Below are 57,671 nucleotides of genomic sequence, written 5' to 3'. Positions count from 1 at the left end.
CACACTAGAAGATTTAGCAAAACTGAGAGCACCGTTTCGGGAAAATGGCTCAGTGACGGCAGGCAATGCATCCGGTATAAACGACGGTGCCGCTGCTATGTTGATTGCGAGTAAAGCGGCGGTCGAAAGCCATAAACTAGAGCCTCTCGCTAAAATCATCGGTATGGCAACGGCTGGCGTTGAACCAAGTGTAATGGGCATGGGACCAGTTCCCGCCGTACAAAAATTACTAAAACGTACCGGCCTTTCTCTCGACGATATGGATGTGATCGAATTAAATGAAGCTTTTGCCGTACAGGGGTTAGCTTGCATACAAGAACTGGGACTTTCACCAGAAGACGAACGCATTAACCCAAATGGTGGCGCGATTGCCCTCGGGCATCCATTAGGCATGTCAGGTGCTCGTCTATTACAATCTGCCGCTATGCAGTTAAAACGTACTGGTGGACGCTATGCAATGTGTACCATGTGTATTGGCGTCGGACAAGGCATTGCTATGCTGATCGAACGGAGCGATATTTAATGAAGAAGCTATTTTTTACACTTGAAGGCGATTTTAATAAGCCCACTATCGTGCTTGGTCACCCTTTGGGCATGAACAGCCGAGTTTGGGATGGTGTTGTCCCAGAGTTATTGAAACAATTTCGAGTCGTTCGCTGGGATCTTCCGGGTCATGGGCTAAGTGCCCCCCTTGACCCCAGCGCTTCCCCATTAACAGCAAATGCCTTGATCAATCCACTGATTGAAAAATGTGATGAGCTTGGTATTAAACAATTTCACTATGTGGGAACCTCCATCGGCGGCATGATTGGCCAACAACTCGTGGCCCAATACCCTGAGCGTTTATTAAGTGCCACCTTAACCAACACGGGGGCAAAAATTGGCAGCAAAGAGGCGTGGCTAACTCGCCAAAAAGATGTCATGGCTCAGAGGCTGGAGAGTATGGCGGCAACCTTAGTGTTACGCTGGTTTAGTGAAAACAGCGTGCAGACCGACCCAACGTTAGCAAGTTACTGGCAGGAACAACTCGCCAAGGTAGATGATTTTAGCTATGGCGAACTTTGTGCATGGCTTGGCAATATGGATCTCACCGATGAACTAGGGCCAACATCACTTCCGATACAGTTAATCTGTGGTGAAAAAGACGTCGCCACCACACCGGAGCTGATGGAAACACTTGCTTCGTTACTTCAGGTTAAAAAGCTAGAAATAATAGAGAAGATTGGCCATGTACCATCGGTAGAATCTCCTGTTCAATTTTTAGCTCTGCTTAAAAGCTTTATTCATAAATGATATTTTTGTCGAATCAAGGGCATTCATCCTCATGCCCTTGATTCGATCACTACATGTTACTCACCGTGGCGAATAACACACCATTCACCACCGGATATTTTGAACATCAATAAAAAACCCACTTCATCTTAAGAACCACCAGCTTATTACTATCAGTACACTGTTTTGTCACAGACTACGGTGAAATTCGATACAATCCACAAAAGTCCCTTTGATCACCGCATAATCTTCATGGGTCTTTATTGGTAAAAAGCCGTTGTGCTGTAGGACTTTCTGCGAAGCGATATTATCAGCAGAGACATAGGCTATTAAGGTTTTTAGATTCAAGTAGACGATTTGTACGATCAACTCTTCTACAGCTTGTTTTGCAAGCCCTCGATTAATAAAGGCCTCCCCTATGCGATAGCCTAAATAAGCAGATCGATCCAACATGTCAATGTCCCTAAGGTTAAGCCGCCCTACGATCTCACCGCAATCATCCACTATCAGCATAGGGAGCATCTCTTGGCTTTGATACAAGGAGAGGTATTCAGCAATATGCTCCCTCACACCATCGACGCTATAAAACGCTGCGGATCTCGGATCTATATAGGATTCAAACCATCGCTTATTGTCTATTTCAAAGGACAACAAGCGATGTACATCGGCTTCAGATAACAAACGTAGTACCATAGACTCTTACCTAAATTTAACCTTTAGAACATGCCTCTAAAAATACGTCGTTTTTATCGATCCCTCTTCGCAGTGTATTACCTAGGTATTCATAAGGAACAGTAAAACATTTAGGCGCGGATGTAAGACCAACCTTTTAACTGCTGTTGTGCTAGGTACTGAACGGCAGCATCCACTTCCTTAACCTGAGGTTGGGCAGTCAGTCCCTGAGCTCGCAAGCTATTACGACAAAGCACCAATCGACTTAGAATATCTTCGTCATTCAAGGTGACAGCCAATGACATAGCAGGGCCATTTACGACGATTTCAACTTGAGCTTCCGGTTCTAATTTAAGCAAATTACGAGCGTTGTTCTGCGCTCGCTTCAAAGCATCCACAGTTGGTGCGTGGATCAATAACTGAGTGACTGCCATCACGGTATCCTTCTAAAATGAAAGTGTCTTTCTAAAATTAAAGTGTATTCGCGATATCTTGAGCCAATTTTTGTAGCGCATCGGAACCTCGGCGACGAGGACGAGGCAGTTCAATACGTTGATCTAATACAATTTTTGCAGGCGAGCCAGATAACACGACCACTCGATCTGCTAAATATACAGCTTCTTCAATGTCATGGGTGATAAACATCACCGCTTTACGTGTTTTTTCCCAAATTGCCAACAACTGATCTTGCAAATGTTGACGGGTGATAGCATCTACCGCACTGAACGGCTCATCCATTAATAACAAATGAGGTTTGACTGCTAATGCTCTGGCAATCCCACCACGCTGAACTTGCCCACCTGATAATTGATGCGGCCAACGATCCGCCAGCTCTTCCAGTCGAGCCAGTTTTAGCACATCATCCACTCGGGCACGCTTTTCTTCTGTCGTCAGATTAAGTCCTTTTAGGCCATAAGCAACATTACTGCGTAATCGACGCCAAGGCATCAAGCGACCATCTTGAAACACAATACCGCGAGAACGTCGGGTATCATTCTCCTCAACATTGAGTGAGATAGTGCCGTGGCTCGCCTTAGCAAGGCCCGCTACACAACGAAGCAGAGTCGATTTACCAACGCCAGAGCCCCCCACTACCGCAATGAATTCATCTTTTTCGACCCGCAGATCCAAATCAGTAAATACAGGGTTGGGATTGTTACCATAGTGATAACTCAGACGATCAATATTTAGGATGGGCGCCATTTCAACACTCGCTTTTCAATCAAACCAAACAATGTATCGCTCAGGGTGTAAACCAGAGAAATAACCAGCATGTAAACCACAACAACATTGTAAGCCCCGACACCAGCAGCCGAATTCATTTCCTGCCCCATACCGGGAACCCCCAGCAATTCAGCAGCGATTAACGTCATCCAGGCTTGTCCAATACCGGTTCGAATACCAGAGAAAATACCGGTTGCGGCACCAGGCAAGGTTACTTGAAGCGCTTGCCGTAAATGACCATTTTGACCAAACGCATTGGCCAATTCATAAAAACGAGGGTCCACATTACGTACCGCTGAATACGTTGCAAAGTAGTTCACCCAGAACACGCCAATGGCAATAACAAACGCCGCCCCTGCATGGCTAACTTTGAACCAGGCAATAGCAAAGACAACCCAAGCCAATGGAGGAATCGGCCGTAGAATACGTGCCAGCCAAGCATGCAACGCGTCTAGCAACAATGAGGATGCTGTTAAGGTGCCCACCATGAAGCCAAGAAACGTGCCAATTGCCAACCCCCAACTGTAGTGAATCAAGCTAGAAAGTACCGCCGGCAGCAAACGCCCAGAGGTCCACTCATCGGCCAACGCTTGTGGTAAACTAAACGGATCTGGTATCGTCCCTGGTGCCGCCCAACCTGCTGATTGAGCGTATTTCCATAACATGACAAATGCCGCGACTCCGATAAATCCCAGCAAGGCACGCCCCCATCGAGAGCGTGTTAAAGAGTCAGTCTTTAATACCATGAGGAAACCATTACTCCTTAGTTAACTCGTTATAGAAGCTAACATCAAACAAGGCTTTAAGATTCAAATTCGCCTTAAGCGTGCCTTGACTGGCTTGAAAATCACGCATGGTACGAGTGCCATCGATGATGGTATTTGGATCGGCTTGGAAATGATCCGCAGAGTTCTTTAAGGCAGTTAACACAATGTTTTCCGGTAGACGGCCACCACCGACATATTTGCCAACGGCTTTTTCAGCCTTCTCTGGATGATTGCGTAATTCGTTGGTTGCCGCTATGTGTGCTTTCACCAAAGCTTTCACCACTTCAGGGTGCTGCTTAATCAAAGATTCACGCACAACCAATACAGCTCCAGGTTGGTGAGGAAACATAGCAGAGCCAGACGCCACAACTTTCGCATCCGGCCTACGATCAAGTACGATGCTGACCACAGGCTCCAAAATCGCCGCTCCGTCTACCGCATCTGTCATCAGTGACTGTTGAACCTGAGCAGTACCTTGGTAAATAATATCAATGTTGGCGTTAATCTCATCACGACTCATACCCAACTGTTTTTGCAACCAGTACTGCAGCACGGTTTCTGGAACAGACCCTCGAGGGAAGGTAGAAATAACCGCTTTACGACCAGTCGCTGCCTTGAAACGAGCAAATGCTGTTTTGGCATCGCCGTTTTTAAAATAAGGCGCCAACTTGCCCAAGGCGACCATACTGATCTGTTCAACAATATCAGAAGCAACTACTTTGATATCCGCCCCTTTGGCGCGTGCGACCATCGCTGGCCCAATACCAAGATACGCAACGTCCAACTGTCCAGCCAAAAGTGCTTGTACAATCGCGGGGCCATTTTGAAATTGATACAACTTAGGGTCACTAACACCAGCCTTCTTTAAGGCATCACTTTCCAAAACGACAAACGCTTGGGAGACCGGAATAATCGGCATATAGCCAATTTCGAGGGACTTGACAGCGGCGGACACCAAACTACTCCAGCCACACAACACCAAAGCAATCAGAGTCACTAATCGACACATGGACGCTCTCCAGATAATTAAGATTTGGCTGTGGATTATATATAAACTAAAAGAATATTAAAAATGAAATAAAGATCATTTTGAACTAAAGAGCATTAAAAGCAGCTAAGACAGACCAAAATGCAAACAATATATATAAATATCAATTAGATAGAATTTTTTAGTCATCTGCTCACACTCAGCAAGAAATGACTACAGTCGGTATCCCTGAGGGTTTTGTCACAATAAAAATTAAACATACTGACCAGCACAAAATCCGCTGGCCCACGCCCACTGGAAATTATAGCCACCCAGCCAGCCTGTAACGTCGAGCACTTCCCCTATAAAATACAGCCCTTTTTGTTTTTGTGACTCAAAGGTTTTGGATGAAACCTCATTAGTGTTCACACCGCCCAGAGTCACTTCGGCAGTGCGGTAGCCTTCTGTACCATTGGGTGCAATATCAAAGTTTGCCAGATACTGGAACAAACTGTCGATTTGATCATTGGAAGTTTGTGCACTGCGTTCATTCAACCAAGGGAACTCAGTTTTAATCAACTCCACCAACCGTTTTGGCAACAAGTTCGATAAAACGCCTTCGTAGCTTTTCTTTGGCGTGTTTTGGCGGACAGCGAGTAAATCGTCTAACGATAAGCTTGGCGCGATATTAATGCTTAGCGCCTCGCCGGGTTGCCAGAAGTTGGTAATTTGCAGAATCGATGGGCCACTCACACCGCGATGTGTGAATAACATAGGCTCTTGGAAAGTAATGCCATTGGCGGTGGCTGCAATATCACAGGCGATGCCAGACAGTTCGGCAAATTGGGTTTTGCGCTCTGGCTGCACGGTTATTGGCACTAAACTGGCTCTAGTAGGCAGAATATCATGACCGACTTGTTTGGCAATCTCATAGCCAAATCCGGTTGCCCCCATAGTGGGAATGGACAGGCCACCCGTCGCGATAACCAAAGAATCACATGTGATATCACCTTGATTGGTTTTAAGTACCGTATATCCGTCTTGGAAATCGATATGATGGATTTTAGTATTGAGCTTAAGCTCTGCGCCAGACCACTCTAGTTCGGTCAGTAAGATCGCTAGCAAGTCTTTTGCAGAATGTTCACAAAATAACTGCCCTGGAGTCTTTTCCACATAATCCAGACCATGACGGTCAACCAGATCGACAAAATCTTGTGACGAAAAACGACGTAACGCCGAAATACAAAAATGTGGGTTGTCAGATAAGAAATGCTTGGGGGCGGCATCCATATTGGTAAAGTTACAACGACCACCGCCTGACATAAGGATTTTTTTTCCTGCTTTATTAGCGTGATCTAGGAGCAAAACACGTTTACCACGATACGCTGCCGTCGCGGCACACATTAACCCTGACGCCCCTGCTCCAATGATCACTACATCTCGTTTATCCACACTCAGCCTCACTCGTTTTTATTGGCCTGCATTATAAAGATTGGCCTTAATATTGCCATTAAATCTGCATTTCGTGGAAAAATTGCTCTTTTCCTGACCACGGAATCAAAAACGAATCAGCCTATTTTTATTGTCCACAGAATCCGTGAAGAAGGCTGTGGGAATCATCAATAATTATTTGTTATTCAATAACTTATTCAAAATCAAACATTATTTTAAGAAATTTTATTTCTTTTGATTTATCAAGGGTGTTGCATTAATTCGGATAGTTTTTGAACGAAATATCACTTAATAGTATACATCTTTACTGTTTTTATATACAGTACTGTACAAACAAACAGTAATTTGACTTATTGAGGTTGTGGATATGATTGGCATCGCAAAACCAAGACGCTACTTTAATCAACTCATCATTGGCACTTTAGCCCTACTAGCACTCTATGCACCGACAAAGGATCTAGTCTCTTATATTAATGGACTGTTTCAACACCAAAATATCGAGATAGTCGAAGCCTCATTTGGTGCGAACATGCCCTGGCAAACCCAAGGGATGAGCTATGTCAAAGTCGCCCAGGAAATCAGACCTAGCTTTTCCAAATCTCAGATTATTTATACTCGATTGCGTTTAGATAACCCGACCTCGCAACCACAAACCTATCGCAAGATTTGGCTCAACTTTAATCATAGCAATGGCTCTCGGGAATACACGACGGATTACACCTTATATAATGCAGAAACCCGTCAACGACTCATCGGCCAAAGTGTACAAGTGGGACCACACTCCAGTGTTGATGTCATCGCAGCATATCGCTTTATTCCAAGTTATCGTCAGCAAGTTCCTTCTTCCATGAGTGTCTCTTGGGAAGGAAAAGACCTTATACGCGAAAATGCCTGCTCTTATGATTTAAAAAACTTAATGACGAACAATTTTCATACTCAGTGTAGTCAGTAGAGGCTTTTCTGACTGTTTAGACATTTAACAAGAGAGGACTTTCCAAGCTCTCTCTTATGATCCTTCCCTAGTCATATAGATTCTGAGGCATACTGACGATAGCCATTACTAAAAACAAACTATTGGCAAAGCACTAATTGCTTGGTTTTCAATGTCAATCACACAAAGTTCTTCCCCTAAAGCCCTCATCATAGGAAAATACCATTCGTTACAGGCATAGTTTCTAAAAAATATAGTTATAAACAAAAAACATGATAGTCATTAGACTCTTTTTTCGGTAGCCTCTAATCTTATTTAGTAAATCCTTCCATCTGTGTATGAAGTTAATCGATGTTAATTGACTTTTTGAAAGCTTTTTTTTTAATTGAACCCGAAAAACAGCACCAGCATAGCAAGATAACGTTTCAGCAGAGTGCCCTTAAAATTCTGATCGTTGTGACACTACTAGTGTTCTTGTTTGTTGAAATAAACAGTCTGCTTATTCCGGAGTTTGAAGGAAAAGCGTTTTTTCTTACCATCAATAGCAGCTATTTAGCCATCTTAATTGGGCTTTTAGTATATTGTCGTCGCTATACTTTCACTGTTTCAGTACTTTTTTTAATCATTATGATGACCACTGGCATCTTGCTTATCACGACGACCACTAACAATAATGCCATTAAGTTCGGACTGCTTTCACTGTACTCCTTGCCCATAATAACCCGTTTATTCTTTAATTTTCGTACGACATTAGCTATCAGCATTGCCAATATTGCTTCTTTTTACCTTGTTGTACACACGTCACGCTCTTTAGAACAAACGAGCGATGCCATGCTACCCGAATTTACTTCGTTTTATTTTCAACTGCTTACCTTTGTAACACTAAATTTTGGCTTACCCTTTGCTGTGTCGCGAATGGTGTATGCGCTTGAAAGTAATACCACGCATTTAGAATCCTTGTATCGCAAACTCAATCGTAACAACACACTATATGAAGAGATTTTCGAGCATACCGGAACACCAACCATGCTCTGCAATAAGGCTGGAAAAATTCTAAAGGTGAACGAACTGGCAAGACAGTTACTCTCCCACTCAGAAAGTCAACGAAATAAAATAGAAAACAGCCTAGTACAGCACTGGCTGACACCCACCGAAGACCGTTCTGAACGTTACTTTTGGCAATCGAACACTAGGGAATGCTCACTGAAAGCCAATTCTAATACGCTAATTGAAATGCATAGAGTCAGCCTGACGAATCATGGTCACTATATCCTGCATTTACAAGATATTTCGCAGATCAAAGCCTTAAAACAGCAACTGGAAAGCTCTCAACAAACCAACTCCCGATTAACAAATTTTGATACCCTCACGTTGCTACCAAATGTGAAGTTCTTTTGTCAGCAGGTAAATAACAAGCTAGCATTCGAAAGGACTCATTATTCTGGCGCCATGATCATTATTCGCATTAGCCAGTTTAAATTGCTTAATAAGCAATACGGCAAAGACAACGCCAATCGCCTCATCTTAAGTTTCGCCAAAATTCTCAAAAACAAGCTCTCAGATCAAACCTTTATCTGCCGTCTTCGAGGCGTGAAGTTCGCCTGCTTTGTCCCTCTTGGACAAACCTATTTAATCAAACGCAATCTGTCCGCCCTGATTCAATCCACCCTACCCGATCAAATAAAAATGGATGGCAACCTATTAAATATGGATTATCAAGTGGGTGTTTCTTATTATCAAACCGATGGAAACAGCGCGGAAGAATTGCTTGATCGCTGCGAAATGGCTTTGGAATACTCATCCAACGCTGATCGAATTTCTTATTACAACAACCAGCTTGAAGACAAATTAGTAGAAGAACATCAGCTTGGGCTTGAATTAAGTAACGCCATAAAATGCAACAACATTGTTTTATGGTTACAACCTCAAATTGGACGGGATGGCTACATCTGTTCCTTTGAAGCATTGGCTCGCTGGCAAAAAGCAGACGGTAGTTTTGTCTCCCCTATGACGTTTATCTATTTAGCGGAAAAGCTAGGACTTCTACCCACTCTTGCAGAAAACTTACTTCGCTCTCTCATCCCAATTTTATCCGAGTGGCATAAAGAAAAAATCTACACGCCCATCGCTTTCAATTTAGCAGGCCAAGAGTTGATGAACGATGTATTTTTTGCCCATTTAATGTCTTTATCTGCGGACCATCCTTGGCTTGGTAAAATGCTTGAATTGGAAATTACTGAAACCAGCGCTGTAATGACTCATCCGATTGTCCACAAACGTCTCAAAGCCCTATCGCAGTACGGTTTTATTATTGCCATTGATGATTTTGGTACGGGGCTCGCTTCATTAGGGCAATTAATCGACATTCCCGCCAAAATCTTGAAAATAGACCGACGCTTTGTATCGCCCTTACCTGACGACCAACGACACCTAGATATTGTTAAGTCAACCATTCAACTTGCTCAATCGCTTAATATGAAAGTCATCGCAGAGGGCATAGAGAGCAAAGAACAAGCTGATACACTTATCGATTTGGGCTGTCATATCATGCAAGGCTACTATTTTGGCAAGCCTGCTCCCATGACAGAATGGACAGAAAACAACCACGCCAAAGCAAAACATTTAAGACTGGTTCGCTAATAACAACATAAGGGGTTATCCTCCAAAGATTTTATCTGGTATAACCGCCTTAATTTTCCATGATACAGGAAAAAGAAACAAAAAAGCCTGAGCATTATTAATACTCAGGCTTTGATCATCTTATTTCTCAACCTATCATCATTAAGGGTAAAACTCATAAAAAGCTGAAAATAGAAAGCTTTGAACGGTTATCTAACACCTAGAACGCTTTCGTATAAGCCAAGGAAACCACATTTGCTGAAGAGTCATAATCGGCTTTATAGGTCCCTCTTGAAGCATCTTCTGGCAAACTACCATCACGATTCACACTCACATTCTCTATAGCGACATGGGTATAAGCAAAGGAAGCGGAGCTGGAATCATCAATGTGATACGTCGCGCCCACGGAGTACCACTTACGATCACCATCTGGTGTTCTTGCTGAACGGTATTTATCTGTCACTGGAGTATTGTCCATGGCAATACCAGTCCGCAATGTCAAAGCATCTGAATAATCGTAGGTTAAGCCTGCAGAATACATCCATTCATCATCGAATCCAAAGGTAAGAACAGAGTTCGGCTGATTGCTACCAAACTTAATATTAAGACCATCCTTCATTGAACTCCAACCTGTATGTATTGCACTTAAACCAAGGCGCAGTTTATTCGTTAAGGTTTGATCCAAACTGATGGTCAACACATCAGGGAATTTAAGATTATCTTCAGCACTTGTATTAACTAATTGGTAGCCTTTCTGGGAAAGGGCTTGGTTTACTCCAGCAACATTGTCGTACTTCACATCCCCTTTGAAATCGAATTTTACCTTGCTTCGATAACCAACACCGATACGAGTTCCTTTAATAGGCTCCATTAATACCCCCAAACTGAACCCATATCCGGTTGCTGCAGCCTTAATCTTACCTAACCCTTCACCACCAGCCTGAGCGATGGTGGAACCAACTGCAGAAGCTAAAACAACATGGGCACGATGGACTTGTACGCTGGCACCAGCAGAAAACCAATCATTTACTCTATGAGCGACGGAAAAAGCTAAGGCTATGTCTTTTAAAGACGTTTCAGTCGCATGGAAACGACCTGGCCAAGTATTACCATAATCCCCAGACAACCCAAAAGGCGCATTCAAAGAAATCCCACCTACTGTGTCATCAGACAAAGGCATCGCATAATAGAAAGCGGGAATAAAGGCATTGTCTACGGAATCTGAATTGGTTGTTGATCCGCTTATGGGAGATCCCCCAAAAGCTTTTGCATTCGTTGCAGAAATATTCGTCACGTCCATTTTTGGCATAACATACGCGCCCGATACATAAAAGGTATTTTTCTTAGCATTCAGAAAAAGGGCGGGGTTCCAGTAACTAAAAGAAATGTCTTCACCAGAAGCTGCAGCACCAGCTAAAGCGTTTCCTGATGCCGTCGTACTATGATCATTTAAAGCAAAGCCCGCTGAGTAAGCGCTAGAAGCCGACGCTACCGCCAAAGCGACCACACTTGCTTTAAATAAAACGCAAGAACGAGTTGATAAGGTTGTCATATTAAGCTCCATTTTTTATTTTTATTGGTGAATCTTTAGGGAAATTTGACAAATCCCCCTATACAGCTTGAGTATAGTACTCCTCAACATGATATTACCAGTAGGCATCACAACTTTATTTGAATATTTACAAAAAACATTTCATGAAAATACGCTCACTGCACAAGACGCAGCAAGTTTGCTTCAGATGACAATCGATATGCCATTGAGATCAAAAAATTAAAAACTATTAAGGCAGTTTTTTTTTATAAAATTTAACAATAGAGAGAGTCAATGGTGATAAACTGAATTATTGAGAACAGTGAAAAAATAGAAAGACTGAATAATGATATAGCTAGAGAAAGGAGATATTTTCTTATCTAAGAGGCTATTAACAGATATTGATTTTAATCTAGATGAAAATGGCGGAACGGACGGGACTCGAACCCGCGACCCCCTGCGTGACAGGCAGGTATTCTAACCAACTGAACTACCGCTCCATTTATTCTCTTTAGATAATAACTATCCGAAGGGAGATTATAGGTATTTAACCACTTTCCTATAAGTGGTGGGTGTGGAGAGGTTCGAACTCCCGACATTCGCCTTGTAAGGGCGACGCTCTCCCAACTGAGCTACACACCCAATCAACATTTTACATCTGTTCGATGTGGAGTTCGTGAACTCCCGCTGATATGCGCCTTGTTAAGATCAATTTCCCAACTGAGCTACACACCCAATAACATTTTACATCTGTTCGATGTGGAGTTCTTAACTCCCACTGATATGCGCCTTGTAAGGAAATATTTTCCCAACTGAGTAACACACCCGACACGTAGTTTTACATCTTGTCGAAAGATGGCGGAATGGACGGGACTCGAACCCGCGACCCCCTGCGTGACAGGCAGGTATTCTAACCAACTGAACTACCACTCCGTTGTCATAAGCTGTTTAACCACTGTCTTATAAGTGGTGGGTGTGGAGAGGTTCGAACTCCCGACATTCGCCTTGTAAGGGCTAAAAATCAAAAGAACGTTACTTGCCTCAACTCACTTTGAAGAGCATTCTAACCAAAAACAACTAAATTTCAATAAGTTATCGATAATTTCATTATCAACTCGACTATCTTGCTATTAAAATACCAATTTAATAGAAAATGGTCATAACTCTAGTAAATATAATCGATTTTGATATTGGGCTTCGCTCAACAACGGGCGCAGATATTACATCATTAATTTCATATGTCTAGGTTTCTTGGCAAACTTTTTCTTCTTTGATGGAAGTCCCCTACTTTGCTATCGATACCTACCCAAAGCATTACAAGCTTAGGGTGGGATAAATGAAGGAAAATCTAATGCTAGTACTGATACTATTTAGATCCAAACACTAATGTTCAGTTTATGCATTCCTCCATCCAGAGGTACTCGCACTATCTTGTTGATAATTTGAATATCCATGCCATCCACCACAGCCCGCATTCCACTTAGCACTAAAGAGTCTTTTAAAGGACCACTAACACTCGAAGAATCAGCACAATCAACCGATTGCACGACGACAATAAAGTATTCGGTCTCGTCGACTTTTACAGAGACTTCAAAACCCGGCCAATCTGACGGGATACAAGGCTTCATAGTCAGTTCTTTACCTTTTCTGTGCAAACCAAGAATACCTTCCATGCCCGCTCGGTACATCCAACCCGCCGAGCCTGTGTACCAAGTCCAACCACCACGTCTTATATGAGGCGCTACGGAATACACGTCTGCAGCAACCACATAAGGTTCAACTTTATAACAATCAGTCTCTTCAGCATTTAGAGCGTGATTGATCGGATTGAGTAAATTAAACAAGTCACTGGCTTTGTTGCCATCACCCAACTTGGCATAAGCCAAAATCGCCCACATGGCAGCATGGCTGTATTGACCACCATTTTCCCGTAACCCCGGCGGATAGCCTTTAATATAACCCGGATCGTGGCTGGTTTTATTAAATGGCGGTGTAAACAATAATGCCAGTTTTGACTCAGGTTGAATCAGGTATTGCTCGACCGATTCCATGGCTTTCGCGGCGCGCTCTGGGTCACCCGCTTCGGATAAAACTGCCCAAGATTGCACAATAGAATCAATTCGGCATTCGTCATTGTCTTTTGATCCTAACCAGCTGCCGTCATCGAAACTTGCTCGACGATACCATTCGCCGTCCCACGCTTTCTCTTCAATCGCTTCTCGGACTTTACTGACATGCGCCACCCACCGCTGTACTCGTTCGCCTTCATTACGAGCTTGCGCCATGGGCGAGAACAAATGAATGGTACGAATCAACAACCAGCCTAACCAAACACTTTCCCCTTGACCGCCTTCACCGACGCGATTCATGCCATCGTTCCAGTCGCCCGAGCCCATTAATGGCAGGCCATTTTCGCCAGTCAGTTCAAGACATTGATCCAACCCGCGAGCACAATGCTCAAATAAGGTCGCAGACTCGTCCGATTCCATAGGATGAAAATACGCGTCATGCTGTTCCGCCGCCAATAACGGCCCTTCGATAAAGGCGATTTTTTCGTCCAAAATAGACACATCACCGGAGGTTTCAATGTAAGTCGCCGTGGCATACGCTAGCCAGACTCTATCATCAGAAATATGCGTACGCACGCCCTGCCCGGTATGAGGCAACCACCAATGCTGTACATCGCCCTCGACAAACTGGCGACTCGCCGCACGCAAAATATGCGCTCTGGTCATATCCGGTCGGCGGAATGTCATCGACATACCGTCTTGTAATTGATCTCGAAAGCCATACGCACCGCTGGCTTGATAAAACGCTGAACGCGCCCACATACGACACGCCACCGTCTGATATAGCAGCCAACCATTGAGCATAATATCCATCGCTCGATCTGGCGTTTTCACCTGAACCGCGCCTAGCAAGGTATCCCAATGCTCGGTTACTTCAGCTAGTACTTGATCCAAATCCGCATGGCGATATTGCTCGATCAAATCACGAGCTTTGGCAACAGAAGCACATTGCCCCAGCAAGATCACCACTTCCACTGATTCATCCGGTTCCAGCTCAATAATAGATTGTTGCGCAGTACAAGGATCCTGTCCCGCGCCAATACTGCCAGACAAAGACGAATCCCTGAGTAAGGCCGCTGGTGCATTCATACAACCATTGCGTCCCAGAAACTCGGTACGATCTGTCGTCCAGGTCGATTGCATCCCGCCCATATCGGCAAAAGCAACACGCCCCGGAAACGACACATTCCAGCGATTACAAACGAATAAGGCGTTTGAGCCAGCCGAATCCAAATCCGTGGTAATAAATGGCGCAGACGTTCCACGAGCTGTGCCTAACACCCATTCGGCGTAAGACGTAACGGAGAATCGACGACGTCGCCTCGTTTGGTTATGCAAGGTTAAACGTGAAATTTTGATCGGATCTGTCAAAGGCACGTATTGCAATAATGTCAGTGCCAAGCCATCCGCTTGATGTTCAAAGCCGCTATAACCACGACCATGATGAGCAACAAATGCACTTTGATTGGCTTTGTTGTTCGCTTGATTAATAGAACGAAGCGGCTGAGCCGTGGCGCCAAACAATTCCAAAGTGTCTTCATCGCGCACGTAAATCGCTTCTCCAGACGGATTAGAAACCGGATCATTACACCAAGGCGTTAACTGGTTCTCGCGGCTGTTTTCCGCCCACGTATAACCACTGCCTTCGGCCGACACATGAAAACCAAAGCTCGCATTGGCAATGACATTGATCCAAGGCGCAGGCGTCGAGGCGCCGTTTTCAAGAATCACCGTATATTCCCGACCATCTAAACCAAAACCGCCCAAGCCATTGAAGAACTCTAGCTCTTGTTTCAGAGCTGCTAACTTATCGCTGGCTGTTGAATTCTTTGCCTTGAATGGAATGATATTGTCACCTATCGATTTATTCTTAGAGCGAATCTTCGGCGGCCAAGTCAACGCTGGCGGCAAGCGATGAATATGTTTACCAATGGATCCTCGACGAGCAATAAGCACCACCCGAGCAACCGATTTGAGCAAATCACGAACCTGCACATCCACCAAGTCCGCACGCAAAACATGCACAGCGCCTTGCACATGATCATCGTTAGATTTATCGATCAATCGAGGCCGCGACTGGCTACTTCGTACTGCAGTTTCAATGGCAATTTGCAAGTCTTGTAAATAAGAACACGCGTGCTCGTTGATGATCACCAGATCCACCGCCAACCGTTTCATACGCCAGTATTCATGGGCGCGCAATAATTGCTTCACTTGATCAATGTCTTCGACGTCATCAATGCGCAACAGCACAATGGGCAAATCACCACTAATCGAATGCGGCCAAAGCACAGACTGACACGCCATGCCGCGATGAATGGCGTCGGCCGAGACGCGAAAACGCGGATCGGCGTATATAATCGGCGCAGCAAGTCGTTGGAAATCGTGCGCCTCGGTTGGGATAATATCCAAATGACGCAATTGCACTTGCGCCTGTGTCCATGCCAAGGTTTTCGCCCTGTCATAAGCGCTACGGTCGTGATGTCGATCAATAATATCCATTAATTCTTCACGAGAAGACGCCACAACTGTCCAAAACGCCACTTTCGCCACACTGCCTGCTGGCACATGAACGGCATAGCGCAACGAGAAAATAGGATCTAACACAGTCCCGATTGAATTGTTCAGGTCGACACTTTCAACGGACGAATCGTCACGATCAAACGCGGCGGCTGTGGCAATAGAATTGCCTCGCCCAATAAACAAGGCGCGGTTAGTTTCATATTGAGGATCGGCCGTCACTTCCCCTTCCACAATGGCAAAGTGCGCTGCCCAAATTGAAGGTTCCTGCGCGGCACGTTTACGGCGAGTCGCGATTAGCGCATTGTATTCAGGGGCATATTCCGTTTGTACAAACATCTTGGCAAAGGCCGGATGAGCATTGTCTGTAGCTGGCGTCGTTAATACCAATTCTAAGTAGGAAGTCAGTTCAATGTCATAAGCCGCTCGACCATTATTACTCAAGGAAATACGACGTACTTCGCCATCGTCTTCACCGGAAACCAAAACGTCCATGGTCGTGGTTAGATCACCATCATGGCGCACGAACTCAGCATGATCTTCTTCAAACACTCCCGCAGGATAATGACCTTCATCTTGCAAAGGTTGAGCGGAACTCGACCAAAGCTGACCTGTATTTTTATCACGCAAGAACATGAAACTACCGTAATGATCGCATGTGGTGTCTTCCTGCCAGCGGGTCACCGCTATATCGCGCCAACGACTGTAGCCCGCGCCAGTGGAGGTTAACATCACCACATAGCGTCCGTTCGATAACAAATGCGTAATGGGCGAGCCTGCGGCTGTTGGGCTTAGTCGTCGAACGATCGGCGCAATCACCGTCAGAGAAGACGCGTAGGTTTTCACTTCTTCTGCCCGTGGATGACTAATACAAACATCTCTTGGCATACGTTCTTGCAATAAGAGTTCACACGCCTGAATCATAGGTTCTTGATGAAAACGTTGTCTAAACACGCCTTCCAGCAAGGTATTGGCAATAGCCACAATGGTCATGCCCTGATGATGCGCCATGAAACTGCGCACAATGGCAACATGGCTTTCAACAGGTAAACGAGTCGGCGTAAAGTCCAGCGCCTCATAAAATCCATAACGTCCACAAGCGCCCATGCTGTTTAGGCGCCCATAATTATCAACCGCCGCCTGAGGATCAATCATGGAGGCAAGACCTGTAGCATAAGGCGCGATGACTCTATTTTCTGCCAAACCGCGTTTTAGACCGAGTCCCGGTACACCAAAGTTAGAATATTGATAAGTAAACTCAATATCACGCGCATTATAAGAAGATTCCGACACGCCCCAAGGAATGCCAAGCTGTTTGCCGTATTCCTGCTGACGCCCAACAATCAGGCGATTGGTCTGTTCAAGTAAACTGCCCGTTGGCGCTCGCATGATCAGCGATGGCATCAAATATTCGAACATAGAACCTGACCAAGAAATTAACGCCGAGCCGTTCCCCATGGGCGTTGCAGCTCGACCAAGACGGAACCAGTGTTTCGTCGCCACATCGCCTTTGGCGATAGCAAACAGGCTCGCTAATCGCGCTTCCGAAGCCAATAGATCGTAACAACTTGGATCGAGACTATTTTCGGCAAGTGAATAACCAATCGACAAAAGTTTGCGCTCAGGATCAATGAGAAACGCAAAATCCATATCTAACGCCATATTATGCGCGGTGCTCGCCAGTGTTGTTAATCGAGCCAGCAAAGCATCTGGCGCATCACGCTGTTCAAGCGTATCGCGCTGCTGTTCAACCATCACCTTCTTGGCGGCTTCAATCCAATAAATGAAATCAGCATGACGCCCTTGTGCAACTTCTTCACCCGAACCTAATGGTCGCTCACGAGCCAATTTCGCGGCTTTATCGGTCAATCGAATTAAAATCGGCGTTAACGCCTCAATAGTCTGTCGGCTGTTTAATCGACTCTCGATATCATCCAAGGTTGCCAACAATGGATGTTCGTTGTCTGTTACAGTAACACTCAAATCTGGACTAACAGAATGAATTGCTTGTTTTGAGTCAGCCACTAAGGATTGTCTAGCCAACGCAATGTTGTCTATAAAACCCGAGCGCACCGTGGAGTTTAGCTTAGCGGTTAAAGTGCCTTGAAATAGCTCTTGAGATAGCCCTACGACAGACTCCTCCTGCCATTGTTCGCAACTGTTTGCCAGCGCAATCAAATGCCCCGCAAGATTGCCGCTGTCCACCGAAGAAATGTATTCCGGCAACAAGGTATGCAAGCTTTGCGTACCGTACCAGTTGAAGAAATGCCCGTTGTGTTTTGGTAGTTTTTCCAACGTCACAAAGGTCGTTTCGAGTCGCTCAATCGTTTCGATTAGCCCAGCCCAACCAAAATCTCGCGCCGCCACTGAAGACAACAAATACAAACCAATATTGGTTGGCGAAGTTCGATGGGCCACCACAGGCTCTGGGTCTTCTTGGAAATTATCTGGCGGTAAAAAATTGTCTTCCTCTGTGACAAAGGTTTCAAAATAACGCCACGTTTTGCGCGCAGTAAGACGTAAGGTGACCGCACCGACATCGAGTTCATCAGGTCGCAACACTTCGGGGGATCGACTAACAAACACGGCGACCAAAGGCGCAAGACACCAAAGCAAAGCAAACGGCAACACCAGCAGCCATACCGCCGGATTCACCACAATGACAAACAAGCAAACCGCTAAAGCAAGCAAGGTTCCACTGGCCATATTTTGATAAAAACCCATAACCTTGAGTCGTGGGCTCGCATTACTCTGCGCCGCGGTTGCCCATTCCAAACAACGTCGATGGGTCACACTCAAACGCAACAAGGTACGTGTGATCGCATCCAATGAGCGCCAGCTTTGATCAGGCAGAAAGGCGATAGATAAAAAAGTCTGACTCAAAGCAAGGCGTAAATCCCCTAACCACAAGCGAAAATGATTGCTAGTGTCGACGCCTGAACGATGAGGAATCATCGAAAAAACGCAGGGCAACAAGGGTGGAATGGCCATGAAGGCCAATAATACAGCGCTAAAAAATAACGCCGACGACGGAAACAACAACCAACTTAACGCCAAGGCTAACAGGGTTGTTGGTGCCACCAGCGAACGCCTTAAATTATCGAGTAGCTTCCAACGCCCCAAACTAGAAACGCCCTGCTCTGTTGGTTTGCTCATAATCCACGGCAACAGCTGCCAATCGCCTCGCATCCAACGATGCTGACGTTTCGCAGCGGCATCGTATCGAGCAGGAAATTCTTCCACCACTTCCACATCTGATACCAAACCGGCGCGCGCAAAAATGCCTTCGAATAAATCGTGGCTCAGCATGGTGTTATTCGGCACGCGATCCGCTAGCGCGGCTTCGAACATATCGACATCGTAAATGCCTTTGCCAGTGAAAGAACCTTCGCCGAAAAGATCTTGATAGACATCGGAAATCGCCGCGGCATAAGGATCCATTCCGCCGGGAGCAGAAAATATGCGCTGGAACAAAGAACCTTCCGCGCCCACCGACAAAGAAGGTGTGACGCGAGGTTGAAGAATCCCGTAACCCGCGACAACTCGCTGTTTGACTTTATCCAAACGTGGACGATTCAACGGATGCGCCATTTTACCGATTAATCGCAACGCGGCTTCTCGTGGCAAACGCGTGTCGGCATCAAGGGTAATCACATAGCGAACATTACTCGGCACACTAGGTGCTTTGCCCTGAATAGCCATAAACGTGGTGTCCGTTGCGCCGCGTAATAATAGATTAAGTTCATGCAACTTACCGCGCTTACGCTCCCAACCCATCCACACATTTTCGCTCGGGTTAAACAATCGACGACGATGCAACAAGATAAAACGCGGACCGGATGGACCTTCTTCGTAACGTTGGTTTAATCGCTCTATTTCCAACGCCGCCCGTTCTAACAATAAGGCGTCGCTTTCTAATTCTTCCAAATCAGCATCTTTGCCGTCAGTTAATAAGGCAAAGCTTACATCGCCGTCGATACCGCTCAGATAATGCACTTCCAAGCGTTCAATTTGCTCTAATAAATCCGCTTCAGAGGTGAGCAAAGTCGGCACGGCGATTAAGGTTCGTAACGAGGCCGGCACGCCCGCTTTTAGTTCAAGTCCCGGCAACATCAACGCGCCAAAGCGCCAGGTCACTAAACGATTAACGATGGCAAACGCCACTTCTGTGGCGGGAATAAAAGCCACTACTGCCCATAGCAACCAAGATTGTGCAGGAAACGCTAGGAATCCCGCGAAAAAAATACTCATGGCAAGAAAAGCCAAGGCAAGAATGGCAATCGTACCGCTGTAACCCGCGACGCCTAAGCGCATATGAAAACGCCGGACTCTTAATCCCATGGTGGGTTTATAGGCGATGGATTTTTCGAAAGCCAATCGGCCCTGTTCAATCAAATAATAACCTGGGTCACCAAGACGACTTTTTTCTACCTTGGCTTCTTCCGAAAGCGCTTGTGCCGACTCATCATTCTTTGATTCCGCACTCTTTAATTCCGTATTCTTAGATTCAAAAGGCTTTACGCTGTCTTTCGCCATTTCTACGGCACGCTGAGCAATCTCTATCTCTGAATAATCACAGCCTCGCGCCAACTCCTCCACAGCACTGCGGTACAAGTTACGTGTCGGGAAATCCATTTGGGCAAACAGGCCATAACGGTAAAATTCTTGATCGACCAGACTGACTTTCTCAAACAATTCCGACCAATCAATGTCGGAAATCAACCGCATGCTAGTGATCACATTTCGGATAGTGACGTTCGATGCGCCTTGGCGTTGCTGGGCATGTTGCACCACTTCTTCAACCGAAAGACCTTGCAGTTGCAAGCGCTGCTCTAGCCAATCCAATGCTGGTGTAGTTTTCGGATCTTGGTCTCGTAATCGCTTCGCCAATTGCGCTGCAAACACTTCCGATAACGGTTCCGGTGAGCGGGAGGCGATGTCTTCTTGTAACGCTGAATGAGCACTACCTGCCACCAAAAGCCGCTCGGTAAAATGATCGGCGTCGTGGCGAGCTTCCCGTCCGACGGCAATTTGATCGGCCAAACGGCGCAGGTTTTCAATTAATACAATGCGCAGCGTAATCGCCACTGCCCACAATTCGCCAATGGTGAGCGGTTGGACTGTTTGATAAGCATGAATAAAACGCACCAGAACATCAGGATCTATATGGCTATCGGTGTGCGCTACAAACGCCCAGGTTAAGCCAAATACCCGCGGATAACCGGCAAAAGGACCATCAGCTAGCTTAGGTAATTGTCGATAATAACTGTCTGGCAAATCATCTCGGATCTCGCGAATCTGTTTTTCCACCAAATGATAATTATCGAGCAGCCATTCCGCGGCAGGAACGACACTTCCGCCTCGTTCTAACTCAGCAGCACTTTCACGATAGGATGCCAAAAGCGCCGTGGCATTTTCATCCATACGTGTTTGCAAAGGCAACACGGAAGGCTCGGAACCGAATACCTGCTGAGCCAAAGCCAAACTTTCTGCATGCTCTTCAAGCCGTTCTAAGCCAAACAATTCCTCTCGAACAGGAATCTTGCTGTCCCAAAGCGAGTGAGAAAATCGTCGTCCAAGTAGAGAAGAAAAAGTGTTTAACATAATCGCCTTAAAATCATCTGGTGAATGGCGCAATCAAGCGTCTTTTCATCTTAATGAAACAAGCGGTCTAGCGTCTGTACGCCAGCGAACTGACACCATAAGGCAGGAAGGTTAGTTTTATAGGAAGACAAATCCGTTAGACAAGACAAAAGGACAATCAATTATGTTACGCAGCATGCACGATTTAGAGAGATACACCATTGCCGCCACTGATGGCAATATAGGCGAAGTGACGGATTTCTTGTTTGATGACGAAGAATGGGTTGTGCGTTATTTCGTCGTTGAAACTGGCAGCTGGCTATCAAGCCGTAAAGTCTTGATCTCTCCTATTGGCATAGAAAAAGCCAACTGTCGAGAAAAAGTCTTTCCCGTCGCCGTCACCAAAGAACAAGTGAAAAACAGCCCAAAAATTGACACAAACCAACCTGTTTCCCGCCAACACGAGATCGATCATTTAGGCTACTACGGCTATCCCTATTATTGGGGTGGCACTGGCTTCTGGGGCGGCGGCATGTATCCGTATTCATTGTATCCAGGTTTTGGTCATTACCCAGATACCAAAGAAGAATCAGACAGCGCTACGCTTGCTCATGAAAAGGCCAAACGCGAATTACATCAAAACGATGATCCAAATCTACGCAGCTGCAAAGCCATCATCGGCTACAAGATCCACGCCATCGATGGTGAAATGGGGCATGTTTCTGGGCTATTAATTGAAGACAATACCATGGCGGTTCGCTACTTCATGGTCGACACTACCAATTGGTTTGGTGGTCACAAAGTGCTTATCTCGCCAGAGTGGATAGAAGACATGGATTGGACTGATAGTTCAGTCTCCATCAACTTAACTCGTCATCAGATAAAAGAAGCGCCCAAGTACCACACCACCAAAGATCTAAACCGAGAGCACGAGCTAGCAGTTTACGATCATTATGGGTTAACTGGCTATTGGGCAAGAGGTGAAAAAGCCAATCTAGTAAAGCAAGATTAACGCTTGCCCCCCCCTTATCTAAGCACTAAAAAAATGGACTGCACCTCGCAGTCCATTTTTTAAACCGCAACATCAAAAGCATTCCCAACCAGTGCCGTCGTCGCCATGGCTAACGCACCCCAAAAGCCAACTCGCACTATGCCAGTAAGCATTTTTGCACCACTCAAATACGATGAAATCGCCCCTAAAATAGCGAGAAACACCAGAGACAACACAGCGATAACAACGGACAAATTGGCATCATCATGATAAAAATACGCCGTCATCAAAGGCAATGCCGCCCCCAAGGTAAAACTCAATGCTGAAGAAAAAGCCGCCGTTATAGGTTGCGCAGCTGATAGGTCAGAAATCCCGATTTCATCTCGAGAATGCGCCGCAAGTGCATCGTGCGCCATCAGCTGTCGTGCCACTGTGATGGACAGTTCTGGTTCCACACCTCGCTGCTGATAGATGTCCGCCAACTCGATCACCTCTTCTTCGTAATTCTGTTCAAGGGATTTTTTTTCATCCTGCAAATCAGACTTTTCCGTATCGGCCTGAGAACTCACCGATACATATTCCCCCGCCGCCATAGAAATAGCGCCAGCGACTAAACCTGCTGTTCCCGCAACCATGATCGCCGTGTGTCCAGAATTGGCCGACGCCACACCAATAATCAAACTTGCCGTGGAAACAATACCGTCATTCGCCCCTAAAACAGCAGCTCTTAACCAACCTACTCGATGTTGGCGGTGATGTTCCTGATGAGACCCTGTGGCTTGATTAGATCCAGTAACTTGATTAGACATAGAAACGTTATTCCTCTGACTATGTGTCTGCTATTTATCCCAATGGTAGGCTATTCGACTTAATAAGAAATTTAAGTGAAAACATCCACAAATCATGAAAAATTCAGCGTTTATTCAATTCTGGCTCACACTCAAAGTCGCCCCCATGAAAGAACGCCTTCAGCCGATTTCTTGGTGAAAAATGCGGTTACCCATTTCAGCTTTGTTTGTAGTGATCTTCGCGCCAATATAGAGCGTAAGCGTTCATTCTAGGACTTAGAGCTTCGTAGAGACATCTTATTACGAATCGATGAACACGCTGAAGTGTTCATCGAATTAAGTGAGATCTGATTTCCAACCATCTCCAATAGTTTTTAATTAAAAAACCATCAAGGCAACTGATTTCTAAGAACAACGATGTGCTTTTGTAAGCCGTCAATTTCATCCAATAACTCTAAGCTGAACGCGGCCCCAGACAAGTTTAGTTTCAGTCCATCCATTAGTCGTTGAGCCCGCTGCAAGCGCATTAAAGCTTGGCTATTAAAGTACCAATTATCTAATGAAGACTTTTCAACAGGATCAGCGATACCATACTCCACCATTTCAATAATCATCTCAGTATGGACATTACAGCGTTCACAAACCTCTTCTAAGGTAAATAATATATGCTCATGTCGAGAGTCAATTATCACTATCTCTGATTTAGACATTACCTACCTCTCGAAGGCTTGGCGTGGATTAAAGTGAGATTCACACTCAGCTAGTTGTCGGTAAAGCGCTTTAGCTTCACTGCTGTGTTCTTTTGGTAAACTGATCTGCAGGGTCACAATTTGATCACCAGATATTTCCCCACCTTTACTAATCAAACCTTTGCCTTTGATACGCAGCTTATTACCACTATTCGCTGCTTGAGGAATTTTTAATTTTACTTTGCCTCTGATGGTTGGTACTTCGACCGTTGAACCTAATGCTGTCTCCCAACACGTAACGGGCAACGTCAGTAAAATATTCATCCCGTCGACCGTAAAGTATGAATGTGGGGCAAACTCAATTTCTAGTAGCAAATCACCTGCTTTACCGCCACCAATACCTAGTTCTCCCTGACCAGTCAAACAAATATGCTGACCTTCTGTTACTCCTGCTGGAATTTTTACGTTTAATGTTTTGTCTCTTTGTTTTATCGATCCATTTTGGTCTGGTTCGGAAACTCGCAAAGCTATTTGTCGTTGACAACCAACAAACGCCTCCTCAAGAAACAAAGCGATTTTATAATGTAAATCTCGTCCACGGCGATTCGTCGACCTTTGAAACCCCTCTGCTTGACGATAGCTGCCGCCATTAGCACCAAAAATCGAATCAAAGAAATCACTAAAATCCTCATCAGTCCTCTGACTGTGTGCTCGATTGCCTGCATGAGAAGATTGCCAATCTGGTGGTGGCTGATAGCTGCCGCCAGATCTATGCGTCCCTTGTGCTCGCAATAAATCGTATTCGCCGCGTTTTTCTGGATCTTTTAAAACGGCATAAGCTTCGCCTACGTCTTTAAATTGTGCTTCAGCATTTTCTTCTTTACTAACATCTGGATGATATTTTCTAGCAAGTTTTCGATAGCTTGCCTTGATCACGGAAGCATTTGCTTTTTCATCGATGCCCAAAATTTTGTAATAGTCTTTAAACTCCATGCTGCCTCATTTCCATCGCCCCAACCAGCTTGCTTACTCGTGTCCCTGCGGTGCCTTTGACGATTAACTCAAGTTCTTCTAATGACCCAATGGCAGCGACTTTGCCTGTCTTCTCGGCAAACTGCTTGGCGGCATTTACTTTCGGCCCCATGGAGCCAGTGGCGAAGTCGTAGTTGGCGAGATCAGCAGGATTAATGCTTTTAATACCGCGCTGTTGTGGCATTGCCCAGTCCAGATACACCATCTGAACATCGGTCGCCATGATGTATAAATCGGCCCCCAGTTCCCGCGCGAGCAGTTCGCTGGATAAGTCTTTGTCTATCACGGCTTCGACGCCTTTTAGATGATGATCCGCGTCATACATGGTAGGAATGCCTCCACCGCCACTGGCGATAACGATGGTATTTTTTTCTAATAACCAACGAATCGGACGAATTTCAAAAATACGTTTTGGCAAGGGCGAAGCCACGACTCGACGCCATTTTTTGCCGTCTGGTTTTATCGTCCAGTTGTTGTCTTGGGCGAGTTTATTGGCTTCCGCTTCTTCGTAAACGGGGCCAATAAACTTGGTGGGATTGTTAAACGCGGGGTCTTTGGGATCGACTTCTATCATGGTTAATAGTGTTGCCAATGGCCGTTCAGCGGGAACAAAATTGCCCATTTCTTGTTCTATCATGTAACCAATCATGCCCTCGGTTTCGGCACCGAGAACATCCAGCGGATACAGCTCATCCGGCTTATAGGCGTTGCCTTGCAATGCCAACAAGCCAACTTGCGGGCCATTGCCGTGAGTAATAATTAGCTCATTATTGATGGCGATTTTTGCCAGAGCTTGCGCCGCAATTTTAATGTTCTCGCGCTGGGCTTTTGCCGTTAACGGCTGACCACGTTTCAACAAGGCGTTACCACCCAAAGCCACGACTATTCTCATATTCCAGTCCTTTTAATTAGGCGTGAATGTTAATGACCCAAAGTAGCGACAAGCATCGCCTTAATAGTATGAAGACGATTCTCCGCTTGCTCGAACTGAATGCTGGCTTCCGATTCAAACACTTCGTTGGATACTTCCATTTCTTCGATGCCGAATTTCTGGAAGACTTCTTCACCCACGTCGGTGTCACGATTATGAAAAGCTGGCAAGCAATGCATAAACTTGGTGTTGCTGTTGCCCGTCGCCTTCATCAAATCGCTATTTACGCGGTAAGGCGTGAGTAATTTGATGCGCTCTTCCCAAACAGAATCCGGCTCGCCCATGGAAACCCACACATCAGTATGAATAAAATCACAGTCTTTCACGGCGGCGTTTACATCCTCGGTAATAGTCAGCGTCGCGCCATAACGTTTTTCTAAATCTCGTGCAGGTTTTAAGAATTCGTCGCTTGGCCATAAAGATTTAGGCGCAGCAATGCGCACATCCATGCCCATTAAACAGCCTGCAACCATCAATGAATGTCCCATATTGGAATGGGCATCACCGACAAAAGCATAGCTGATTTTATTCAACGGTTTGCCGCTGTGCTCACGCATAGTGAGCAAATCCGCCAACATTTGTGTTGGATGAAATTCGTCGGTCAACCCGTTATAAACTGGCACGCCAGCGTATTTCGCTAACTCTTCCACGACTTCCTGACCAAAGCCACGATATTCAATCGCATCAAACATACGACCCAACACCCGAGCTGTGTCTTTCATGGATTCTTTCTTACCGATTTGCGAACCAGAAGGGCCTAAGTAAGTGATCTGTGCACCTTGGTCAAACGACGCCACTTCAAATGCACACAGAGTACGAGTTGAGGACTTCTCAAAAATCAGACAGATGTTCTTGCCCTTCAAGCCCTGCTGTTCCATGCCTGAGTACTTTGCACGCTTTAAATCGCGGGACAAATCCAACAAAAAACTCACGTCTCGCTGGCTAAAATCTAACAATTTTAAAAAATTCTTATTCCGTAAATTAAACAAAATATTTACACCTTATTGATCAAAAAAAAACCCTCAACTACTGGGGACTAAAAAACTGACGCGCCATGACGTAGCGAGCGCAGTAGTCGTTTTTTAGTAAGAAACAGGGTCACGCCAAACAGGACACGTCATACAATGGCCGCCACCACGACCTCGGCCTAGCTCCGCCCCACTCACGGTAATCACTTCCACGCCTGCTTTGCGAAGCAAGGTATTGGTGTAGGTATTTCTGTCATAAGCGACGACAACGCCAGGCTCTAGCGCGATAACGTTGTTGCCATCGTCCCATTGCTCGCGTTCTTTCTGATAATGATCGCCACCGGTTTGCACGACGTTGAGTTTTTTGATGCCTAAGCAGTCCGCAGCGAGTTCAAACAGATGTTTCTTCTCTTTACGGAAATCAATTTGCCCAGCGTGATCACTAGGTCGCAAGGTATAACATTGGATCTCGTCACAAACGTCCGTGAAGGCGGTGACAACATCGCGATCACAATGACTAAACACGGTATCCAAATGCATTGCCGAACGAGAACGCGGCATTTGGCAAGCCATCACGCGGGTTGCTGCGCCCTGCTCAAACAATCGTTTAGCAATTTGCCCAACCGCTTGTGGTGAAGTCCGTTCACCCATGCCGATTAACACAGAGCCATTACCCCACGCCATGACATCGCCGCCTTCAGCGGTGGCTGGACCATGATCCAGATCTGGATCGCCCCACCAAATTTTGAACTCGCCATTATTAAAGGCTGTAGCAAATTCAGGATGAAAACGATACACCGCCGTGACCAACAAGGTTTCTGGTCGACGTGCTGGCCAAAACATCGGATTCACTGTGACACCGTTGTAAATCCAACTGCTGTTATCACGCGGAAACTGAGTATTAGGTAATGGCGGAATAACAAAACCATCGCCACCAAGATAATTACCAAACATGCCATGAGGTTTAAAAGGCAACTCGTGGACAGAAATACCACCAATCAGATAAATAGCCAGTTGCTCAGCAGGCATATCATCAAGCCAGCTACGCAGCTCATTTAGCATGCCAACGCCCACTTGATTTTCGTTAATGCGGCGATCAAGAACCCAATTTCGAGCGCCTTTATCGCGCACGGTTTCTTCTAATAACTGCCCAAATTCCAGCACATTAATGCCACGGCTTTCCATTTTCATGCAAAAGTCCATGTGATCAGTACGTGCTTGTTGAACCCATAACACATCGTCGTACAGCAGTTCCGCGGCATTCCTGGGAGTGAGACGAGAATGAGCAAGGCCCGGACGGCAAACGATGACTTTACGTAGTTTGCCGACTTCGGAGTGAACGCCAAATTCGATCATAGCTTTTCCTTAAAATGAGAAAATCCTGTTAATAAGAGATATCGAGAGCTGAGTTACTTATTTGATTAACGACTTAGCCGATTAAGGCGATAACGCTGAGAGAGCTCATAATGATGAGACAAAGAATCAACAGCAGCGGCCAAATAAAGCGCAGCCATCTTTCGTAAGGCACTTTGGCGATAGCAAGCCCCCCCATTACCACGGCAAAAGTAGGATTAAATAAATTCACTAAGCCATTGGCCGACTGGTACGCCGTCACGACCAATTCACGACTCACACCAGAGAAATCGGCCAGTGGCGCCATAATCGGCATGGTTAATACCGCCAAACCTGACGAGGAAGGAACAAAGAATGATATCAACACTTCAATGCCAAACATCACATTGATAAACAGCACATTCGACAAACCGCTTAAGCTTTGCTCGCCCAAATGCAAGATGGTATCTGTCATGTGACCTGCGTCCATGATGACTACAATGCCACGAGCAATACCAATGATGATGGCGACTCCTAATAGATCTCGCGCGCCATTAATAAAGACTTCGGTGAAGGTTTTTTCGCCCATCCAAGTAACAAAACCGATCAGCACAGACGAAGCAATAAAGAGCGCGCCCATTTTTGCCATCCACCAACCTTGGCTCGACACACCCCAAATCATCACCGCAAAGGTTAAAGCGAAAATCACCAAGACAAACTTCTGATTTAGCGTCAGCATGGCATCACCGTCGGCATTGGATTTTTTACCAAATTGCGCTTCGATGTCCGCTTTATGATCGGAAACGATAGACTGCTCTGGGTTTTGTTTGATTTTTGCCGCGTAGCGCATCACATACACCACACAGGCCAACCAACCAGTTAGCAAGATAAAGAAACGTAAAAACATGCCTTGCGTGAATGGAATGTCGGCAGCATTGGCGGCAATGACGGTCGCAAACGGATTAATAGTGGAACCAAGCGTTCCGATGCCTGCGCCCAACAGAATAATGCCCACCACCACGACAGAGTCGTAACCCGCGGCGATCATCACTGGAATCAACAAGGCATAAAACGCCAGCGATTCTTCCGCCATACCATAAGTGCTACCACCAATCGCAAACAGCGCCATCAAAATCGGAATCATCCATTTTTCATGACCTTTAAGCTTCACCATTGCGCGGGAAATACCCGTATCAATCGCGCCTGTTTTGGTGACAACACCTAAGAACCCACCAATGATTAACACGAACAAAGCCACATCAATGGCCGCGGCTTCGTAACTGTCTGGATTATAAAAACCGGCAATCGGCGCAAGGAAAATATCCACCACACCTTGCGGGTTAGAATCCACTTGCTGATACGTACCGGGAACCGGTACTTCCTTACCCAGCGTCACGTTTTCGACGCGGTCATACTGCCCTGCTGGCACCACCCAAGTGCCTGCTGCCACCAAGGCAATCAGCAGAAACAGAATGGTATAAGCGGTTGGGAATTTAAATGTCATTGTTAACGTCCTATGAAAATATGGGCAATTTCAAAAATCAAAAAAGAAAAACAATGAAAGCCATATTTTCATTTAATATTAAAAAAGCACCCTGGCAATATCATTTACTAACAAGGTGCTTTTAAAATCATTGAAAATCAAATCATTCTCTCTTAATAAGCTTTAAATTAATTTTTAAAAAGCATCACCCTTTACTTTCTCTTATTGTTCCAATTGAAAACTCGAAAGAATTAATTGCTAAGTCATTCAGTATCGCTTTTGGTCTAGACATTTCGGTATTCGAGATAACAATATCCACTCGACGATTATGCTGACGCCCAAGTTTAGACTCGTTGGTATCTAATGGATTCCTTTCCCCATTCGCTACCACTGTTAAACGACCAGAATTAATACCTTTATCCACCAAATAATCTCTAACCGCCAAAGCTCGATGTTGGGACAACCTTAGATTAAGTGCCTCGCTACCAACGCTGTCGGTATTGCCCTCTATCACAATACTGCGATCTTCATACTTATTAAGGAAGACAACCAACTTATCAAGATCAATCAACACTCTCGGCTGCAGCTTTGCTTTGCCTGTCGCGAAAGACAAATCCCCTAGCGTCATGATCATGCCGCGATTGGTCGCTTTAGCATTAAGTATGCCTAGTTGTCGCTGAAATTCTTGACTGCGATTACGCTCTGTATCGGCTTCCATCCTTAGTTTTTTGGTATCGGCCTTAGACTGCATTGCGTCATTACGCGCCACGCCCAATTCCCGATTCCTTGCCGCTAATTTGGCCTCGTTACGCTGTTGACTAAGCTGCTTACGATCTAAAACCAACATTCGGCTTTTTGCTCGGTTTTCAGCGATCTCTACTTTGGCGTCAGCCATAAACATTAAATGGCGACCTAACATTTTGTCCGTTCTTGGTTCTTCAGCCGCCTTAACCGCCTGCTCGGCATCATTAAACTCTAGCGGCGCAGACTGAATTAACTGAGAATTCATCTGCAAGTGCGTCAACTTAGCTCGTACATTATTCATCCCTTCGGGCTTCGCTGCTGGGCCTGCACAGCCCGCAACTACAAGCAAAGAAGCCATACCAGCCACTTGATAAAACCGAATATTTAATACACTCATGAACCCACTCCTACATTGCGATCCATTTCTTTTTTCAAGGCATCAATACCTTCTTCAATCGCCGTATTGACTTGCTGCTCTTTAATTAACGTCGCCTTAGCGGATGCTAATTCAGCAGCGACTTGTGACTCTTTAGCCAGATAAGTAGCAAGAGGCATTTCCTCCATTTCCATCGCTACCCGAGCCTGCTGAAGCTTGTTACGCGCTTCAACTAATTCTGGTGAGGGATAACCATTCACACCATTTCGGTCAGCATCTTCAATAGCTGTTTCAGCGGCTTGTAAAGCGCCGTACATCTTGGGTTGTTGGTTATGCGAGCAAGCAGCCAGCAAAACGACCATAGCTACCAAAGATGAGCCTTTCAGCACATGACGGCGCAGTGAAAAAAACGATTCCTGCATAATTTGACTCATACCTTGTGTCCTCTTAAATCCCTTAAACATGCTCTGATGAGTCATGAGGGTGTTGAAATAAAAACAATAAAAATATTTTTCTTAATCCACAGCTTTTAATTATTAAAAATCTCTTTTTTAAATTAAATACAACTCAATCAATTTACAGGGTGTATTTAGACCTTGTATGTACGCCAACACACAAATAAATAAATCAGTAACAAAAAACTTTTAAATAAAATATAAAAACATTAAGTAATAGACTCTGTTCGCAAACGCACTGACAACGTAAATTAATAGGCATAGGCTCTGGTAAAATCTAAATCAACAAAACGGATTTCATTATGACTAAACAAATGCAAGCAGCCGTGGTCGAACAATTCGGCCAAGGTCTCGTTCTTAAAGAAATGGATATTCCGACTCCTGGTCCAGGGCAAATCTTGGTGAAAACCGAGGCCTGTGGTGTTTGTCACACAGATTTGCATGCTGAAGCAGGCGACTGGCCAGTGAAACCCTCACTTCCGTTCATTCCCGGTCATGAAGGCATTGGTATTGTGGTGGCATTAGGTGAAGGTGTGACTGCCGTAAAAGAAGGCGATCGCGTCGGTGTACCTTGGCTCTATTCGGCCTGTGGCCACTGTGAGCACTGCCTTGCTGCTTGGGAAACTGTGTGTGGCGAAGCCGAGTTTGGCGGTTACACCAAAAATGGTGGTTTCGCTGAATACATACTCGCTAACCCAAATTACGTGGCTCACATTCCTGCTGGCTTATCTGCCACAGAAGCCGCGCCGTTAATCTGCGCGGGCATTACCACTTACAAAGGCCTTAAAGAAACCAAAGCAAAACCGGGTGACTGGCTGGTTATTTCTGGTATTGGTGGCCTTGGTCATTTGGCTGTTCAATACGCTAAAGCCATGGGCTTGCACGTTTGTGCAGTTGATATTGATGATAAAAAGCTCGAACACGCCACCCAACTTGGCGCGGATTCCGTGGTCAATGCCAAACAAGAAGGTGCAATTGAGGCCGTAGTCAAAGCAACAGGTGGCGGTGCTCATGGCGTATTAATCACTGCACCTTCGCTAATTGCGTTCAATCAAGGGGTTGCCATGACACGCAAACGTGGCATTTGTGTATTGGTTGGTTTGCCACCAGGTGAATTCCCAGTGCCGTTATTCGACGTAGTTGCTAACTGCGTCACCATTCGCGGCTCGTTCGTGGGCACACGCCAAGATATGGCCGAAGCATTAGCCTTTGCCGCCGAAGGCAAAGTAAAAGCTGACATTGAGCTACAGCCATTGTCTGCCATTAACGATGTATTTAAACGTCTGGAAAATGGTGATGTTCCGTCACGAGTGGTTATTGATTTCGCAACGATTTAATAAACATTTGAGCTCATCTTTCTAAATAGATAGGAGACTGACCATGCAATTCAATGATTATTACAAAACCTTAGAAGTAGAACTCACCGCATCGGCGAAAGAAATCAGGGAGTCTTACCGCAAGCTTGCCCACAAATATCATCCAGATATTTCTGAGCAGTCAAATTGCGAGCCCTTATTCAAAGAAATTACTGAAGCCTATGCCGCATTAAAATCATCAGGCAGACAATCAGGTCATGGCAGCCTTTATACACAGGCCAATTGCATCGAGCTTTAAAAACAAAGCTTGCTAAGTTCGCTGACGAACAGACCTGGGCTTTGCCTTCACTTAGTCTAGAAAACAATAGAGTTGCGTTTAACATCCACCACAAAAAAGGAATGCATAATGAAAACGTCTAAGATAGATGGTCATACTCCAGATCATAGTCAAAGCCATAACAGCACAATGGATAAAGTCTCTACTGAATTCAGTCACTTTCTGTCCGACATAGAAGACTTGGTGAAAGCCAGCACATCTGTTACTGGCGAAGAATTGGAGCAAGTACGAGCAAAAATTAATGACTCAATCTCTGCGGCAAAAGCCTCTATAAATCACACTAGTGCAACGGTTTCTGGTGCAGCAAAAAAATCTGCTGTAGTGGCCAATACCTACGCCCATGAAAAGCCTTGGCAAGTGATTGCAGCCAGTGCCTTAGTCGGTATTGTATTCGGAGCCTTGTTAGCGCGACGCTCTTAAACAGCTTGTCTAACACAAATAGTAGTGTTTCTCGAATAAGAGCCAGCCACATGCCATATTACGCCATATCTATGAGGTCGGAGAATGCACTGCAAAGCGCATTCAATCCGTTAAATAATTGAAGAGCCTGCAACGATTACATTCAGCCAAAGAGCGTCTTATTGGCCAAACCAGACTGTACTGGCGGTTGATGAAAGTAGAATGGGTGGAAGAAAAAAGACGACTCAAACAAATGCTCACAGCAGCCTGTATTGGCTTTGCCTGTTTTATTTGTTTCTGTCTCTTCTTTGGTGTGCTTGTCATCGCCTTATGCTGGAACACAAACTATTTAATTAGCGCGATTGCGTCGGTATGCATTCTTTACGGTGTTATTTCGTATTTTGCCTGTCGGCGCTTCTTCGCCCTATTGACTCATCCAGATGGATTTTTTGCCGCAACACGCGCAGAAGTTGCCGAAGACATCGAGATAATTAAGCAAAATATTCTATGAATTATAAAGCGCTATCCAAACAAGATTTAGTCAAACAGCGGGAGTCTTTACGCCTTGAATTAGAGGAAAACCGTCGCACTATAAAACGCATTGCCATTGATTCCGACAATACATTTCCTCGTAGCATTCTGATGCGCCTACTGACCAAAAACAATGTCGTCGACCTCGCATCAAAAGTGTCCTACATGGCGATCAGTATCAGCTTAGTAGGAACACTTTCGAGAGGAATTCAATTCATCAACACAACACGAAAGGCGTTTCATAAATCGGTATAAAAAAGCACATTATCATAGCTATTTTTTGGGCAAGGAAGACTTTTTTGCCAAAGAATACGCTTTCGGTAAAGAATAGGTTTTCGGCACAACATATGGCAACAAACGATCGGTCTCTGTCTTCACCACGGCATAACATTCGCAGCTCAACTCTTCGAGTTTCGATCTGTCTAGCACGGTGATATGACCTCGGTGATAATCGATCACCCCAAGCTTTTGTAATTTGCCTGCTGCTTCGGTGACGCCTTCTCGGCGTACGCCCAACATATTAGCAATCAATTCTTGGGTCATGGTGAGATGGTTATCGGGCAAACGATCAAGTGACAATAACAACCAGCGACACAATTGTTGGTCAATAGAATGGTGACGATTACACACAGCGGTTTGCGCCATTTGGGTGATCAAGGATTGCGTATAACGCAGCATCAACTCCAGCAGCTTACCGTGTCGATTAAATTCTTCCGTTAGCATGCTGCCTTTTAAGCGATAAGCATATCCAGCGCTTTGCACCACCGCTCGGCTCGACGTACTTTCGCCGCCCATAAATAATGCAACGCCAATTAAACCTTCATTGCCAACTACGGAAATTTCGGCAGACGCGCCACTTTCCATGACGTAAAGCAAAGACACGATGGCATCAACAGGAAAGTGTACATAAGCTAATTTATCGCCCGCCTCGTACATCACCTGCCCTAGTTCCAGTTTTTCCAATTCAAGAAAAGGAAAGATACGAACTTGAACTTCCTCAGGAAGCGCAGCTAGAAGATGATTTTGTAATGGCGAAAAAGTCGTATCGATTGCATCATGCATTGGATAATTCTTAGGTATTTTTCAAGTGAGAAATCAGGTCGCAACAAAGCGATAGAATGACACTTCTATCAATTAATTACTCAAAGTTCTGTGCGCTAGCGAACACACTACTCTTTATTTTATGATTTACTCACTGAAATCATGATCTAAATTCTAATTTAAAGCATTAAATCCAGATAACACATCGGATAACTCTTCATCGATGTCACTTTGACGCAGACGGTGAAAGGTTTGATTGAGGTTTTCTTGTATTTCATCGATGTTTTTTTCTGCTCGCTGCATGGCGGCAAGTCGGCTGGCGTTCTCACTGGCAAGCGATTCCGCACAGGCTCGAAAAAGACTAACAAACAGATATTCACGTACAAAAGCACGACGTGTTTGATCTTGATCTGGCATCACTTCCACAAGGTTATTACTTGGCCAATCAATCGCTACAAGCTCTTGTTGCCAAGCCGTGTCCAAAGGCAAAAGTTGCTGACTCACGGGGCGAGAAATCGAATTGGCTTCGGGCTTATGATGAAACAAAAATACTTGGTCAATCAGTCCTTGATCTCGTTTTGCTTCCAGCTCGATTAAAATCTCGCCTACCAATCCAGTAATAGTGTTGATGGAATGAGGTAACTCAAAGCTTGCTTCGGTGTTTAAATCTGTCTCTATCAAGCGAGACTCAACCCGCTCGCCTACGGCCCAAAGCATCTTATTACCTGATAATTTTGCCAAAGAATCGACCACAAACTCGACCATGACTTCATTGAACTGTCCGACTAGACCTTGATCCGAGCCAAATACAATCACGACGATGGCGGGTGCGTCTTTCTGAGATCGATTAACGATTACCGCAGGCTGTTCTAATTGGGTACTTTGCGACAAACACGCCGACAATCCCAATTGCACATTTTGATAATAATCATCGAGCGAATGCACGGCTTTTTCGTATTGACCAATGCTCGACGACGCGATGGTTTTCATACTGCGCACTACAGATTTTAAGTCTTGGGCGCTGGTAATTTTGTGACGCAAACTGGCGATACTGTCTGTCATCTTGGCTCACCTAAATCTGTGTCGGTGTTAAAGATTTCAAGTGCTTGGCGTGCAAGTTCTAAAATCACGGCTTTATCTTCTTTGCTTAATTTGTCGGTGCTTTCTAAACGCTCAACCATATCATCGGTGATTTTCGCAGCGGCATCCCGAACGATTTGCTCCGCGGCGGGCATATTGTCTAACTCAATGTCATCAAACAAATCTGCGGTCAAGGCGACTAACACGGCGATTTGTTCTGCCATGGACACAGGCGCAAATTCAGGCTGTTTCAAGCAGGCTCGAATGCGTCGACCATGTTCAATGATTTTCAGCGTATCGTCGTCTAATCTCGCGCCAAAACGCGCGAAGGTTTCCAGTTCCTCGAATTGCGCATAAGCCAATTTAAGGTCCACCGTGACGCCGCGATATGCGGCTCTTTGTGCTTTACCGCCCACACGAGACACTGATTTCCCCACATCAACCGCGGGTAAAATACCCAGCTCAAACAACGCCGGCGAAAGGTAAATTTGCCCATCAGTAATAGAGATAAGATTGGTCGGAATGTACGCCGAAATATCCTGTGCTTCGGTTTCGATAATCGGCAGCGCCGTCAATGAACCGCCGCCTAGTTCCTCGCTCAGATGGGTCGCTCTTTCTAACAAGCGCGAATGAATATAAAAAATATCGCCGGGAAAGGCTTCTCGCCCTGGTGGACGACGCAACAACAAAGACAATTCACGATAAGCGCGAGCATGATGCGTCAAATCATCGTAGACAATCAGTACATCACGACCTTGCTCCATAAAATATTCGGCAATGCTGGTCGCCGCGTACGGTGCAACATAGGCCAAGCCCGGTGGCTCGTTGCCTTCTGTCACTACCACGACTGTGTATTCCATCGCGCCTTGTTCCCGCAAAGCGGCAATAACTTTGGCAACACCAGACGCGCGTTGGCCAATAGCACAATAGACACACAAAACGTTTTTGCCACGCTGATTGAGAATCGTGTCCATGGCAATCGCCGTCTTGCCGGTTTGTCGGTCACCAAGAATCAATTCTCGCTGGCCACGCCCTACTGGTATCAAGGCATCAATCACTTTAATGCCCGTTTGCAACGGCACACTCACGCCAGCTCGATCCATAATGGCTGGCGAAGGTCGTTCGATGGGAAAACGCTCGGTAGTTCCCAAATTGCCCTTGCCATCCAAAGGTTTACCGATTGGATTAATAATACGGCCAATCAAGCTATCGCCAACCGGCACATCGACCACGTGACCAAGCCGTTCGACTTCATCACCGGCTTGCAAATGCCAGTATTCGCCAAGCAACACCACGCCAATTTCGTCTTCATCGACATTAAACGCGATGCCATAAATGTCACCGGGAAAAAGCAATAACTCGTCGTAGCCAACATTAGGCAAACCAGATACCTTGGCAATCCCCGTGGCGACACTGGTAATTTTGCCGATTTCCCGTGGTGACATAGCGGGTGCGAACGATTCCCGAGCCTGTTTTAAATCAGCAAATAACCCGTCAAACATCGACATCATGAAGCCTGCTCTTGGCTTTTCTCAAGCTTAGGGCTTTCGTCTTGAACAGCATTATGAGAAAGCATCACGTCATTGACTCGCTTGGTCAGCGTGGTCAGGTAATCAGCGATGCTCCAGCCAATTTTATGGCCGTGGGAATTGATCTCAATCCCGCTGATCAAGTGAGCATCCGTGGCAAATTCAATCACCACACCATCGCCCAATAAGCCATGTAACGCCTTGGTAATCTGGGTGATTTGTTTTTTAGGCAGATCAAACGCCGTGTGCACGATTAATGCTTCAGTCGAATCTTGAAAAGCCGCTTGCAAAGTGGCCTTTTCAGCGTCCGCTAATGCGTCTAAACGCTTCACAAAAACGTCTGCCATACTGGCTTCCAAACTGGTGCCAGCCAGATCACTAAGCGCTTTGCGGACGATGGCAAACACTTCTTCTCGTGCTCGCTGGCTTAGGGAATCCTTCAAGCTCAGTTGTTCGTTTTTAAGCGCCAGCTTAAGCTTGCTGCGCAGCGCGTCGGACTCTTGTCGCACCTCTTCAAGCAATCGCGTCCGCTCAACTTTCGCTTCTTCACCGACTTTGTTCATCTGCGCCGTGCGCTGTTGATCGAATTCCGTGTTCTTTTGCTGGAACGCTTCCCGCTGCAGCTCGGCTTCAGCTCTTTTATTGTCGGCGTCGGCCAGCTCATCGGCAATGCGTTTTTCACGAGCGTCAATCGTGTTCAAAATAGGACGATACAAGAAATGCCTAAGCAACCAAACGAGGACCAAAAAATTGATCAGTTGCGCAATGACGGTAAACCAATCGATCAGCATGATTTATTGACCTGCCGCTTGAGCAATGCCGTAATTCCAAAAAGGATTGGCGAATAGCAAAATCATCGATACGACAAAACAATAAATCGCCGTGGATTCGATCATCGCCAACCCCACAAACAAGGTTCGCGTAATCGTCGCCGAGGCATCCGGTTGCTGAGCCAGAGAGGTTAACGCCGTCGCCACCGCTTTACCTTCCCCTAATGATGGCCCGATTACACCGATGGCAATTGTTAGCCCTGCGGTAATAATCGAAACCATTGCAATCATTGTCATGCTGTCCATAGTTACTCCGTAAATGTTCATCGTTTTGATTCGTTTGTTTTTTGAGTTTCTGGTTGTTGAGCTGCTTTTTTCCGCGCTTGTGTTTTGGAGGAGCGAGTCGCCGCTGCGATGTACACGGTAGCAAGAATGAAAAAGATATAAGCCTGCACAATGCCGGTTAACAAGCCCAGCAAGGTCATCACAATCGGAAATAAGAACGGCGTAATAGTCAGCAATATTGCGATGATCATCGCACCGCTCATCATATTGCCGAACAATCGTACCGCCAACGCCAAGGTTCGCGACACTTCGCTGATAATATTAAACGGCAGCATAATGATGGTTGGCTTGGTATAGGAAGACAGATAGGAACCGAAACCTTGCTCTTGAATACCAAACAAAGGCACAGCAACTAACACACACAATGCCAGCGCCGCCGTGGTGGAAAGCGAACCCGTCGGTGGTTCGAAACCCGGAATAATGGTGCAAAGTGCAGACACAGCGATAAACAAAAATAAAGTTCCCAGAAAACCGATGTATTTTTGCGGCTGGCTTAAACCTACTTCTTCGATTTGTTTGTTAATGGTGATCACCACCACTTCTAGCGCATTTTGCCAGCGCGAGCGTTGAAAATTGTTGGACAGATTTCGAGTGATCAGAATCGACCCAACCACCAGCACCGACATCACCAGCCAAGTAAAAACTATGGTGGCATTAAGCGTTAGAAAACCCATTTGCCAATACACAATGAGATCTGGAGTCAGGTTCATAAACGCTCTTCTGTATGAGAATTTTTTTCTTTAAGCGTGTGAATCGGATTGATAATGACGGGGTTGTCTTTCAAACGAATCAGCCGCGTCGCGAACAAACGCAAGACCATAAAGCCAAGTAAACCTAACAATAATTTTTGCCAGTCATTACCCAGAAACACATAAAAACTCACCATTACCACGCTAATGCGAAACAACATACTGAATAGAAACAACGGCGCAACCACGCTACTAGAGCCCAATCGGCGCACTGTCCACCATAGCCCAGCAAAATAAAAAATCCCTAATAGCACGCCAACCAAGATGGCATAGGCAACACCACCCCAAAAGTTGTCACCAAAATCAATTAACATCATCATTGTCCTCCGGTTGGTGAATGTCTTTGTCTTCTTTTTGCACCCAGTGCCAGGCATTGAAGCAGCCTAAACACAGGCCAACGACCAGCAACGCCAGCGTCCACGAACGGTCACTGGGATACGCACCATCCAACCAAATGCCCAGTGCCGCGCCAAGCACAGTCGGAATCGCAATCGACCAGCCGACCAACCCCATCATGCCCAAGCCAGACCAGACAGTTTTGGTCACGTGTCGCTGTGCTTTTAGCTTACGCGCAGCGACTGAGCCAACTTGCTTGCTGTAGTTGTTTTTCGGTTTGTGATCTAGAGAGCGATTTAGATTGTGATCTAGATTACGGTTTGGTTTAGTCGCGTTTTTGTCTTCATCATCGTCTTTCATGGCAAACTCGCATCCTGCTTAAAGGCCACTAAACGCTGAACAAAACCGCTTTCCATCTTGGTCAATGCCGAACGCATTTTTTGTTCTTGCTCATCAAGCTGAATAAACTCGTCTTCTAGGGCGTGACGTAAATCTTCTAGTCCCATGCCATTCATAGCGTTACGCACAGAAATCCGCACATCGGCTCCAGTTTTCACCAATACGCCTTCATCTACGGCAATATAAGCTTCTTCTTCGACTTCAATCACTAAAATGCCCGCCGACAAAGACGCCACACAATCCAATCGATTCGGTAAAATGCCAAACGCCCCTTGTGGTGTGGTTGCGACGATTCTCAGCACTTTTTGTTCTTCGCTAAAGACTTTATGTGGCAGCAAAACTTTAAGCGTCATGTAGGCTTGTGGCATCTGCGTCCTCCTCGGCTTTTGGTTTATCTTCTGGGGCTTGTTTGCTTTTTTCATGGGCTTCATCAATCGCACCAATCATGTAAAGCGCGCTTTCTGGATAGTCTGCAAATTCATCCTGTAAAATGCGCTCGCAGCCATCTAAGGCATCATCAAGACTGACCAATTTGCCAGACATGCCAGTGAATTGTTCGGTGGTAAAAAAGGGCTGAGTAAGAAACCGTTCTAAGCGACGCGCACGTCCGACAACCTTGCGATCTTCGGGTGAGAGCTGCTCCATACCGAGCATGGCAATAATGTCTTTTAACTCGCTGTATTGCGCCAAAGTGCGACGAATTTCTTGCGCGAGATCGTAATGGCGTTTGCCAATAATACTCGGCGTCGCCATTTTGGAACTGGACTGCAAAGGATCAATAGCGGGATAAAGCCCTTCGCTGGCGCGTTTACGGGATAACACTATGGAAGCAGAAAGGTGAGAAAAGGTATGCACAGCAGCAGGATCGGTAAAATCGTCGGCAGGCACATACACCGCCTGAATCGAGGTAATCGCACCACTACCGGTATTGGCAATGCGCTCTTCAAGTTGTGACAACTCGGTGCCCATGGTCGGCTGATAACCCAAACGCGCTGGCATTTGTCCCATTAAGCCAGACACTTCCATGCCCGCCTGAATAAAGCGAAAGATATTGTCCACCAGCAACAAGACATCACGATGTTCGTCATCACGGAAATATTCCGCCATGGTCAAGGCAGCATGACCGACGCGAAAACGCGCACCCGGTGGCTCGTTCATTTGCCCAAACATCATCACCATGTTGTCCAGCACGCCCGCTTCTTTCATTTCGCGATAAAGCTCTTCGCCTTCTCGGCAGCGTTCTCCGATACCGCAAAAGATACTCACGCCAGCATGTTGGCCGACCATGTTATGAATCATCTCGGTCAATAAGACGGTTTTACCCACGCCCGCGCCGCCGAACAAACCCGCTTTGCCACCGCGTTCTAATGGCATTAAGACATCGATCACCTTGATGCCCGTTTCGAATACTTCGGTCTTGGTGGAACGTCTTGCTAATGGTGGCGGTTCGTTATGAACCGAACGCCATGCAACGTCGATCGGCGCATCTTTTTTGTCAATGGCATTGCCGAACCCATCAAACATGCGCGACAAAATCCCCTTGCCTACGGGTGTTTGTAGTGGCTCGCCAGTGTCCTCAACTTGCATACCTCGGGCGAGACCTTGCGTCGGTGTTAACGCAATACCGCGTACCCGCTGATCATCCAATTGGGAAAACACTTCGATAGCAATGCTGTTGTCTTTGCCAGTGCGTAATAAAGTACGAATCGAAGGCAACTGATTGTCTGACGATATATTGTCAAAGCGGATGTCCACGACACTGCCGCGAATCGAAATCACAGTGCCGAGATTTTGAGATGTAGTGGATGGCATAGGCTTCGAAAAATCCTTGGTCTAAAAATGGAGACAGAGAAATGCCAACACAGTGTAATAAAAAAGCCCTTGTTCGCTCTGTGCACTAGCGAACATATACGCCTTTTAGCCCACCTTATTTAGCACATCACTGATAGCAAGCTGGTCGAGCATTAACTGTTTCACTTTGGCTGACTCCTAAAAAATCACGTCCTAAAAAATCGCTTAACATAGATCTCTTTGAAAATCGCTAGAAAGGCGCTTCATCACTTTTTGACCCACGGCTCTTTTGCTCGATGACAGCCAACAAATCGTTCCAAGACTGAGTAAAAGCGTCTGCGCTCTCTTGTTGGAGCTGGTCGGCCAGTGCATCGATGTCAAAACCTTCCATAGCAAATGCCAACAGTTTGCTTGCAGCATCAACACCATCAATCGACATCACGCTAGACAAAGCTCCGTCTTTCGAGAAGCTTAGTAATGTCTTTTCTGGAATCGTATTAATGGTGTGTGGCGCAGCAAGCGCTGAGACATAATAAGAGTCAGAAATAGTCGGATCTTTGCTTCCGGTGCTGGCCCAAAGCAAGCGTTGTGGCTGAGCTCCGGCCGTTTTTAACGATTGCCAACGTGGCGTAGTCAGTAACTCACAATAAGCCTTGTAAGCCTGCTGGGCGATGGCAATACCAAGACAATTACGCAGACTGGAGGAAACATTGTCATTAACAGCAACATCCCAACGACTGATAAACAATGAAGCGACTGACCCTACTTTCGGATCAAGTCCCACATCGATTCGACGCTCAATGCCACGCATATAAGCCTCAGCCGCCGCAAGATAGTGTTTAGTCGAAAACAGCAAGGTTACATTGACGGGCACACCCGCGAAAATCGCTTCTTCGATGGCCGCTAGACCGGCGGGGGGACCAGGAATTTTGATAAATATATTTGGGCGCTGAGCGCGTATATGCAGGTCCAAAACGGCCGCAACCGTATCTTCGGTATTGCTTACAAGCAGCGGCGAAACTTCTAAGGAAACCCAACCATCTAGACCATCGGTATCCTCAAACACCGGACGCAATATATCCGCCGCACGGGTTAAATCTTCTAGCGCTAATTCGAAAAACAGCGCTTCACCCGATAATCCTTTGGTGGCTTTTTCGGCGATGGCTTGATTGTAGTTATCACTGTCTTTGATCGCTTTATCAAAAATAGTCGGATTCTAGGTCAGCCCTGTCACATTCAGATGATCAATATAGTGCTGCAAAGTGCCGCTGTTTAACAGCGCACAAGTGATATTATCGAGCCAGATACTTTGACCCATTTTCTGCAATTGCCTAGTAGGGGTCGTGTCTTTCATTAAGTTCATAGCGCCTCCGATGACGCAGAACACGTTTTGACTGCACCAAGATCGATACAAAAATTGTGATGGATCAGCTCGCCAATGTGATCAATGGTGACATCGGCAGTTGGATAAGAATCTGTCTTTTCTGGATCGTAGGCGTAATGTCCTTGTCTTAGAAAAACCCTGGTAAGACGAGGCCCCCAAACGTGTTTCATGGCGGTCAAAATGCACAACTTATCATCCACCATGACATAATGCTTAGCGGGATAGTGTTGCTCAATCGTGTCAGCATGGTTTCTTTATGAATATAAATCAGGACCTGACCATCCACCGCATCCCATAATCCTGAACGCTTTATTTTGCGCGGCTGTAAGACGGCTTCGCCATCGGTCAAGATGACCGTCCTACCGAGCGTTTTCAGATGCTTAATGAGTGGTAATGCATCAGGGTAGAGCCGATCTTTAAAGGGATAATCAAGGAAAAATTTGGCCATCAAGAGCCCACGATGATCATCAAGATGTTCAAGTCGATACTGCTGCAGCGCACCTAGATAATCGGCATAACCCAGTTGTGTACGCAACGTGTCAAATATAAGCCAGTATCGAGCGCTGTTCTCTGAGCCGATTTCGTGAATTAAAAAAGCCCTCAATTCGCCCAAAATGGTGTCGTTATCAAGCAAGGTGTTATCAACATCCAGCAGAAATACAACCTCATCAACCATTCTGATGTCGACCATTAGTCAGCGGCAGAATATTCGCCACGACGTGCGGCTTTGTCGTTGGCGGCTCTTTGCAGTAAAACGTTTTGTGCCGCTTCAATATTCGCATCTTGGCCAAGCCAAACCTCTAAAGCAGGCAACTCAATCGCACGGGAAAATGAAAAAGTCAGCACCCAGGGCAAGCGAGACTTGTATCGGCTATTCATGGCATTTAAGCGCGCCGCAGCCAGTTCTGGCGTTTGTCCACCGGACAAAAAAGCAACACCTGGCACCGCCTCAGGGACAGTGCGCAAAAGACAATTCACCGTCATATCAGCTACTGTCTCAACGCTTTCCTGTACAGGGCAACGTAATCCAGGCAGTACCATATTGGGTTTTAATAGCAAACCTTCCAATAGTACACCTTGCTCATTCAAGTGTTGAAATACGGCTCTTAAGACATCTTCTGTCGCATGCGCACATTGTTGTAAGGTATGACTGCCATTAATCATGACTTCTGGCTCGATGATCGGAACCATTCCTGCTTCTTGGCACAAGGCCGCATAGCGTGCGAGGGCATGGGCGTTGGCTTCAATACAGGCTTTCGATGGGGTGACCCGATCAATCATTCTGGTTTTAATAAGATCTACGTCAATGCTGAATACTGCCCGCCATTTTGCGAAACGCGCGCCCAATAATGCATAAGCCTTTAGCCGTTCTCGTAAACCATCCAAGCCTTCAGTGACTTTTTCTCCAGGTTGACCCGCCATATCGACAGTGCCAGCATCGACCTTGATGCCAGGAATAATACCCGCATCAAGTAGAACATTTATAAAAGACATGCCATCCTGAGTATGCTGGTGCATGGTTTCGTCGAATAAAATCGCCCCGCTGATACTGTCGCCTAATCTGGGGGTCGTTACGATCAGCTCTCGGTAGGCGCGTCGCATGGCTAAGCTTTGCGTAATGCCCAATTTGGCAAAGCGCTGATTGCATGTCGCTACGCTTTCGTCCATCGCTAATAGGCCTTTATCATCGGCCAATAAGCGCTTCGCTACCTCTATTAATGTCGAGTTATTCACTCTTGTTACTCCACTTCCAATCACGAATTTCCGGCATGTCTATACCGAATTCATTGATGTAGTGTCGATGTGCTATCAATTTTTCACTCAACATCTTTTTCAATTCTTCCCCTTTCTGACCAGTCTGGGGAAGTCGATCAATCACATCCATTACCAAGTGAAAACGATCCATATCATTCAGTACTGTCATATCAAAAGCCGTCGTAATGGTGCCCTCTTCTTTGTAACCTCGTACATGAATATTGTGGTGATTCGTGCGCCGGTAGGTTAATTTGTGGATTAACGAGGGATAAGCATGAAATGCAAAAATAACCGGCTTGTTTTCGGTAAACAGAAAATCAAACTCGGCATCATTCAGACCATGTGGATGCTCGGTTTGCGGCTGCAGCTTCATTAAGTCCACTACGTTCACCACACGAATCTTCAGCATGGGTAAATGCGCTCGCAAAATAGACACCGCGGCTAAGGTTTCCAGCGTTGGTACATCGCCACAACAGGCCATTACCACATCAGGCTCAGCATAACCATTTGCTCCAGTATCATTACTCGCCCAATCCCAAATACCAATACCCGCCGCACAATGCTTAACAGCTGCGTCCATATCCAACCATTGCGGCGCTGGATGCTTTCCGGCAACAACCACATTGACGTAATGCTTGCTGCGCAAACAGTGATCCATCACCGAAAGCAAACAATTAGCATCGGGCGGTAAATAAACTCGAACAATGTCGGCTTTTTTATTCACCACATGATCGATAAACCCCGGATCCTGGTGTGTAAAGCCATTGTGATCCTGACGCCAAACATGAGACGCCAATAGATAATTCAACGAGGCGATCTTAGGTCGCCAAGACAAACCAGCGGTGACTTTTAGCCATTTGGCATGCTGGTTAAACATGGAATCAATAATATGAATAAAGGCTTCGTAGCAATTAAATAAACCGTGTCGGCCTGTCAGCAAATAGCCTTCTAACCAGCCCTGACATTGATGTTCGCTGAGCATCTCAATTATTCGACCATTGGGTGCTAGATATTCGTCATTGGTTTCTGTGGTCGCATCCCATTGTCGATTGGTGGTTTCGAATACCGCTTCAAGCCCATTAGAAATGGTTTCATCTGGACCAAACACTCGAAAATTGTCTTGATTAAGCATGACCACATCGCGCACAAACGGCCCGAGTACATGAGTGTCACCAACGCCACGCACGCCATGTTTTGGCATTTCGCATGCGTAGTCACGAAAATCTGGCATTTGTAAGGGTTTCAGTAGCAAACCACCGTTGGCATGAGGATTCGCGCCCATGCGGCGCTCACCTTGTGGCGCCAGATCAGCCAGCTCCGGTAACAAACGACCAAGGCTATCGAATAATTCTTGAGGGTGATAACTACGCAACCACTCTTCTATTAATGGCAAATGCTCTGGTTTCGATTCTGGATTAGAGATTGGCACTTGATGGGCATGAAAAGTGCCTTCAATCTGCACGCCATCAACTATTTTAGGACCAGTCCAACCTTTCGGAGATTTGAGAATAATCATCGGCCAACGTGGGCGTTCAAAGATACCACTGTCTTGGGCATTTAATTTAATCGCTTTGATTTCCCGTACCGCAAAGTCGAGCGCTGTCACCATGGCTTTATGCATGTAGTCAGGATCACAGCCTTCGACATAAATAGGATGCCAACCGTATCCTAGAAATAGCTGCTCTAACTCCCTATCACTGATGCGAGCGAGAATGGTTGGATTTGCAATTTTGTAGCCATTCAAATGCAAAATAGGCAAAACTACGCCATCGGTAATAGGATTAAGAAACTTATTCGAATGCCAAGCCGTTGCCAGTGGCCCCGTTTCGGCCTCTCCATCGCCGACCACACAAGCCGCAATTAAATCGGGATTGTCAAATACTGCGCCAAAAGCATGACTCAAGGAATAGCCGAGTTCACCGCCTTCATGAATAGAACCAGGGCATTCAGGGGAGGCATGGCTAGGGATGCCACCGGGAAAAGAAAACTGTTTAAAAAGCTTTTGTAAGCCGACCGTGTCTTGACTGATATCAGGGTAAATCTCGCTGTAGCTGCCTTCTAAATATGTATTTGCTACGACGGCAGGCCCTCCATGGCCTGGGCCTGATAGGTAAATTATGCTCAAATCGTACTGTTTAATAATGCGATTCAAATGCACGTAAATAAAGTTCTGTCCGGGGGTCGTGCCCCAGTGACCAAGCAATATGCGCTTTATATCAGCAAGCGCTAAAGGCCGTGCCAATAGCGGGTTATCATGAAGGTAAATTTGCCCAACCGACAAGTAATTACTCGCTCGCCAGTATCTGTCTATTAAGCTCAGTTGATCCGGTGCTAGCGTTGCGGTTTGCATCGTCGTTTTTGGCACAGTGAGATGCTCCCTATTATTTGCTGGCGATCTCTTTCTTGATGCGAGAAAACTCTGCTTGCTCAATATCACCGCGAGCATAACGCTCGTTCAATATATCCAGCGCCGTTTTACTGGCTTGCCCAAAGTAACGACGATTCGAGCGATAGCTGTAACCCCAATGCCCAAAACTAGAAATCAGCAAAAACCAAAAGCCCAGCCACAATAGCCAACTCCAACCATTCCAATATTCTTGATACATACAAAGCTCCACACGACGCGCCGGAAATCGAATGACTTCCAAATCAACCCATAGAGCAACTTTATAACGGCGCACAGAATGATTCTGTGCGGTAACGAACAATTGATTTATAAGATTCGCGAAACAGTTCGAGACGCTCGCTTAGGATATGGCAGTTTTGAGAAAATGTAACGCGCCGCGATTTTTTGGCATCGGTTGGCACGATATTTATCTCATTATATTTAACCTAGAATATGGAGCTGCCTTACGAGAATTACTGCCTGTATGGGAAGCTCGTACTCTGTAGTACCATTTGAGACGCTTTACATCACAGCGCATGGCTTGTAGAAATGTCCAGTCGCATTCGAAGCGGCGGGTGTCGTCACCGCCGTTTTCGTAGCCGTCGTCGTGTTTGTTGCAGGAAGCTTCAAATAATTTGATCCATGTAGGGAGCCAGGCTAGTTCACATCCGTTAGACATCGCTAACCTCTAACGTAATGGCGTTGATTTGGGCGGCAGTTTTGACATATTCAGAGGCTAGCTGGGCCAATGCCGTTTGATAGCTGTGCATGAGTGTGGCTTTTTGGATAAAGAAATATTGATAGGTTTACTCTAGCTCTTCGGCAATGGCGCGACACGTTGTGTTATCGGCAAGTGTCCAATCGATCGAGCCATCGTGGTTTAGTATTTGGCTAAACTGCTGGCGCTCTGCTTCTGATGCTTGAGCGTATTGCTTTAGCAGTGCAGTGTATTCTTTGATGTCTGATTGATTGTTATCTTTCTGACACTGAACAGAGATACCATTAATCGGGTTTAGCTCTAACTCTACACGTTGGGCTTTAAGCTCATTAATTCGAGCTTCTTTCAGTTCTGCAGTTATCTCGCGGGTATTGTCCAGGTAGGACGCAACTTTTCACTCCCCCAAAACGCAAAAAAGCCAGAGTCTATGCTCTAGCCTTCTATTTATCTGGTGTTCAGCGATTCTTTCCCGCTATATCCCATTTAAAACCACCTAGTCCCGCTTTAGTAGGTCTATGACATATCTTTCAGCACATCACAGCGAAGCCCTTGATTTGGCTGTCATTGGTAAAGTTGTTTGGGTCGGTAAGGACGTCTGAGAGATTGCGTTAGGATCAGGCGATTAAACCAAAGATTATTTAAAATTTTTGAGGCGAAATTTAAATTAATGTGATGAGTATTTTAGATAAGAATAATCATGGTGGGTGTGGAGAGGTTCGAACTCCCGACATTCGCCTTGTAAGGGCGACGCTCTCCCAACTGAGCTACACACCCAATCAACATTTTACATCTGTTCGATGCGGAGTTCGTGAACTCCCTCTGATATGCACCTTGTAAGGAAATATTTTTCAACTGAGCCACACAAAAATCATAATGATGGCATTACTTGCAACTTACTTCTCATCAAAAGTAAGTGGCGGAATGGACGGGACTCGAACCCGCGACCCCCTGCGTGACAGGCAGGTATTCTAACCAACTGAACTACCACTCCGTTGTCATAAGCTGTTTAGCCACTATCTTATAAGTGGTGGGTGTGGAGAGGTTCGAACTCCCGACATTCGCCTTGTAAGGGCGACGCTCTCCCAACTGAGCTACACACCCAATAACATTTTACATCTGTTCGATGCGAAGTTCGTGAACTCCCGCTGATATGCGCCTTATAAGGAAATATTTTCCCAACTGAGCTACACACCCAATCAACATTTTACATCTGTGCGATGTGGAGTTCGTGAACTCCCGCTGATATGCACCTTGTTAAGATCAATTTCCTAACTGAGCTACACACCCGACTCGTAGTTTTACATCTTGTCGAAAGATGGCGGAATGGACGGGACTCGAACCCGCGACCCCCTGCGTGACAGGCAGGTATTCTAACCAACTGAACTACCACTCCGTTATTATAAGCTGTTTAACCACTACCTTATAAGTGGTGGGTGTGGAGAGGTTCGAACTCCCGACATTCGCCTTGTAAGGGCGACGCTCTCCCAACTGAGCTACACACCCAATCAACATTTTACATCTGTTCGATGCGGAGTTTGTTAACTCCTTCCGTTCTTAGCTTTGCCAGACTTAATTAGCTAAGTAATGGCGGAATGGACGGGACTCGAACCCGCGACCCCCTGCGTGACAGGCAGGTATTCTAACCAACTGAACTACCACTCCGTTATCATAAGCTGTTTAGCCACTGCCTTATAAGTGGTGGGTGTGGAGAGGTTCGAACTCCCGACATTCGCCTTGTAAGGGCGACGCTCTCCCAACTGAGCTACACACCCGACTCGTAGTTTTACATCTTGTCGAAAGATGGCGGAATGGACGGGACTCGAACCCGCGACCCCCTGCGTGACAGGCAGGTATTCTAACCAACTGAACTACCACTCCGTTGTCATAAGCTGTTTAACCACTACCTTATAAGTGGTGGGTGTGGAGAGGTTCGAACTCCCGACATTCGCCTTGTAAGGGCGACGCTCTCCCAACTGAGCTACACACCCAATCAACATTTTACATCTGTTAGATGTGGAGCTCTTAACTCCCACCGATATGCGCTTTGTTAAGACCAATCTCCTAACTGAGCTACATAACCATTTTTAACATTTCCATCCGTATTATTAATGGATGGTGCCGCCACCAAGAGTCGAACTCGGGACCCTCTGATTACAAGTCAGATGCTCTACCAACTGAGCTATAGCGGCTTAATGCCAAAATAATTTTTTAATTTACTAGCCAAAGCAAGTAAATGGTGCCGCCACCAAGAGTCGAACTCGGGACCCTCTGATTACAAGTCAGATGCTCTACCAACTGAGCTATAGCGGCATAATAAATACGCGCAGTTTACTTTTAAACACTTCTAAAAATGAGAAGTGGTGCCGCCACCAAGAGTCGAACTCGGGACCCTCTGATTACAAGTCAGATGCTCTACCAACTGAGCTATAGCGGCCTTAATAAAAGCAAATTGTATTTCACTCTCATAGAGAGTTTTGACCAAAACTGGTGCCGCCACCAAGAGTCGAACTCGGGACCCTCTGATTACAAGTCAGATGCTCTACCAACTGAGCTATAGCGGCAAACTCAAATTTTGGTCGGGACGGCAGGATTTGAACCTGCGACCACTAGCACCCCATGCTAGTGCGCTACCAGGCTGCGCTACGCCCCGAAACTGACAATTTAAAAATTAAACTCTGTCCGTGTCAGCGGGTGCGTATATTACTATAACGAATTGAAAAGGGAAGAGTTTTATTCAGTTTTTTTTTAAAATTAATCACGACCAGCTCTTTTACAACAAAATTGCTTAGCTATTGATCTAGATATACTTATAGCCGAACGCTCAACCACACTCCAGCCAACGATCACCCCCCAACAGAAACAGTTCTTTAAAATCTCACTTTCTCACCTAGAAGAGGCTGAGCATAAAAAAAGCCATCCCTAGAAGGAATGGCTTTCTATCAAAACAAATTAGGCATGTATCGACAGTATAGTCGCCCTACCCATCAACCAAACAGTGTCACCTATCAATAACAGGTGGCGAGCTACGAGATAATAGGGGCTATTAATACATCACCTAAGCAGAATTACTCTTGCATGTAATCTTCTACTTTTGACTTAAGTTTTTGTCCTGGACGAAAAGTCACAACAGTACGTGCAGTAATTGGTATTTCCTCACCCGTCTTTGGGTTACGGCCGGGACGCTGACTTTTCTCGCGCACCTCGAAGTTACCAAACCCAGACAGCTTCACCTGTTGTCTTTCAACAAGCGACTCACGAATGACATCAAAAAACCCTTCTACAAGGTCTTTTGCATCTTTCTTAGACAAACCGATAGAGTCTACCAAGTTCTCAGCAAGATCCGCTTTAGTCAACGACCCCATAACACTACCCCCTTACAACAGCACTAAGCTCTTCTGATAATGCAGCAACAACCTTTTCGACAGAATTGTTCACTTCTTCATCACTAAGAGTGTGTGAAGGATGCTGCCACGTCAAGCCCAAAGCGACACTTTTTTTCGTTTCATCAATGCCTTGGCCCTGATAAACATCAAAAACTAAGACATTTTTGAAGCCATCTCCAGCCGATGAGCAAATCACTCTCTCTAAGTCACTAACAGGTACTGTGCGATCAACCAATAAAGCCAGATCACGACGCACTTCCGGGAATTTAGAAACCGCTTCATATTCAGGCAAACGTGCATTAATTACTGCCTCTAAAGCGATATCAAACACATAGATAGGTTGATTAGCTCCAAGTGATTTCGAGAGCTGCGGATGAAGCTCACCCATCAAGCCAACAAAACAGCCATCAACAAAAATATCCGCCGAACGACCGGGGTGCAAAAATTCACACGCAGAACGTTCATAGGTAGGTTTCACACCACCATTCAAAGCAAAGATCATTTCCACATGGGCTTTAAGGTCATAAAAATCTACCTTCTCACCATTATGATACCAAGCCTCGCCATCACGAGAACCAGCCAACAACCCTGCAATCTGTAACTGTTGATCCAGTTCTTCAAGCGCATCGACCGATCCAATAAAGCGACGTCCAGTTTCAAACAAGCGAACACGAGATTGCTGACGGTTTTGGTTATACAGATACGCCTTAACCAACCCAGGCACCAAACTTGGACGCATAACCCCCATATCGGCAGAAATTGGATTAGCCAATGGCACAGGCTCAATATTTGGCAAAAATTGCTTACTTAACACAGGATCAATAAAACTATACGTAACAGCTTCTTGATAACCCTGTGCAACCAAAACAGAACGTAAAACTTGAATCTTCGTTTTTGACTCAGATAAAGGCGTGAAATTCACCGCCGCCTGAGGCATGGAAGAAGGAAGATTATCATATCCGTAGATACGGGCAATTTCCTCAATCAAATCAGCCTCAATGGAAATATCAAAACGATGGGACGGCACTTTAGTCGTCCACGCATCATCCGTAACATCTACCATTTCCAAACCAAGACGAGTCAAAATATCCGTCACCTGCGCTTTGTCGATAGACATCGCCAAATATTGATCTAGCTTCTTACGACGCAAAATCACCGTCGCAGCTTCTGGCAAAGACGCTTCATTAACAGCATGAACAATCGGCCCTACTTGACCGCCTGCAATTTGCAACACTAGCGCCGTCGCACGTTCAATCGCCTTCTCTTGCAATGTTGCATCAACACCACGCTCAAAACGATGAGAAGACTCTGTATGTAAGCCATAAGAACGCGCCTTACCCGCCAAAGCAAGTGGCGCAAAGAATGCACTTTCCAAGAAGATATCTTTTGTCTCTGAGTTGACGCCAGAGCCTTCGCCTCCCATCACACCAGCAATGGCCAACGGCGCCTTCTCATCAGCAATCACCATGGTGTCGTCACGCAACGCCACTTCCTGACCATCAAGCAAGACGATTTTTTCGTCTTTATTTGCCATACGCACCACAATCGAACTAGACAAATTGGCCAGATCAAAAGCATGCATTGGTTGCCCCAATTCCAACATGACATAATTCGTAATGTCGACAATCGGGTCAATCGAACGAATACCACTGCGACGCAACTTTTCTACCATCCATAGAGGTGTAGTCGCTGAAACGTCAACACTGCGAATAACCCGCCCCAGATAACGAGGACAAGCGTCCGTGACGTCGATACGAACGGGAAACACATCATCAATGGCGACTACTGCTGGAGCAATCTCAACGGGCGATAAATCTATTTTATTCAAGACGCCAACTTCACGAGCCAAACCAGCAATACTTAAGCAATCACTGCGGTTAGGCGTTAAATCGACGTCAATGATCTGATCATCCAACCCCAAGAAGGAACGGAAATCCTCCCCTGCCACGGCAACAGCTGGCAGCTCCATAATGCCATCATGGTCATCACTCAACCCTAGCTCAGAGGCAGAACACAACATGCCGAACGATTCAACTTGGCGCAGTTTGGCTTTCTTGATTTTAAAATCGGCACCAAGCACAGCGCCAATTTTAGCGAATGGAATTTTAATGCCAGAACGTGCATTGGGCGCACCACACACCACCTGAAATTGCTCTACTCCATCAGACACCTGACAAACCTGCAGTTTATCAGCGTTCGGATGAGGTTCGGCACTAATAATTTCCCCCACCACCACACCAGAAAATGCAGCAGAGGCAGACAATACTTCATCCACTTCAAGGCCAGCCAAAGTAATCTGAGCCACCAAATCATCGCTACTGATATTTGGATTGACCCACTCTCTTAGCCAATTCTCACTAAATTTCATATAAACATCCTAGGTCGACTGGTTACTTGAACTGTTTAAGAAAGCGTAAATCGTTCTCAAAAAACATACGAAGATCATCTACTTTGTAGCGCAACATCGCAAAGCGCTCAACGCCCATTCCAAAGGCAAACCCTGTGTATTTTTCAGAATCGATGCCCGACATTTCAAGCACTTTTGGATGCACCATGCCGCAACCTAATACTTCCAACCAAGACTCTTCACCTTTGCTATTCGTGCGCATAATATCCACTTCGATAGAGGGCTCAGTGAATGGGAAGTAACTAGGACGAAAACGTACTTTAAGATCATCTTCGAAAAAGACATTCAAAAACTGTTGCAATATGCCTTTTAAATCTGCGAACGAAATATTTTCATCGATCAACAAGCCTTCCACCTGATGAAACATAGGCGTATGCGTTTGATCCGAATCACAACGATAAACACGGCCAGGACAAATAATACGGATTGGCGGCTGGGTGTTTTCCATGGTACGCACTTGAACAGGTGATGTATGTGTTCTAAGCACCGTAGTAGGATTAAAGTAGAAGGTATCCTGCATTGCTCGAGCAGGATGGTGCGCCGGAATGTTCAAGGCTTCAAAGTTGTGGTAATCGTCTTCGATTTCTGGGCCGGCAGCCACATCGAAACCAATACCACGAAAAAAGGTTTCAATTCGCTCCATAGTACGCGTCACTGGGTGCAATCCCCCCACTTCTTGACCCTTACCAGATAACGAAATATCAATTGTTTCAGTCGCAAGCTTAGCATCAAGTGCTGCTTTGGCTAACGAACTCTTACGCTCAGTAATTTTTTCCTGAACTTGGCTTTTTGCCTCATTGACCATTTGGCCAAATTTCGGTCTATCCTCTGCAGAAACATGACCAAGCTGTTTCAACAAAGCCGTAAGAGCGCCCTTCTTACCCAAATAATGCACACGTACATCATCTAGCGCGGACTCACTCTCAGATGCAGCCACTGCGCTTAGCGCATCAGCAAGAATCTGCTTTAGGTTCTCCATTTATACACTCCAAAAAATAAAATAGGGGAAGAACCATTGGCTCTTCCCCTATCAAAGACTGCATTGAGTAACTCGCTCTATTAAGACAGAATCTTTCAAGATTGAATCACCCTAGGGCTACGTCAGAATTAAGCCAAGCTTGCTTTCGCTTTAGTAACGATAGCAGCAAAAACTTCTTTCTCGTACACAGCAAGATCAGCCAATACTTTACGATCAATTTCAATGGCCGCTTTTTTCAAGCCGGCAATGAAACGGCTGTAAGACAAACCGTTGATACGTGCAGCAGCGTTAATACGAGCAATCCACAAAGCGCGGAATTGACGTTTACGTTGACGACGGTCACGGTACTGATACTGACCTGCTTTGATGACAGCTTGTTTCGCTACACGAAATACACGGCTACGTGCACCGTAGTAACCTTTAGCTTGCTTTAAAATCTTCTTGTGACGGCGACGAGCCTGAACACCACGTTTTACGCGAGGCATAATATAAACCCTTTACTAGTGAAATAAATGAACTAAAAAATAAATCTAAACTTAGATGTAAGGCAACATGCGTACAATTAACGCTTTGTCGCTCTGCGCGATCTGGTTCATAGAACGAAGATGACGCTTACGCTTAGTCGATTTCTTAGTCAAAATGTGACTAGTATGAGACTGTTTATGTTTAAAACCATTCGCGGTACGTTTGAAGCGCTTAGACGCGCCACTGTGTGACTTAATTTTGGACATGATAAAACCACTCTCGCATTCGTTAATGTTAATGTAATTTCTTAATAATATGGTCTTTTAAAAAGCCTGAGCTTTCCTTAAAACATTATTTAAAATCACTTCTTCTTTTTGGGGCCTAGCACCATCGTCAATTGACGACCTTCCATTTTCGCGGCTTGTTCAACTACACCATATTCCTCTAAGTCTTGAGCGACTCGATTCATAAGCTGCATGCCAAGCTCTTGATGGGCCATTTCACGGCCGCGATATCGTAGTGATACCTTGGCCTTATCCCCGCCTTCAAGGAAACGTATCAGGTTGCGGAGTTTTACCTGATAATCCCCTTCCTCCGTCCCTGGACGGAATTTCATTTCTTTAACTTGGATCTGCTTAGCATTTTTCTTTTGGGCAGCTTTCGCTTTTTTTGCCTCAAAAATATGCTTGCCGTAGTCCATGATTTTGCAAACAATTGGATCTGAATCAGCAATTTGCACTAGATCTAGAGAAGCGTCCTGCGCTGCTTTTAGTGCCTCGTCTAGCGAGACAACGCCAACTTGTTCACCATCAGCGGCGATTAAACGCACTTCGTTAGCTCGGATGTTTTCGTTGATTAAAGGACGCTGCTTACTGGCACTACGTCCACGATTCATATTACCTTTTATAGCTATATCTCCATTTATTGTTTACGGCTACGGCGAGCAACTTCGTTTTCAAGCAATGCTTCAAAATCGGAAACACTCATCACCCCAAGATCTTCGCCGGTACGAGTACGAACAGCAACCTGCTGCTGTTCTACTTCTTTATCTCCAACAACGATCATATAGGGTACGCGTTGAATTGTGTGCTCGCGGATTTTAAACCCGATCTTCTCGTTTCTCAAGTCTAGTTTTGATCTAAAGCCGTTTGAATTTAATCTTTTTTCCAAATCAGAGCAGTAATCTGCCTGACGATCTGTAATGTTCATGATAACAACTTGTTCAGGCGCTAGCCAGAGCGGAAACGCACCTTCGCTCTCTTCAATCAAAATACCGATAAAACGCTCCAGCGAACCAACGATGGCCCGATGCAACATGACGGGTGTTTGACGAGAGCCATCTTCAGCCACATATTGCGCCCCAAGACGAGTCGGCATAGAGAAATCTACCTGAATTGTGCCACATTGCCAAATACGGCCAATGGCATCCTTCAATGAAAATTCTATTTTAGGACCATAAAACGCCCCTTCACCTGGCAATTCCTCCCAATCTAAATGAGCAGAATTCAGTGCATCGGCCAGCGCTTTTTCCGCTTTATCCCAAACCTCATCCGATCCAACACGCTGTTCAGGACGAGTCGATAGGCGGTAGATAATATTATCAAAGCCAAAATCGGCATACACTTCATGCAACAAGTCGATAAACTCAGACACCTCTTGCTGGATCTGACCTTCTGTCACAAAGATATGACCATCATCTTGCACAAAGTTACGCACACGCATAATGCCATGCAACGCACCAGACGGCTCATTGCGGTGACAAGAACCAAACTCTGCCATACGAAATGGCAAGTCTCGGTAGCTCTTAAGGCCTTGATTGTACACTTGAATATGACAAGGACAATTCATTGGTTTAACGGCATAATCACGATTTTCTGAATGGGTAGTAAACATATTTTCATGATACTTACCCCAGTGACCAGACTTTTCCCATAAAACGCGATCCACGATTTGTGGGGTTTTCACCTCTTGATAGCCATTCTCACGCTGTTTATTACGCATGTATTGCTCAACAGCCTGATACAAACTCCAGCCTTTAGGGTGCCAGAACACCATACCCGGTGCTTCTTCTTGCACATGAAACAAATCCAGCTTCTTACCTAACTTACGGTGGTCACGCTTTTCAGCTTCTTCAATACGCGTCAGATACGCTTTCAATTCTTTCTTGTCGTTCCA

Annotated in this window: 51 protein-coding genes and 17 tRNA genes (2 of these 68 running past the window's edge); 11 read left to right on the top strand and 57 right to left on the bottom strand. The window is 45.7% G+C overall.

The window, feature by feature from the left end:
* Nucleotides 1–523 carry the 3' portion of a 3-oxoadipyl-CoA thiolase gene (gene pcaF, locus AC0VYI_RS10710; protein WP_475449219.1) on the top strand. 689 nt of this gene lie to the left of the window's left edge, so only the last 523 of its 1,212 coding nucleotides appear in the window; its start codon lies beyond the left edge, outside the window; its stop codon occupies nt 521–523.
* Nucleotides 523–1,293 (top strand): alpha/beta fold hydrolase, encoded by a 771-nt coding sequence (locus tag AC0VYI_RS10705; protein ID WP_475449217.1) that lies wholly within the window; start codon nt 523–525, stop codon nt 1,291–1,293. The genes pcaF and AC0VYI_RS10705 overlap by 1 nt, the downstream gene beginning before the upstream one ends.
* A gap of 168 nt (nt 1,294–1,461) precedes the next feature.
* Here AC0VYI_RS10705 and AC0VYI_RS10700 read toward each other — a convergent pair whose 3' ends face one another.
* The 6 genes from AC0VYI_RS10700 to AC0VYI_RS10675 form a co-directional block, all read right to left on the bottom strand.
* Nucleotides 1,462–1,965, bottom strand: coding sequence for a GNAT family N-acetyltransferase (locus AC0VYI_RS10700; RefSeq protein ID WP_475449216.1), 504 nt, complete (start codon nt 1,963–1,965; stop codon nt 1,462–1,464).
* Between the two features lie 110 nt (nt 1,966–2,075).
* Entirely contained in the window at nt 2,076–2,378 is a 303-nt protein-coding gene (locus AC0VYI_RS10695; protein ID WP_475449214.1) for a DsrE family protein, read from the bottom strand.
* Nucleotides 2,379–2,415: 37 nt separating this feature from the next.
* Complete coding sequence (locus AC0VYI_RS10690) at nt 2,416–3,147, bottom strand: ABC transporter ATP-binding protein (protein WP_199477630.1); 732 nt, start codon at nt 3,145–3,147, stop codon at nt 2,416–2,418.
* Nucleotides 3,132–3,914 (bottom strand): ABC transporter permease, encoded by a 783-nt coding sequence (locus tag AC0VYI_RS10685; RefSeq protein WP_199477629.1) that lies wholly within the window; start codon nt 3,912–3,914, stop codon nt 3,132–3,134. The genes AC0VYI_RS10690 and AC0VYI_RS10685 overlap by 16 nt, the downstream gene beginning before the upstream one ends.
* 10 nt (nt 3,915–3,924) lie before the next feature.
* Nucleotides 3,925–4,944, bottom strand: coding sequence for an ABC transporter substrate-binding protein (locus AC0VYI_RS10680; RefSeq protein WP_199477628.1), 1,020 nt, complete (start codon nt 4,942–4,944; stop codon nt 3,925–3,927).
* Nucleotides 4,945–5,175: 231 nt separating this feature from the next.
* Nucleotides 5,176–6,354 (bottom strand): BaiN/RdsA family NAD(P)/FAD-dependent oxidoreductase, encoded by a 1,179-nt coding sequence (locus AC0VYI_RS10675; protein WP_475449212.1) that lies wholly within the window; start codon nt 6,352–6,354, stop codon nt 5,176–5,178.
* Nucleotides 6,355–6,721: 367 nt separating this feature from the next.
* Between AC0VYI_RS10675 and AC0VYI_RS10670 the strand changes: the two genes are divergently transcribed.
* Both AC0VYI_RS10670 and AC0VYI_RS10665 read left to right on the top strand, forming a co-directional pair.
* The gene (locus AC0VYI_RS10670; RefSeq protein WP_475449210.1) at nt 6,722–7,306 is read left to right on the top strand and encodes a hypothetical protein; all 585 of its coding nucleotides are present in this window, start codon (nt 6,722–6,724) and stop codon (nt 7,304–7,306) included.
* A 330-nt stretch (nt 7,307–7,636) separates the two neighbouring features.
* Nucleotides 7,637–9,925, top strand: a complete 2,289-nt coding sequence (locus tag AC0VYI_RS10665) for an EAL domain-containing protein (protein WP_475449208.1) — start codon at nt 7,637–7,639, stop codon at nt 9,923–9,925.
* Nucleotides 9,926–10,124: 199 nt separating this feature from the next.
* Here the strand turns inward: AC0VYI_RS10665 and AC0VYI_RS10660 are convergent, their stop codons facing one another.
* The 5 genes from AC0VYI_RS10660 to AC0VYI_RS10640 all read right to left on the bottom strand — a co-directional run bounded on the left by AC0VYI_RS10660 (nt 10,125) and on the right by AC0VYI_RS10640 (nt 21,628).
* Nucleotides 10,125–11,456 carry an OmpP1/FadL family transporter gene (locus AC0VYI_RS10660; RefSeq protein ID WP_475449206.1) on the bottom strand — a complete coding sequence of 444 codons (1,332 nt, stop codon included), beginning with the start codon at nt 11,454–11,456 and terminating at the stop codon, nt 10,125–10,127.
* 402 nt (nt 11,457–11,858) lie between these two features.
* Nucleotides 11,859–11,935, bottom strand: a tRNA-Asp gene (locus AC0VYI_RS10655).
* 66 nt (nt 11,936–12,001) lie between these two features.
* Nucleotides 12,002–12,077: transfer RNA gene (locus AC0VYI_RS10650), tRNA-Val, on the bottom strand.
* Between the two features lie 214 nt (nt 12,078–12,291).
* Nucleotides 12,292–12,368 (bottom strand) — tRNA-Asp (locus AC0VYI_RS10645).
* Between the two features lie 437 nt (nt 12,369–12,805).
* On the bottom strand, nt 12,806–21,628 hold the full coding sequence (locus AC0VYI_RS10640) for a GH36-type glycosyl hydrolase domain-containing protein (protein WP_475449204.1): 8,823 nt from the start codon (nt 21,626–21,628) through the stop codon (nt 12,806–12,808).
* Nucleotides 21,629–21,791: 163 nt separating this feature from the next.
* Between AC0VYI_RS10640 and AC0VYI_RS10635 the strand changes: the two genes are divergently transcribed.
* Nucleotides 21,792–22,619: a PRC-barrel domain-containing protein gene (locus tag AC0VYI_RS10635; protein ID WP_475449203.1), complete on the top strand. Its 828-nt coding sequence runs from the start codon at nt 21,792–21,794 to the stop codon at nt 22,617–22,619.
* A 59-nt stretch (nt 22,620–22,678) separates the two neighbouring features.
* Here AC0VYI_RS10635 and AC0VYI_RS10630 read toward each other — a convergent pair whose 3' ends face one another.
* Nucleotides 22,679–23,407 carry a VIT1/CCC1 transporter family protein gene (locus AC0VYI_RS10630; protein ID WP_475449201.1) on the bottom strand — a complete coding sequence of 243 codons (729 nt, stop codon included), beginning with the start codon at nt 23,405–23,407 and terminating at the stop codon, nt 22,679–22,681.
* Nucleotides 23,408–23,482: 75 nt separating this feature from the next.
* On the opposite strand from AC0VYI_RS10630, the gene AC0VYI_RS10625 reads away from it, so the two are divergent.
* Nucleotides 23,483–23,659, top strand: coding sequence for a hypothetical protein (locus AC0VYI_RS10625; RefSeq protein ID WP_475449199.1), 177 nt, complete (start codon nt 23,483–23,485; stop codon nt 23,657–23,659).
* A gap of 116 nt (nt 23,660–23,775) precedes the next feature.
* Here the strand turns inward: AC0VYI_RS10625 and AC0VYI_RS10620 are convergent, their stop codons facing one another.
* From AC0VYI_RS10620 to AC0VYI_RS10585, 8 genes are all read right to left on the bottom strand, one after another.
* A complete protein-coding gene (locus tag AC0VYI_RS10620; protein WP_475449198.1) occupies nt 23,776–24,096 on the bottom strand; it encodes a chaperone modulator CbpM in 321 nt (106 codons plus the stop codon).
* Between the two features lie 3 nt (nt 24,097–24,099).
* Complete coding sequence (locus tag AC0VYI_RS10615) at nt 24,100–25,068, bottom strand: DnaJ C-terminal domain-containing protein (RefSeq protein WP_475449196.1); 969 nt, start codon at nt 25,066–25,068, stop codon at nt 24,100–24,102.
* Complete coding sequence (gene arcC, locus AC0VYI_RS10610) at nt 25,058–25,999, bottom strand: carbamate kinase (protein WP_475449194.1); 942 nt, start codon at nt 25,997–25,999, stop codon at nt 25,058–25,060. Before arcC ends, AC0VYI_RS10615 begins: the two co-directional genes overlap by 11 nt.
* A 29-nt stretch (nt 26,000–26,028) precedes the next feature.
* The gene (gene argF, locus AC0VYI_RS10605; RefSeq protein ID WP_475449812.1) at nt 26,029–27,030 is read right to left on the bottom strand and encodes an ornithine carbamoyltransferase; all 1,002 of its coding nucleotides are present in this window, start codon (nt 27,028–27,030) and stop codon (nt 26,029–26,031) included.
* Between the two features lie 90 nt (nt 27,031–27,120).
* A complete protein-coding gene (locus AC0VYI_RS10600; protein ID WP_475449192.1) occupies nt 27,121–28,362 on the bottom strand; it encodes an arginine deiminase in 1,242 nt (413 codons plus the stop codon).
* Between the two features lie 73 nt (nt 28,363–28,435).
* Entirely contained in the window at nt 28,436–29,842 is a 1,407-nt protein-coding gene (locus AC0VYI_RS10595) for a YfcC family protein (RefSeq protein WP_475449190.1), read from the bottom strand.
* Nucleotides 29,843–30,026: 184 nt separating this feature from the next.
* Complete coding sequence (locus AC0VYI_RS10590; protein WP_475449189.1) at nt 30,027–30,962, bottom strand: OmpA family protein; 936 nt, start codon at nt 30,960–30,962, stop codon at nt 30,027–30,029.
* A complete protein-coding gene (locus AC0VYI_RS10585; RefSeq protein WP_475449187.1) occupies nt 30,959–31,375 on the bottom strand; it encodes a DUF4398 domain-containing protein in 417 nt (138 codons plus the stop codon). The genes AC0VYI_RS10590 and AC0VYI_RS10585 overlap by 4 nt, the downstream gene beginning before the upstream one ends.
* A gap of 323 nt (nt 31,376–31,698) precedes the next feature.
* Between AC0VYI_RS10585 and adhP the strand changes: the two genes are divergently transcribed.
* The 5 genes from adhP (at nt 31,699) to AC0VYI_RS10560 (ending at nt 34,234) form a co-directional block, all read left to right on the top strand.
* Nucleotides 31,699–32,733, top strand: a complete 1,035-nt coding sequence (gene adhP, locus AC0VYI_RS10580; protein WP_475449186.1) for an alcohol dehydrogenase AdhP — start codon at nt 31,699–31,701, stop codon at nt 32,731–32,733.
* A 43-nt stretch (nt 32,734–32,776) separates the two neighbouring features.
* Complete coding sequence (locus AC0VYI_RS10575; RefSeq protein WP_072842244.1) at nt 32,777–33,010, top strand: DnaJ domain-containing protein; 234 nt, start codon at nt 32,777–32,779, stop codon at nt 33,008–33,010.
* 108 nt (nt 33,011–33,118) lie between these two features.
* Complete coding sequence (locus AC0VYI_RS10570; RefSeq protein ID WP_475449184.1) at nt 33,119–33,469, top strand: ElaB/YgaM/YqjD family protein; 351 nt, start codon at nt 33,119–33,121, stop codon at nt 33,467–33,469.
* 118 nt (nt 33,470–33,587) lie between these two features.
* Complete coding sequence (locus AC0VYI_RS10565; RefSeq protein ID WP_475449182.1) at nt 33,588–33,959, top strand: phage holin family protein; 372 nt, start codon at nt 33,588–33,590, stop codon at nt 33,957–33,959.
* On the top strand, nt 33,956–34,234 hold the full coding sequence (locus tag AC0VYI_RS10560; protein ID WP_475449181.1) for a hypothetical protein: 279 nt from the start codon (nt 33,956–33,958) through the stop codon (nt 34,232–34,234). Before AC0VYI_RS10565 ends, AC0VYI_RS10560 begins: the two co-directional genes overlap by 4 nt.
* Before the next feature lie 18 nt (nt 34,235–34,252).
* Here the strand turns inward: AC0VYI_RS10560 and AC0VYI_RS10555 are convergent, their stop codons facing one another.
* From AC0VYI_RS10555 to thrS, 37 genes are all read right to left on the bottom strand, one after another.
* Nucleotides 34,253–35,041, bottom strand: coding sequence for a Crp/Fnr family transcriptional regulator (locus AC0VYI_RS10555; protein ID WP_475449179.1), 789 nt, complete (start codon nt 35,039–35,041; stop codon nt 34,253–34,255).
* A 153-nt stretch (nt 35,042–35,194) separates the two neighbouring features.
* On the bottom strand, nt 35,195–36,082 hold the full coding sequence (locus tag AC0VYI_RS10550; RefSeq protein WP_475449177.1) for a F0F1 ATP synthase subunit gamma: 888 nt from the start codon (nt 36,080–36,082) through the stop codon (nt 35,195–35,197).
* Nucleotides 36,079–37,611 carry an alternate F1F0 ATPase, F1 subunit alpha gene (locus AC0VYI_RS10545; RefSeq protein ID WP_475449175.1) on the bottom strand — a complete coding sequence of 511 codons (1,533 nt, stop codon included), beginning with the start codon at nt 37,609–37,611 and terminating at the stop codon, nt 36,079–36,081. The genes AC0VYI_RS10550 and AC0VYI_RS10545 overlap by 4 nt, the downstream gene beginning before the upstream one ends.
* A complete protein-coding gene (locus tag AC0VYI_RS10540; protein WP_475449173.1) occupies nt 37,608–38,420 on the bottom strand; it encodes a F0F1 ATP synthase subunit B family protein in 813 nt (270 codons plus the stop codon). Before AC0VYI_RS10540 ends, AC0VYI_RS10545 begins: the two co-directional genes overlap by 4 nt.
* A 3-nt stretch (nt 38,421–38,423) precedes the next feature.
* Entirely contained in the window at nt 38,424–38,705 is a 282-nt protein-coding gene (locus AC0VYI_RS10535) for a F0F1 ATP synthase subunit C (RefSeq protein WP_067217971.1), read from the bottom strand.
* 17 nt (nt 38,706–38,722) lie between these two features.
* A complete protein-coding gene (locus tag AC0VYI_RS10530; RefSeq protein ID WP_475449171.1) occupies nt 38,723–39,454 on the bottom strand; it encodes a F0F1 ATP synthase subunit A in 732 nt (243 codons plus the stop codon).
* Nucleotides 39,451–39,813, bottom strand: a complete 363-nt coding sequence (locus AC0VYI_RS10525) for an N-ATPase subunit AtpR (RefSeq protein WP_475449169.1) — start codon at nt 39,811–39,813, stop codon at nt 39,451–39,453. The genes AC0VYI_RS10530 and AC0VYI_RS10525 overlap by 4 nt, the downstream gene beginning before the upstream one ends.
* The gene (locus AC0VYI_RS10520; protein WP_475449167.1) at nt 39,797–40,189 is read right to left on the bottom strand and encodes an AtpZ/AtpI family protein; all 393 of its coding nucleotides are present in this window, start codon (nt 40,187–40,189) and stop codon (nt 39,797–39,799) included. Before AC0VYI_RS10520 ends, AC0VYI_RS10525 begins: the two co-directional genes overlap by 17 nt.
* The gene (locus AC0VYI_RS10515; RefSeq protein ID WP_475449165.1) at nt 40,186–40,596 is read right to left on the bottom strand and encodes a F0F1 ATP synthase subunit epsilon; all 411 of its coding nucleotides are present in this window, start codon (nt 40,594–40,596) and stop codon (nt 40,186–40,188) included. Before AC0VYI_RS10515 ends, AC0VYI_RS10520 begins: the two co-directional genes overlap by 4 nt.
* Nucleotides 40,571–42,040 carry a F0F1 ATP synthase subunit beta gene (gene atpD / locus AC0VYI_RS10510; protein WP_475449163.1) on the bottom strand — a complete coding sequence of 490 codons (1,470 nt, stop codon included), beginning with the start codon at nt 42,038–42,040 and terminating at the stop codon, nt 40,571–40,573. Before atpD ends, AC0VYI_RS10515 begins: the two co-directional genes overlap by 26 nt.
* Before the next feature lie 229 nt (nt 42,041–42,269).
* Nucleotides 42,270–43,226: a transaldolase family protein gene (locus tag AC0VYI_RS10505; protein ID WP_475449810.1), complete on the bottom strand. Its 957-nt coding sequence runs from the start codon at nt 43,224–43,226 to the stop codon at nt 42,270–42,272.
* A gap of 9 nt (nt 43,227–43,235) precedes the next feature.
* Entirely contained in the window at nt 43,236–43,382 is a 147-nt protein-coding gene (locus tag AC0VYI_RS10500) for a hypothetical protein (RefSeq protein ID WP_475449161.1), read from the bottom strand.
* 196 nt (nt 43,383–43,578) lie between these two features.
* Nucleotides 43,579–44,094 carry an HAD family hydrolase gene (locus AC0VYI_RS10495; RefSeq protein WP_475449159.1) on the bottom strand — a complete coding sequence of 172 codons (516 nt, stop codon included), beginning with the start codon at nt 44,092–44,094 and terminating at the stop codon, nt 43,579–43,581.
* Nucleotides 44,094–45,137, bottom strand: coding sequence for a class I fructose-bisphosphate aldolase (locus AC0VYI_RS10490; protein WP_475449157.1), 1,044 nt, complete (start codon nt 45,135–45,137; stop codon nt 44,094–44,096). The genes AC0VYI_RS10495 and AC0VYI_RS10490 overlap by 1 nt, the downstream gene beginning before the upstream one ends.
* Entirely contained in the window at nt 45,130–47,523 is a 2,394-nt protein-coding gene (locus AC0VYI_RS10485; protein WP_475449155.1) for a phosphoketolase family protein, read from the bottom strand. The genes AC0VYI_RS10490 and AC0VYI_RS10485 overlap by 8 nt, the downstream gene beginning before the upstream one ends.
* A 16-nt stretch (nt 47,524–47,539) precedes the next feature.
* Nucleotides 47,540–47,839: an SHOCT domain-containing protein gene (locus AC0VYI_RS10480; protein WP_475449153.1), complete on the bottom strand. Its 300-nt coding sequence runs from the start codon at nt 47,837–47,839 to the stop codon at nt 47,540–47,542.
* A gap of 1,121 nt (nt 47,840–48,960) precedes the next feature.
* Nucleotides 48,961–49,036 (bottom strand) — tRNA-Val (locus AC0VYI_RS10475).
* Nucleotides 49,037–49,176: 140 nt separating this feature from the next.
* Nucleotides 49,177–49,253, bottom strand: a tRNA-Asp gene (locus AC0VYI_RS10470).
* A gap of 34 nt (nt 49,254–49,287) precedes the next feature.
* Nucleotides 49,288–49,363 (bottom strand) — tRNA-Val (locus AC0VYI_RS10465).
* A gap of 215 nt (nt 49,364–49,578) precedes the next feature.
* Nucleotides 49,579–49,655: transfer RNA gene (locus AC0VYI_RS10460), tRNA-Asp, on the bottom strand.
* 34 nt (nt 49,656–49,689) lie between these two features.
* Nucleotides 49,690–49,765, bottom strand: a tRNA-Val gene (locus AC0VYI_RS10455).
* A gap of 82 nt (nt 49,766–49,847) precedes the next feature.
* Nucleotides 49,848–49,924 (bottom strand) — tRNA-Asp (locus tag AC0VYI_RS10450).
* Between the two features lie 34 nt (nt 49,925–49,958).
* Nucleotides 49,959–50,034 (bottom strand) — tRNA-Val (locus tag AC0VYI_RS10445).
* Nucleotides 50,035–50,063: 29 nt separating this feature from the next.
* Nucleotides 50,064–50,140, bottom strand: a tRNA-Asp gene (locus AC0VYI_RS10440).
* Nucleotides 50,141–50,174: 34 nt separating this feature from the next.
* Nucleotides 50,175–50,250: transfer RNA gene (locus tag AC0VYI_RS10435), tRNA-Val, on the bottom strand.
* 125 nt (nt 50,251–50,375) lie between these two features.
* Nucleotides 50,376–50,451, bottom strand: a tRNA-Thr gene (locus AC0VYI_RS10430).
* Nucleotides 50,452–50,496: 45 nt separating this feature from the next.
* Nucleotides 50,497–50,572 (bottom strand) — tRNA-Thr (locus AC0VYI_RS10425).
* Nucleotides 50,573–50,620: 48 nt separating this feature from the next.
* Nucleotides 50,621–50,696 (bottom strand) — tRNA-Thr (locus AC0VYI_RS10420).
* 51 nt (nt 50,697–50,747) lie between these two features.
* Nucleotides 50,748–50,823: transfer RNA gene (locus AC0VYI_RS10415), tRNA-Thr, on the bottom strand.
* Nucleotides 50,824–50,835: 12 nt separating this feature from the next.
* Nucleotides 50,836–50,912 (bottom strand) — tRNA-Pro (locus AC0VYI_RS10410).
* A 415-nt stretch (nt 50,913–51,327) separates the two neighbouring features.
* Nucleotides 51,328–51,624 carry an integration host factor subunit alpha gene (locus AC0VYI_RS10405; RefSeq protein WP_199477623.1) on the bottom strand — a complete coding sequence of 99 codons (297 nt, stop codon included), beginning with the start codon at nt 51,622–51,624 and terminating at the stop codon, nt 51,328–51,330.
* Nucleotides 51,625–51,628: 4 nt separating this feature from the next.
* Nucleotides 51,629–54,013, bottom strand: coding sequence for a phenylalanine--tRNA ligase subunit beta (pheT, locus tag AC0VYI_RS10400; RefSeq protein ID WP_475449151.1), 2,385 nt, complete (start codon nt 54,011–54,013; stop codon nt 51,629–51,631).
* A 22-nt stretch (nt 54,014–54,035) separates the two neighbouring features.
* Nucleotides 54,036–55,031: a phenylalanine--tRNA ligase subunit alpha gene (pheS, locus tag AC0VYI_RS10395; protein ID WP_067016600.1), complete on the bottom strand. Its 996-nt coding sequence runs from the start codon at nt 55,029–55,031 to the stop codon at nt 54,036–54,038.
* Nucleotides 55,032–55,159: 128 nt separating this feature from the next.
* Nucleotides 55,160–55,516, bottom strand: a complete 357-nt coding sequence (rplT, locus tag AC0VYI_RS10390; protein ID WP_067016598.1) for a 50S ribosomal protein L20 — start codon at nt 55,514–55,516, stop codon at nt 55,160–55,162.
* A gap of 51 nt (nt 55,517–55,567) precedes the next feature.
* Entirely contained in the window at nt 55,568–55,762 is a 195-nt protein-coding gene (rpmI, locus tag AC0VYI_RS10385; protein WP_067343164.1) for a 50S ribosomal protein L35, read from the bottom strand.
* A gap of 95 nt (nt 55,763–55,857) precedes the next feature.
* Complete coding sequence (infC, locus tag AC0VYI_RS10380) at nt 55,858–56,391, bottom strand: translation initiation factor IF-3 (RefSeq protein ID WP_067016596.1); 534 nt, start codon at nt 56,389–56,391, stop codon at nt 55,858–55,860.
* A 26-nt stretch (nt 56,392–56,417) separates the two neighbouring features.
* Nucleotides 56,418–57,671, bottom strand: partial view of a threonine--tRNA ligase gene (gene thrS, locus AC0VYI_RS10375; protein WP_199477621.1) — the 3' portion only. It continues 666 nt past the right edge of the window; 1,254 of the gene's 1,920 nt are visible here — the last part of the coding sequence; its start codon lies off the right edge, out of view; the stop codon is at nt 56,418–56,420.

It is taken from the genome of Marinomonas sp. 63XJN7_9_ISO-PGPR-S23-217, assembly GCF_056173515.1.
The sequence above is the reverse complement of the archived record's forward strand: the minus strand, read 5'-3'. Positions and strand labels throughout refer to the sequence as shown.

Bases quoted from the DNA above. Each gene is read 5' to 3' on its own strand.
- AC0VYI_RS10705 (WP_475449217.1), top strand. From the start codon at position 523: ATGAAGAAGCTATTTTTTACACTTGAAGGCGATTTTAATAAGCCCACT.
- AC0VYI_RS10700 (WP_475449216.1), bottom strand. From the start codon at position 1,965: ATGGTACTACGTTTGTTATCTGAAGCCGATGTACATCGCTTGTTGTCC.
- AC0VYI_RS10695 (WP_475449214.1), bottom strand. From the start codon at position 2,378: ATGGCAGTCACTCAGTTATTGATCCACGCACCAACTGTGGATGCTTTG.
- AC0VYI_RS10690 (WP_199477630.1), bottom strand. From the start codon at position 3,147: ATGGCGCCCATCCTAAATATTGATCGTCTGAGTTATCACTATGGTAAC.
- AC0VYI_RS10685 (WP_199477629.1), bottom strand. From the start codon at position 3,914: ATGGTATTAAAGACTGACTCTTTAACACGCTCTCGATGGGGGCGTGCC.
- AC0VYI_RS10680 (WP_199477628.1), bottom strand. From the start codon at position 4,944: ATGTGTCGATTAGTGACTCTGATTGCTTTGGTGTTGTGTGGCTGGAGT.
- AC0VYI_RS10670 (WP_475449210.1), top strand. From the start codon at position 6,722: ATGATTGGCATCGCAAAACCAAGACGCTACTTTAATCAACTCATCATT.
- AC0VYI_RS10665 (WP_475449208.1), top strand. From the start codon at position 7,637: ATGTTAATTGACTTTTTGAAAGCTTTTTTTTTAATTGAACCCGAAAAA.
- AC0VYI_RS10660 (WP_475449206.1), bottom strand. From the start codon at position 11,456: ATGACAACCTTATCAACTCGTTCTTGCGTTTTATTTAAAGCAAGTGTG.
- AC0VYI_RS10640 (WP_475449204.1), bottom strand. From the start codon at position 21,628: ATGTTAAACACTTTTTCTTCTCTACTTGGACGACGATTTTCTCACTCG.
- AC0VYI_RS10635 (WP_475449203.1), top strand. From the start codon at position 21,792: ATGTTACGCAGCATGCACGATTTAGAGAGATACACCATTGCCGCCACT.
- AC0VYI_RS10630 (WP_475449201.1), bottom strand. From the start codon at position 23,407: ATGTCTAATCAAGTTACTGGATCTAATCAAGCCACAGGGTCTCATCAG.
- AC0VYI_RS10620 (WP_475449198.1), bottom strand. From the start codon at position 24,096: ATGTCTAAATCAGAGATAGTGATAATTGACTCTCGACATGAGCATATA.
- AC0VYI_RS10615 (WP_475449196.1), bottom strand. From the start codon at position 25,068: ATGGAGTTTAAAGACTATTACAAAATTTTGGGCATCGATGAAAAAGCA.
- arcC (WP_475449194.1), bottom strand. From the start codon at position 25,999: ATGAGAATAGTCGTGGCTTTGGGTGGTAACGCCTTGTTGAAACGTGGT.
- AC0VYI_RS10600 (WP_475449192.1), bottom strand. From the start codon at position 28,362: ATGATCGAATTTGGCGTTCACTCCGAAGTCGGCAAACTACGTAAAGTC.
- AC0VYI_RS10595 (WP_475449190.1), bottom strand. From the start codon at position 29,842: ATGACATTTAAATTCCCAACCGCTTATACCATTCTGTTTCTGCTGATT.
- AC0VYI_RS10590 (WP_475449189.1), bottom strand. From the start codon at position 30,962: ATGAGTGTATTAAATATTCGGTTTTATCAAGTGGCTGGTATGGCTTCT.
- AC0VYI_RS10585 (WP_475449187.1), bottom strand. From the start codon at position 31,375: ATGAGTCAAATTATGCAGGAATCGTTTTTTTCACTGCGCCGTCATGTG.
- adhP (WP_475449186.1), top strand. From the start codon at position 31,699: ATGACTAAACAAATGCAAGCAGCCGTGGTCGAACAATTCGGCCAAGGT.
- AC0VYI_RS10575 (WP_072842244.1), top strand. From the start codon at position 32,777: ATGCAATTCAATGATTATTACAAAACCTTAGAAGTAGAACTCACCGCA.
- AC0VYI_RS10570 (WP_475449184.1), top strand. From the start codon at position 33,119: ATGAAAACGTCTAAGATAGATGGTCATACTCCAGATCATAGTCAAAGC.
- AC0VYI_RS10560 (WP_475449181.1), top strand. From the start codon at position 33,956: ATGAATTATAAAGCGCTATCCAAACAAGATTTAGTCAAACAGCGGGAG.
- AC0VYI_RS10555 (WP_475449179.1), bottom strand. From the start codon at position 35,041: ATGCATGATGCAATCGATACGACTTTTTCGCCATTACAAAATCATCTT.
- AC0VYI_RS10550 (WP_475449177.1), bottom strand. From the start codon at position 36,082: ATGACAGACAGTATCGCCAGTTTGCGTCACAAAATTACCAGCGCCCAA.
- AC0VYI_RS10545 (WP_475449175.1), bottom strand. From the start codon at position 37,611: ATGATGTCGATGTTTGACGGGTTATTTGCTGATTTAAAACAGGCTCGG.
- AC0VYI_RS10540 (WP_475449173.1), bottom strand. From the start codon at position 38,420: ATGCTGATCGATTGGTTTACCGTCATTGCGCAACTGATCAATTTTTTG.
- AC0VYI_RS10535 (WP_067217971.1), bottom strand. From the start codon at position 38,705: ATGGACAGCATGACAATGATTGCAATGGTTTCGATTATTACCGCAGGG.
- AC0VYI_RS10530 (WP_475449171.1), bottom strand. From the start codon at position 39,454: ATGAACCTGACTCCAGATCTCATTGTGTATTGGCAAATGGGTTTTCTA.
- AC0VYI_RS10525 (WP_475449169.1), bottom strand. From the start codon at position 39,813: ATGATGATGTTAATTGATTTTGGTGACAACTTTTGGGGTGGTGTTGCC.
- AC0VYI_RS10520 (WP_475449167.1), bottom strand. From the start codon at position 40,189: ATGAAAGACGATGATGAAGACAAAAACGCGACTAAACCAAACCGTAAT.
- AC0VYI_RS10515 (WP_475449165.1), bottom strand. From the start codon at position 40,596: ATGCCACAAGCCTACATGACGCTTAAAGTTTTGCTGCCACATAAAGTC.
- atpD (WP_475449163.1), bottom strand. From the start codon at position 42,040: ATGCCATCCACTACATCTCAAAATCTCGGCACTGTGATTTCGATTCGC.
- AC0VYI_RS10500 (WP_475449161.1), bottom strand. From the start codon at position 43,382: ATGAACTTAATGAAAGACACGACCCCTACTAGGCAATTGCAGAAAATG.
- AC0VYI_RS10495 (WP_475449159.1), bottom strand. From the start codon at position 44,094: ATGGTCGACATCAGAATGGTTGATGAGGTTGTATTTCTGCTGGATGTT.
- AC0VYI_RS10405 (WP_199477623.1), bottom strand. From the start codon at position 51,624: ATGGGGTCGTTGACTAAAGCGGATCTTGCTGAGAACTTGGTAGACTCT.
- pheT (WP_475449151.1), bottom strand. From the start codon at position 54,013: ATGAAATTTAGTGAGAATTGGCTAAGAGAGTGGGTCAATCCAAATATC.
- pheS (WP_067016600.1), bottom strand. From the start codon at position 55,031: ATGGAGAACCTAAAGCAGATTCTTGCTGATGCGCTAAGCGCAGTGGCT.
- rplT (WP_067016598.1), bottom strand. From the start codon at position 55,516: ATGCCTCGCGTAAAACGTGGTGTTCAGGCTCGTCGCCGTCACAAGAAG.
- rpmI (WP_067343164.1), bottom strand. From the start codon at position 55,762: ATGTCCAAAATTAAGTCACACAGTGGCGCGTCTAAGCGCTTCAAACGT.
- infC (WP_067016596.1), bottom strand. From the start codon at position 56,391: ATGAATCGTGGACGTAGTGCCAGTAAGCAGCGTCCTTTAATCAACGAA.